At 32.3% G+C, this 57,671-nt stretch carries 45 protein-coding genes and 1 tRNA gene (1 of these 46 cut by a window edge); 19 read left to right on the top strand and 27 right to left on the bottom strand.

All coding sequences use genetic code 11. From position 1 onward, the window contains the following. Window positions 1–130 precede the first annotated feature (130 nt). Window positions 131–445, top strand: a complete 315-nt coding sequence (locus tag ABD939_RS11845) for a toxin-antitoxin system YwqK family antitoxin (RefSeq protein ID WP_345168845.1) — start codon at window positions 131–133, stop codon at window positions 443–445. Window positions 446–556: 111 nt separating this feature from the next. On the opposite strand, the gene ABD939_RS11840 is transcribed toward ABD939_RS11845, so the two are convergent. The 3 genes from ABD939_RS11840 to ABD939_RS11830 form a co-directional block, all read right to left on the bottom strand. Beyond that, the gene (locus ABD939_RS11840) at window positions 557–1,723 is read right to left on the bottom strand and encodes a multidrug transporter (protein ID WP_345168842.1); all 1,167 of its coding nucleotides are present in this window, start codon (window positions 1,721–1,723) and stop codon (window positions 557–559) included. Between the two features lie 35 nt (window positions 1,724–1,758). Beyond that, entirely contained in the window at window positions 1,759–4,581 is a 2,823-nt protein-coding gene (locus tag ABD939_RS11835) for a TonB-dependent receptor (protein ID WP_345168839.1), read from the bottom strand. A 288-nt stretch (window positions 4,582–4,869) separates the two neighbouring features. Continuing rightward, window positions 4,870–5,256 carry a carboxypeptidase-like regulatory domain-containing protein gene (locus tag ABD939_RS11830; RefSeq protein ID WP_345168837.1) on the bottom strand — a complete coding sequence of 129 codons (387 nt, stop codon included), beginning with the start codon at window positions 5,254–5,256 and terminating at the stop codon, window positions 4,870–4,872. Window positions 5,257–5,415: 159 nt separating this feature from the next. Here ABD939_RS11830 and ABD939_RS11825 point away from each other — a divergent pair, with 159 nt between their 5' ends. Then, window positions 5,416–6,756, top strand: coding sequence for a deoxyguanosinetriphosphate triphosphohydrolase (locus ABD939_RS11825; RefSeq protein WP_345168835.1), 1,341 nt, complete (start codon window positions 5,416–5,418; stop codon window positions 6,754–6,756). A gap of 167 nt (window positions 6,757–6,923) precedes the next feature. Here ABD939_RS11825 and ABD939_RS11820 read toward each other — a convergent pair whose 3' ends face one another. The 3 genes from ABD939_RS11820 to dxs all read right to left on the bottom strand — a co-directional run bounded on the left by ABD939_RS11820 (window position 6,924) and on the right by dxs (window position 10,704). After that, window positions 6,924–7,988 carry a serine hydrolase domain-containing protein gene (locus ABD939_RS11820; protein ID WP_345168833.1) on the bottom strand — a complete coding sequence of 355 codons (1,065 nt, stop codon included), beginning with the start codon at window positions 7,986–7,988 and terminating at the stop codon, window positions 6,924–6,926. Window positions 7,989–8,056: 68 nt separating this feature from the next. Beyond that, window positions 8,057–8,827 carry a LytTR family transcriptional regulator DNA-binding domain-containing protein gene (locus ABD939_RS11815; RefSeq protein ID WP_345168830.1) on the bottom strand — a complete coding sequence of 257 codons (771 nt, stop codon included), beginning with the start codon at window positions 8,825–8,827 and terminating at the stop codon, window positions 8,057–8,059. A gap of 122 nt (window positions 8,828–8,949) precedes the next feature. After that, complete coding sequence (gene dxs / locus ABD939_RS11810) at window positions 8,950–10,704, bottom strand: 1-deoxy-D-xylulose-5-phosphate synthase (RefSeq protein WP_345168826.1); 1,755 nt, start codon at window positions 10,702–10,704, stop codon at window positions 8,950–8,952. A gap of 114 nt (window positions 10,705–10,818) precedes the next feature. Between dxs and ABD939_RS11805 the strand changes: the two genes are divergently transcribed. Continuing rightward, window positions 10,819–13,548 (top strand): T9SS-dependent M36 family metallopeptidase, encoded by a 2,730-nt coding sequence (locus tag ABD939_RS11805; RefSeq protein ID WP_345168825.1) that lies wholly within the window; start codon window positions 10,819–10,821, stop codon window positions 13,546–13,548. Between the two features lie 7 nt (window positions 13,549–13,555). Here ABD939_RS11805 and ABD939_RS11800 read toward each other — a convergent pair whose 3' ends face one another. Beyond that, window positions 13,556–14,506, bottom strand: coding sequence for an energy transducer TonB (locus tag ABD939_RS11800; protein ID WP_345168822.1), 951 nt, complete (start codon window positions 14,504–14,506; stop codon window positions 13,556–13,558). Window positions 14,507–14,575: 69 nt separating this feature from the next. On the opposite strand from ABD939_RS11800, the gene ABD939_RS11795 reads away from it, so the two are divergent. Further along, entirely contained in the window at window positions 14,576–15,025 is a 450-nt protein-coding gene (locus ABD939_RS11795) for a nucleoside deaminase (protein ID WP_345168820.1), read from the top strand. On the opposite strand, the gene ABD939_RS11790 is transcribed toward ABD939_RS11795, so the two are convergent. The 4 genes from ABD939_RS11790 to aspS are packed head-to-tail and all read right to left on the bottom strand — an operon-like array spanning window position 15,022 to window position 19,595. Next, window positions 15,022–15,267 (bottom strand): hypothetical protein, encoded by a 246-nt coding sequence (locus ABD939_RS11790; RefSeq protein WP_345168818.1) that lies wholly within the window; start codon window positions 15,265–15,267, stop codon window positions 15,022–15,024. The genes ABD939_RS11795 and ABD939_RS11790 overlap by 4 nt on opposite strands. A gap of 30 nt (window positions 15,268–15,297) precedes the next feature. After that, window positions 15,298–17,079, bottom strand: coding sequence for a chloride channel protein (locus ABD939_RS11785; protein WP_345168815.1), 1,782 nt, complete (start codon window positions 17,077–17,079; stop codon window positions 15,298–15,300). A gap of 1 nt (window position 17,080) precedes the next feature. Continuing rightward, window positions 17,081–17,791 (bottom strand): DUF6503 family protein, encoded by a 711-nt coding sequence (locus ABD939_RS11780; RefSeq protein ID WP_345168812.1) that lies wholly within the window; start codon window positions 17,789–17,791, stop codon window positions 17,081–17,083. 49 nt (window positions 17,792–17,840) lie between these two features. Beyond that, on the bottom strand, window positions 17,841–19,595 hold the full coding sequence (gene aspS, locus ABD939_RS11775; protein ID WP_345168809.1) for an aspartate--tRNA ligase: 1,755 nt from the start codon (window positions 19,593–19,595) through the stop codon (window positions 17,841–17,843). A gap of 304 nt (window positions 19,596–19,899) precedes the next feature. Here aspS and ABD939_RS11770 point away from each other — a divergent pair, with 304 nt between their 5' ends. From ABD939_RS11770 to ABD939_RS11760, 3 genes are all read left to right on the top strand, one after another. Continuing rightward, window positions 19,900–22,782: a TonB-dependent receptor gene (locus ABD939_RS11770; protein ID WP_425550288.1), complete on the top strand. Its 2,883-nt coding sequence runs from the start codon at window positions 19,900–19,902 to the stop codon at window positions 22,780–22,782. Window positions 22,783–22,989: 207 nt separating this feature from the next. After that, entirely contained in the window at window positions 22,990–25,950 is a 2,961-nt protein-coding gene (locus ABD939_RS11765) for a SusC/RagA family TonB-linked outer membrane protein (protein WP_345168806.1), read from the top strand. A gap of 10 nt (window positions 25,951–25,960) precedes the next feature. Then, complete coding sequence (locus tag ABD939_RS11760) at window positions 25,961–27,277, top strand: RagB/SusD family nutrient uptake outer membrane protein (protein WP_345168803.1); 1,317 nt, start codon at window positions 25,961–25,963, stop codon at window positions 27,275–27,277. 80 nt (window positions 27,278–27,357) lie between these two features. On the opposite strand, the gene ABD939_RS11755 is transcribed toward ABD939_RS11760, so the two are convergent. From ABD939_RS11755 to ABD939_RS11740, 4 genes are read right to left on the bottom strand one after another with little or no spacing between them, the layout of a single operon-like run. Continuing rightward, a complete protein-coding gene (locus ABD939_RS11755; RefSeq protein WP_345168800.1) occupies window positions 27,358–30,894 on the bottom strand; it encodes an efflux RND transporter permease subunit in 3,537 nt (1,178 codons plus the stop codon). 21 nt (window positions 30,895–30,915) lie between these two features. Next, entirely contained in the window at window positions 30,916–32,094 is a 1,179-nt protein-coding gene (locus ABD939_RS11750; RefSeq protein ID WP_345168797.1) for an efflux RND transporter periplasmic adaptor subunit, read from the bottom strand. 6 nt (window positions 32,095–32,100) lie between these two features. Further along, window positions 32,101–33,417: a TolC family protein gene (locus tag ABD939_RS11745; protein WP_345168795.1), complete on the bottom strand. Its 1,317-nt coding sequence runs from the start codon at window positions 33,415–33,417 to the stop codon at window positions 32,101–32,103. A gap of 1 nt (window position 33,418) precedes the next feature. Beyond that, window positions 33,419–34,024: a TetR/AcrR family transcriptional regulator gene (locus ABD939_RS11740; RefSeq protein WP_345168793.1), complete on the bottom strand. Its 606-nt coding sequence runs from the start codon at window positions 34,022–34,024 to the stop codon at window positions 33,419–33,421. 191 nt (window positions 34,025–34,215) lie between these two features. Between ABD939_RS11740 and ABD939_RS11735 the strand changes: the two genes are divergently transcribed. Beyond that, entirely contained in the window at window positions 34,216–35,190 is a 975-nt protein-coding gene (locus ABD939_RS11735) for a polyprenyl synthetase family protein (protein ID WP_345168790.1), read from the top strand. After that, window positions 35,190–35,540, top strand: coding sequence for a hypothetical protein (locus ABD939_RS11730; protein ID WP_345168787.1), 351 nt, complete (start codon window positions 35,190–35,192; stop codon window positions 35,538–35,540). The genes ABD939_RS11735 and ABD939_RS11730 overlap by 1 nt, the downstream gene beginning before the upstream one ends. 29 nt (window positions 35,541–35,569) lie before the next feature. Here ABD939_RS11730 and ABD939_RS11725 read toward each other — a convergent pair whose 3' ends face one another. Continuing rightward, complete coding sequence (locus ABD939_RS11725) at window positions 35,570–36,100, bottom strand: alpha-ketoglutarate decarboxylase (protein ID WP_345168785.1); 531 nt, start codon at window positions 36,098–36,100, stop codon at window positions 35,570–35,572. Between the two features lie 158 nt (window positions 36,101–36,258). On the opposite strand from ABD939_RS11725, the gene ABD939_RS11720 reads away from it, so the two are divergent. Both ABD939_RS11720 and odhB read left to right on the top strand, forming a co-directional pair. After that, the gene (locus ABD939_RS11720) at window positions 36,259–38,994 is read left to right on the top strand and encodes a 2-oxoglutarate dehydrogenase E1 component (RefSeq protein WP_345168783.1); all 2,736 of its coding nucleotides are present in this window, start codon (window positions 36,259–36,261) and stop codon (window positions 38,992–38,994) included. Between the two features lie 41 nt (window positions 38,995–39,035). Next, window positions 39,036–40,247 carry a 2-oxoglutarate dehydrogenase complex dihydrolipoyllysine-residue succinyltransferase gene (gene odhB, locus ABD939_RS11715; protein WP_345168781.1) on the top strand — a complete coding sequence of 404 codons (1,212 nt, stop codon included), beginning with the start codon at window positions 39,036–39,038 and terminating at the stop codon, window positions 40,245–40,247. A gap of 473 nt (window positions 40,248–40,720) precedes the next feature. On the opposite strand, the gene ABD939_RS11710 is transcribed toward odhB, so the two are convergent. Together ABD939_RS11710 and ABD939_RS11705 are read right to left on the bottom strand one after the other, a co-directional pair. Further along, window positions 40,721–41,353, bottom strand: a complete 633-nt coding sequence (locus ABD939_RS11710; RefSeq protein ID WP_345168778.1) for a response regulator — start codon at window positions 41,351–41,353, stop codon at window positions 40,721–40,723. A gap of 25 nt (window positions 41,354–41,378) precedes the next feature. Further along, the gene (locus tag ABD939_RS11705) at window positions 41,379–41,819 is read right to left on the bottom strand and encodes a retropepsin-like aspartic protease family protein (RefSeq protein WP_345168775.1); all 441 of its coding nucleotides are present in this window, start codon (window positions 41,817–41,819) and stop codon (window positions 41,379–41,381) included. A 76-nt stretch (window positions 41,820–41,895) separates the two neighbouring features. Between ABD939_RS11705 and ABD939_RS11700 the strand changes: the two genes are divergently transcribed. The 8 genes from ABD939_RS11700 to ABD939_RS11665 all read left to right on the top strand — a co-directional run bounded on the left by ABD939_RS11700 (window position 41,896) and on the right by ABD939_RS11665 (window position 47,041). Next, window positions 41,896–42,663 (top strand): TatD family hydrolase, encoded by a 768-nt coding sequence (locus ABD939_RS11700; RefSeq protein ID WP_345168772.1) that lies wholly within the window; start codon window positions 41,896–41,898, stop codon window positions 42,661–42,663. Between the two features lie 5 nt (window positions 42,664–42,668). After that, the gene (locus tag ABD939_RS11695) at window positions 42,669–43,700 is read left to right on the top strand and encodes an asparaginase (protein WP_345168769.1); all 1,032 of its coding nucleotides are present in this window, start codon (window positions 42,669–42,671) and stop codon (window positions 43,698–43,700) included. Window positions 43,701–43,778: 78 nt separating this feature from the next. Continuing rightward, window positions 43,779–43,866 (top strand) — tRNA-Ser (locus tag ABD939_RS11690). A gap of 74 nt (window positions 43,867–43,940) precedes the next feature. Next, window positions 43,941–44,708, top strand: coding sequence for a MotA/TolQ/ExbB proton channel family protein (locus ABD939_RS11685; protein ID WP_345168767.1), 768 nt, complete (start codon window positions 43,941–43,943; stop codon window positions 44,706–44,708). 21 nt (window positions 44,709–44,729) lie between these two features. Beyond that, entirely contained in the window at window positions 44,730–45,164 is a 435-nt protein-coding gene (locus ABD939_RS11680; RefSeq protein ID WP_345168764.1) for an SND2/TMEM208 family protein, read from the top strand. Between the two features lies 1 nt (window position 45,165). Continuing rightward, window positions 45,166–45,774: an ExbD/TolR family protein gene (locus ABD939_RS11675; RefSeq protein WP_345168761.1), complete on the top strand. Its 609-nt coding sequence runs from the start codon at window positions 45,166–45,168 to the stop codon at window positions 45,772–45,774. A gap of 21 nt (window positions 45,775–45,795) precedes the next feature. Continuing rightward, the gene (locus tag ABD939_RS11670) at window positions 45,796–46,278 is read left to right on the top strand and encodes an ExbD/TolR family protein (protein WP_345168758.1); all 483 of its coding nucleotides are present in this window, start codon (window positions 45,796–45,798) and stop codon (window positions 46,276–46,278) included. 70 nt (window positions 46,279–46,348) lie between these two features. Continuing rightward, window positions 46,349–47,041, top strand: a complete 693-nt coding sequence (locus ABD939_RS11665) for a porin family protein (protein WP_345168755.1) — start codon at window positions 46,349–46,351, stop codon at window positions 47,039–47,041. On the opposite strand, the gene ABD939_RS11660 is transcribed toward ABD939_RS11665, so the two are convergent. From ABD939_RS11660 to rpsB, 9 genes are all read right to left on the bottom strand, one after another. After that, window positions 47,036–47,641 carry a hypothetical protein gene (locus tag ABD939_RS11660; protein WP_345168753.1) on the bottom strand — a complete coding sequence of 202 codons (606 nt, stop codon included), beginning with the start codon at window positions 47,639–47,641 and terminating at the stop codon, window positions 47,036–47,038. The two genes, ABD939_RS11665 and ABD939_RS11660, sit on opposite strands and share 6 nt — an antisense overlap. After that, entirely contained in the window at window positions 47,641–49,098 is a 1,458-nt protein-coding gene (gene rpoN, locus ABD939_RS11655; protein WP_345168750.1) for an RNA polymerase factor sigma-54, read from the bottom strand. The genes ABD939_RS11660 and rpoN overlap by 1 nt, the downstream gene beginning before the upstream one ends. Window positions 49,099–49,185: 87 nt before the next feature. Then, the gene (gene asnS, locus ABD939_RS11650; protein WP_345168748.1) at window positions 49,186–50,619 is read right to left on the bottom strand and encodes an asparagine--tRNA ligase; all 1,434 of its coding nucleotides are present in this window, start codon (window positions 50,617–50,619) and stop codon (window positions 49,186–49,188) included. A gap of 123 nt (window positions 50,620–50,742) precedes the next feature. Continuing rightward, on the bottom strand, window positions 50,743–53,148 hold the full coding sequence (locus ABD939_RS11645; RefSeq protein WP_345168746.1) for an efflux RND transporter permease subunit: 2,406 nt from the start codon (window positions 53,146–53,148) through the stop codon (window positions 50,743–50,745). Window positions 53,149–53,195: 47 nt separating this feature from the next. Next, window positions 53,196–54,467: a DUF5686 family protein gene (locus tag ABD939_RS11640; RefSeq protein WP_345168744.1), complete on the bottom strand. Its 1,272-nt coding sequence runs from the start codon at window positions 54,465–54,467 to the stop codon at window positions 53,196–53,198. A gap of 53 nt (window positions 54,468–54,520) precedes the next feature. After that, window positions 54,521–55,078 (bottom strand): ribosome recycling factor, encoded by a 558-nt coding sequence (gene frr, locus ABD939_RS11635; protein WP_345168741.1) that lies wholly within the window; start codon window positions 55,076–55,078, stop codon window positions 54,521–54,523. A gap of 52 nt (window positions 55,079–55,130) precedes the next feature. Next, window positions 55,131–55,838 carry a UMP kinase gene (gene pyrH, locus ABD939_RS11630; RefSeq protein ID WP_345168738.1) on the bottom strand — a complete coding sequence of 236 codons (708 nt, stop codon included), beginning with the start codon at window positions 55,836–55,838 and terminating at the stop codon, window positions 55,131–55,133. 148 nt (window positions 55,839–55,986) lie between these two features. Beyond that, on the bottom strand, window positions 55,987–56,961 hold the full coding sequence (gene tsf, locus ABD939_RS11625; protein ID WP_345168736.1) for a translation elongation factor Ts: 975 nt from the start codon (window positions 56,959–56,961) through the stop codon (window positions 55,987–55,989). A gap of 84 nt (window positions 56,962–57,045) precedes the next feature. Continuing rightward, a protein-coding gene (gene rpsB / locus ABD939_RS11620) for a 30S ribosomal protein S2 (protein ID WP_345168733.1) crosses the window boundary here: on the bottom strand, window positions 57,046–57,671 show its 3' portion. It continues 157 nt past the right edge of the window; the window shows 626 of its 783 coding nt (coding positions 158–783); the start codon falls outside the window, past its right edge; it ends in the stop codon at window positions 57,046–57,048.

Raw genomic sequence — 57,671 nt, 5'->3', positions numbered from 1 at the left:
TAAATATTTAAATTTAAATACTTGTTAATCAAATATTTATGATTTTAATGTTAATTTAATGTTATGTAAAAGTTGTGTAAATGTTACCTATTATATATCTTTGAAGTATAATGTTAAAAACCCCATAATTATGAAGAAATTATTATTCCTTTTCGCCTTTTTAATTACTGTGGTCTCTTTTGGACAAAAAGAGAGAGAATTAAAACTTAATAAAGACACAAATTTAATTGATGTTGTTTATTATCATGACAATGGTGTTGTAAGTCAAACAGGATCTTACACAACAGATGGTAAACTTCAGGGTGTTTGGTTAAGTTATAACACAGAAGGCAAAAAGACAGTTTCGGCAAATTATGATAATGGAAAAAAAGTCGGCAAATGGATTTATTGGATTGACGGAATTAAAAAAGAAGTCAATTATGATAATAATGTTGCTTCGTTATAAAGCATAACCATAACTAAGTGAATAAAAAAGCATCACGTTAATATCGTGATGCTTTTTTATATTTAAAGGTTTAATTGAGCTCTAATTTTTTTTTAAACAACTCTTACAAACTTAGTTTCTTGTCCAACCCGAGTTCCAAGAGTTATAATCTGCTCCGGTACCATTACCTATACCTGTAAAGAACGTATCTGAATCAAAAGCACCGTTTGTATCATTTTTTAAAGTAAGCACTACATCATCAAAAGTAATATTAGTTACGCTAGTTTCATTAGCAATAACACCCACTCCTGTTTCTTCGTCATCCAAATCATAGCCCTCTTCAAAACCTTCAATCAGTACATTGGTAAATAATGCTCGTGTACCAGCTCTTAAACGGATAGCTTCATTTCCATTACTAGAACCTAAACCATTAATAGTTAAATTGTTTATTGTAGGAGCGCTCCAAAAAACAGGATCAGAGTTGTTTCCTATATCCGTATTAAATCCATCACCTTCAATACCTTTATCATGAGATTGTCTATGTTCGATATATACATCTGTAAGTGTTCCGCTAAAACCTTCTGTCCAGTCCACTGAGTCATCTTGAGCACCAACTACAGAAATATGTGAAGCATTAACCGTTCCGCCAAAAAATTCAACACCATCATCAGCACCTTCAAAGGCTTGTATAAAGTCTATGGTTGTTCCGCTACCCACAGCATAAAATGAGAACCCGTTATTTTCTGATGCAGCATCTGCAGCACCACCGGAATACTCAATACGAACATATCTTATAATTCCAGAATTATCATTTGCTATACTACCACCGTATGGCAAACCTCCAATTTCAGATGTAGAAGTTGCATCTCCACCAACTACAGAATTTATAGGAGCACGACCTAAAACAATCAGCCCTCCCCAGTCTCCAGGGTTAGGTGTTGCAGAGTTAGAGGTAAATACAATAGGGTTAGAAGATGTACCTTCAGCCATAATAGTGCCACCTTGTTGTATGGCAACATAAACGTCTGATCCTGTAGTCGCTTTAACAACTACTCCTGGTTCAATAGTAAGAGTTATACCTTCAGGCACAATAAGTCCACTAGTTAAATCATATTCTGTTCCTGTAACCAATGTAAGATTTTCAGTAAGTGTTCCTCCTATTTCGTTATCCACAGGAGTTGGGTTCGAGCCGTTACCTCCTTGATTAATAATTACATCTGCAGTGTCATCTGCTGCACAACCAACTATAGCAAGGGCTGCAAGGGTTAAAAAGCCTAAAATAAATTTACTTGTTTTCATTTTTTTTTAATTAATTGTTCGATTTTTGATTGTACTTAAAATTTATATTTGAGTTGAATACTAGTATTAATTCCTCTCTTATAACTGGATAAAGCAAATTCTGAAAGATTAGCATTTACGCCTAAATCGTTTGCTAATACTGCATCAAAAGACACATTTTCTCTAACCCTTTCTATTGTTGGGTTTAGTATATTTTTTACGCTTGCGTTAATTTCAAAATTCTTGGAAATTGTGTTTTTCCAAACAAAGTCTAATGTTGGTACACCTTTTTCTATAATGTTACCTAACTGCCCAGAGCCTAAAGCATCTATACGATCCGAGAAATATGAAAATACGAGGTTAACAACAGGTTTATATTCAGAAAACGTAGGACTGTAGCTCAAATCAGCATTTATAAGTAATGGCGATGCACCTTGAAGTTCATCAGAGGTTCTATTAAAATTCGTATTAAATGTTCCTGAAACCGTTTTTAAATCTTGCTTGGTTGAGGTATAGGTTATATTCATTCCAGCAGATAAGATATTGTCTTCATCTTCATTTTTAATCAGCCCTTTTCTAGCTTCAAGTTCAATTCCAAAAACATCAGCTCTGTCTCCTGTTCTAAAGAAACGTTGTGTGCCTGTAGCATCATTGGCAGATACCAAGTTTACAGGATCGTTGATAGTTTTATTAAAAACACCTAAAGATAATATTTCACCTTTATCCATAAACCATTCGTACTTTAAATCTAAGTTTAATATGGTTGAAAATGCAGGGTCGTTTAATAAATCTGGGTTCCCTCCAATACGATCTGTAACATTTTCATATACGAAGGGAGCTACCTCTTTAAACTCAGGATTAGAAACGGTTCTACTTGCTGAAAATCGTAAATTTTGATCTTCATTTAAAGTGTATTTTATGTTTAAACTAGGTAAAATAAACGTTTCATTAGCTTTATTACTTCCCGGGTTATTAAACGACAGGTTAATTACATCATAGCTAATTTCTTGATTAAATTGCTCAACACGTAAACCAGGAACTAAAGACCATTTTTCTCCTAATTTATATACAGCATCTACATAAACAGCATGAACATTAAGTTTACCAGCATAGGTGTTTTCTAATTGTCCTGGTAAATTTTCTTTACCTAACCCATTTGCAGGATCTAAAGGACGAAACACGCTTGTGTTATAGAGAACACCTTGGTTTTCTGTAGAGAAAAAATTGTTTAAATTATTAACGTCTTCAATTTCGGTAAACGGATTAATAATATCGTAACCATAACGTTGGTTATCAAAAGTACGCTCTTTGGTTCGGCCATTGTATCCAAAGTTAAATTTTAAATTTTCAGATTGCTCGTAACTTAAGTTAACACGAGCATTAAGTTCGCTATCTTCAATATTTTGAAAATAACGTTGGTTATCAAATTCCACATTTCTAAAGAAAATAGCATTGGTAGATGGGTCGTTATCAATAGCATTTTCAAAACGCTCTAAGGCAATACGCTTTCTGTCTGGTTGGCGCGCAAGAACATTATTGTAACCTATACCATAATCTAACTTTAATTTTTCGTTTAATGTACTTGTTCCCAAAATTTGATTTACAAAAATCATATCTTGCTCAAACTGTACGTTTTGTGTAAAGAACCCAAAATCGTCATTATCGGCTATAGTATTTCGGTTATAACCACGACCATCAATACCAAAACGACCTACTTCATCAGTAGCATCATTAATAAATAAGGAGTTAAATTTTATTTTATGATTGCTATTAATTCTATAAACAATGTTTGCCATTGCTGTGGTATTTCTAGAAAACTCAAATTCTTCAGAATCTTGAAATATAGTATTTGCAGCCGCAGTTACATTAGCAAACTGTCCTCTTCTATATTCAAAATTACTCCCAAAAGATGCAGTAGCAAAAACACTTAAACGTGATTCTTCGCCAATATCCCAAGATTTACCACCAGCTATACTGCCTTCAAAGCCTAAATTACCATCAATCGCCTGAGGGTCTACACCATGAGATAAAATTACAGCATAAGGGTTATTAAGGTATCTATTATAAAACCCGAAATATCCTGTGCCTTCACTTTTTATAAAACTTTTTCCAGCAGCATTCGAGTTAAGATTAGACCCTAGGTTAGCATCAAGAAAAAAGTTACCTGTATGTTCTTTAGCTACAATGTCTACATTTCCTGCGGCAAAATCGCCATAAAAATTAGCAGCATAGGTTTTACTTACGCCTACGTTTTGAATAACATCTGAAGAGAAAAGATTAAGGTCCATATTCTTTTTTTCAATGTTATTGGCAGGAAGTGTAAGCCCGTTGTATGTGGTATTTAAATACCTGTCTCCAAGACCACGAACGTATACATTACCACCACCTTCTTGTTTAGAAATACCAGATATTTTGGTTACAGCTCCTGCGGCATCACCAACCCCTTTACGAGAAAGCTCTTGTGCACCAATACTCTGTTTCATTACAACAGCTTTTTGTTGTTCTAATAATAAAGCCGATTCACTCTCTCTTTTAGTAGTGGTAGTAATTACTACTTCATCTAGCGATGCTGCACTAGCGCTCATATCTACATTTACTACACTAGTTTCGCCTGCAATAATAGTTATGGGAATTTCTTGAGTTTCGTAACCAACAAAACTAAAAACTAATGTATAAGCCCCAGTATCTAAATCATTAAATTCGTATAACCCATCAAAATCAGAAGTTGTACCTGTTGTTGTACCTTTAATTAAAACGTTAGCAAACGCTAAAGGCTCATTATTATATTCTTTATCTGTTAATTTTCCTTTAACAGAACCAGTTTGTGCGTTAAATGCAACTGATGTAAAGAGTAGTAATAATAGTATAAACTGTTTCATTCTTTTATTTAAATTTCTTGGTGCAAAGAAACTGCCGTTTTGTAAATTGTGTGTTATCTAAGGATTAAAGAACCGTAATAAAAGCGTTAGATTAATGTTACCAATTTGAACGATAGTTTAAATACTGGTAACTTTAATTTAACATTAAAATACAAGTTGTTGATTTAAAATTTCTTGAGTGTAATAAAACTAGATTTGCATATAGTTTTGAAAAATGAACACAAAAAAAGCTTTCCAATTTGAGGAAAGCTTTAACTTGTATAGTGTTTATTTTATATTGCAACTAAGTTAATCGTTTGCTGCGGAGGATGTTTCAGCATTATCAACACTAGCCAGAGTTACAAATAAATCGTCTAAGGATAATGTGCTTGCTTTTAATGGTAACTTTAAAGTTGTTAATTTATTTGATTCAACTTTTATTTTTGATGCTTTAGTTTCATAACCAACAAAGCTACAAACTAAAGTATACTCTCCGCTTTCAATATTTTCAAACTTAAATACGCCGTTTTCATCTGATAAAACTTCATTGCCAGTTTCCTTGATTAAAACCTTAGCAAACATTAAAGGTTCATTACTCGATTCTAGATCTAGTAATTTACCACTTATAGAGCCAAAGTCTTGAGCATATGAAAATGCAGAGATAAAAAAAATGACTATATAAATTATGTGTTTCATATTATTATTTAGTTTGGTACAAAAATACACCCAGAACTTACAATGTGGTGTTACCAAAACATTAAACAACTATGATTAAAATGTTACCCTAATGTTAAGAGATTTTACAATACATTTTTTAATGAATTTAGTATCTTGCTCGTGCTTTAAACTAACATTATGAACTGGGAACAACTACTCTCTTTAAAACGCTTTGGCGATACTAATAAACGCATCCGTAAAGAACAAGACGAAACTCGTTTAGGTTTTGAGGTAGATTACGATCGTGTTATCTTTTCATCAGAGTTTAGAAGTCTTCAAGATAAAACACAAGTTATTCCTTTATCTGAAACAGATTTTGTGCACACACGTTTAACACATAGTTTAGAGGTAAGTGTTGTAGGGCGTTCTCTGGGGCGTCGTGTGGGGCAAAAACTATTAGAAAAACATCCGCATTTAAAAAGCACCCTTGGCTATCAAGCAAACGATTTTGGTGCCATAGTAGCCGCCGCCGCTTTAGCTCATGATATCGGAAATCCACCGTTTGGGCATTCAGGTGAAAAAGCAATTGGCGAGTTCTTTAAAACAGGTGCTGGTAAACAATACAAAGCACAACTTAGCGACAAAGAATATCAAGATTTATGTGATTTTGAAGGTAATGCGAATGGTTTTAAAATACTAACTGAAAGTAGAGCAGGACGAGAAGGTGGATTACGATTAAGCTACGCCACTCTTGGTACATTTACAAAATATCCAAAAGAATCGTTACCTAAAAAACCATCAAACCACATAGCCGATAAAAAATATGGCTTTTTTCAATCGGAAAAAGAAGCCTTTCAAGATGTAGCTAAAGAGCTTGGTTTAATCAAACGAAGTAATAAGCATATCAGTTACGCTCGCCACCCTCTGGCATATTTAGTTGAAGCTGCCGATGATATTTGTTATACCATTATCGATTTTGAAGATGGTATAAATCTTGGACTTATTCAAGAAGAATTTGCTCTAGAATACCTCTCTAAAATTATTAGAGAAACTATAAGACCAGAAAACTATTATGCACTTTCCTCTAAAGAAGACCGCGTGGGCTATTTACGTGCATTAGCCATAGGCTCGTTAATTAACGATGCTGTAGATGTTTTTATGAAACATGAAGATGCTATTTTAAACGGCAATTTTGATTGTGCTCTCTTAGACAAAAGTAAGTACGAAGCCCAAATAAAAGATATTATAAAAATTAGTGTAGAAAACATCTATCAATCTACCGAGGTGGTCGATAAAGAAATAGCAGGCTACGGCGTTATAAACACATTACTAAGTACCTATACAAACGCTGTAAATAATAGTTTTAACAACACTGCATCAAATTATGATAAACTCATTTTAAAAGGTTTGCCAAAAACTCTAGAAACCAATAATTCTAGCCTATACAACCGTTTATCAAGTGTGTGTTATTACGTGTCTTTATTGTCTGATAGCAAGGCGATACTAGATTATAAAAAAATAAAAGGCATTAGTTTTTAAAATAATTATTTGGGCGTTACCCCGAAAAGGTGTCGGGCTTTCACTACTCAATCACTCCTACGTCGTGGATTTCAAACATACCGTTCAATCCCTAACGCGGTTCATGTTTGCTAATACCTATAAATTCATTAATACGAAAAGACTTCACTTCCTTAAGTGAAAAAGGATTAGTTCATTAAAGACATATTTAGCAATTTATTAGCTATGGGATCAACATCAGATTGTGCTCTAGATGTATTAGCAAGTACAACACTAACGGCTTTTTTACTGGGAACTATAAAAAGAAAAGATGTACTTCCTATTTGTGCACCTGGATGACCAATAATAGTACCTTCTTTGGGCTTTTTACCATATAAAAACCATCCAAAACCATAGGCGTTATTTTCTTTCTCTAAACTGTGGTGTTGTCTCATTAATTCTAGTGTGCTTTCCTTTATAAAAGTATTATTTAATATACTATTTCCAAACTTTATCATGTCTTCAATAGTAGTATAAAAGCCTCCAGCTGGGATTCGGTTACTTAAATTATTTTCTTTTGCAATTTTAGCCTTTCCTTTTCCATTATTACGATTATAAAGTTCAGATTTATTATTTACTTTAACACCAAATTTATCAACACCTGTTTTTGTCATTTTTGCTTTATCCCAGATATTCTTTTGCATATATTCTTCAAATGTGATCCCTGAAACTTTTTCAATAATTACACCCAAAACGGTATAACCATAAGTTGTATAACTGTATTGAGTTCCAGGTTCAAATAATAGATTTCTATTCTTAAACAAATCTAAAGCATCGTAAAGTGATGGGTAACTAATCGTAGTATTTGATTCATTACCATCTTTATAACCAGGGATTCCTGAAGTGTGAGATAATAAATGCCTAGTAGTAATTTGAGTTTTTGGGTAATCTGGAATATAAGTTTGGATAGGTACGTCTAAATTAATTAAATCTAGTTCTACAAGTTGCATAACTGCAATTGCAGTCATAGGTTTCGCTATAGAACCCATTCTAACTGGTGTATCAAGAGTAAATTTAACACCTGCTTTTTTGTTTGCATAACCAGCTGCAGATTGTTGTATTGTTTTACCATTAATAGAATACCCAGCAGCGACACCAACAACGGTTTTTTTTGCAACGACCTCTTCTAGTAAAGTACTTACTTGGTTTTTATTTTGTGAAATAACAAAGACAGATACTAAAAGCATTATTAATAATATTATATTTTTTTTCATTTAATTGATTTTTTAAAAATTAATACTTATGTCAAAAGTATAAATGAAATCTATTGTAAGTCTTTGTTTTATTGAATTTGGGGCGAATCATTTGTTTTAAGGGACGAATGATACATTGCTAAAATTTTCTTTTTATAATTTTTAGATACTGGTACTTCTTTTTGAGTAAGACTAATTGTATTTGAATTTTTCCATTCCATAAAATGAATTGGATTAATAAGATGAGATCGATGTATTTTTATTAATTCTGGAAATTGTGATTCAATATTTTTTAAAGTTGTTCTTAATAATTTTTTATTTAAAATACCATTCATTAAGTAATATACATCTACATAATTATCAGCACTAGAAACACAAACCAAATCTTCATTATTTATTTGAAGTATATCTAACTTATTATCTCCTTTTAAAGTGATTTTTTTTGAATTTTTATTAATCACCTTTTTATTTATAAACCATCTCGCAAAAATGATTATTGGTAATAAAATAAAAAAGGTTGGATAATAAACCTCAAGAGTAAATTTTATAAATGAATACATTCCATTTACAATTTCAGATTTGTAATAGATATAACACCCAATTAATACTAGAATATTAAAAAGTGTAATAATAAATATTTCTTTATAGAAAGATGACTTATCTGATTTTTTATAAATCCAATTTTCTAGAGGAACTAATATCATATAACCGAAAAATGAAATTATGCCATATACGGGCATTATTTGTATTCGATTTAAAATTGATAGCTCAGCAATATCAAAAGGAGCAATAAGGATTAAAAAAAACGTAAGCCAAATGGCAATTATTAGAGCTACTAAAAAATGATATTTGTTTAACATCTAATTTGTGTGTTACTCAAAAAGGTTTTTGTATTTTAAAGAATATAATAGTGCAAAGCAAAGTTCGGTATTTTTATAATAATCCAAGTTGTTTTGTACATAGTCTTATTTTGGTAGTAAACTTATGAAAATTGTTTAATAAAAGAATATAAGCTTTCAGCATCCAAACCTATAAGCGCCTGAAGTTCATCAACGCTACCATGCTCAACAAAATCATCAGGAATACCCAATGTTTTGATCCTATTTTTATAACCATTTTCAGAAGCAAACTCTAAAACAGCAGAACCAAAACCACCTTTAATGGTATGGTCTTCAACCGTAAAAACCGTATAATAGGTTTTAAAAATGTTATGGAGTAAGCCTTCATCTAAAGGTTTTGCAAAACGCATATCATAATGCGAAACATCTAAATTTTTAATAGCCGCGGCAACATTTTTGGCAATAGTACCTATACTTAAAACCGCGAGGTTTTGTCCTTTTTTTAGAGTAACGCCTTTGCCAATGTCAATTTTAGAAAACGGTTGTTTCCAATCAATAGTAACACCACGCCCTCTTGGATAACGGATTGCCAAAGGTTGTTTTAAACCTAATTGAGCAGTATACATGATGTTGCGTAACTCAACTTCATTACGTGGTGCAAAAATGATAAGATTAGGGATGCAACGTAAATAGCTTAAATCGAAAACGCCGTGGTGTGTAGCGCCATCTTCACCAACTAAACCAGCACGGTCTAAACAAAAAATAACGGGTAGTTTTTGTATGGCCACATCATGAATAATCTGGTCGTAAGCCCGTTGTAAAAATGTGGAATAGATATTACAAAACGGTATTAAGCCTTGTGTTGCCATACCTGCTGCCATGGTTACGGCATGCTGTTCTGCAATACCAACATCAAAAGCACGATTGGGCATTTCGTCCATCATGTATTTTAATGAACTACCAGTAGGCATTGCAGGTGTAATACCAACTATATTTTTGTTTTCTTTGGCAAGTTCAACAATAGTATACCCAAAAACATCTTGATATTTTGGCGGCTCAATTTTGTTAGGCTTAATAGCTAAATCTCCTGTTTTGGCATCAAATTTTCCAGGTGCGTGGTATTTTACTTGATCGTTTTCAGCTTGTTTTAACCCTTTACCTTTTGTAGTTATAACGTGTAAAAGTTTTGGGCCTTTTACAGTTTTTAAACGTTCTAATTCAGAAATAAGAATGTTTATATCGTGTCCGTCTATTGGTCCGGAATAATCAAAATTTAAGGCTTCAAAAATATTATCTTGCTTTTGTGTACCTTTTTTTACGTTGGTTAAATATTGCTTTAATGCGCCAACACTCGGGTCTATTCCTATAGCATTGTCGTTTAAAATAACAAGCAAATTCGCATCGGTAACGCCTGCATGATTTAAACCTTCAAATGCCATGCCGCTAGCAATAGATGCATCTCCAATAACAGCAATATGATGTTTAATTTCTCCTTTTAATTTTGAGGCTATTGCCATACCTAAAGTTGCAGAAATAGAGGTTGAGGAATGCCCAACTCCAAAAGCATCATATTCACTTTCCTCTCGTTTTGGGAAACCGCTAATGCCTTTTAACTGTCTATTTGTATGAAATATATCTTTTCTTCCAGTTAAAATTTTATGCCCGTATGCCTGATGGCCAACATCCCAAAGCAGTAAGTCTTCAGGCGTGTTAAATACGTAATGTAGTGCAATGGTTAATTCAATAACACCTAAGCTGGCACCTAAATGTCCCTCTTTTGTAGCAACAACATCGATGATAATTTGACGTAATTCTTGGGCTAATTGAGTAAGGTCTCTATGTTTTAACAGACGAATATCTTTAGGTAATTGAATATGTTGTAATATATTTTCTGGCACCTTGCAAAAGTACAAGATTTATTAATCATTCTATTTATAAAATAGTTTGAGAAATATGCTTTAATAACGCATAACTAACGGAATGATATTTGTATATTTTAAAAAAATTGAAAAATGAGAAAGATTCATCAATATGCTATTGTACTACTGTTAAGTTTTGGCGTTATAACTACAATGAATGCTCAAAATAAATTAATGGATTCGCAATTAGGCTTACAGATTTTAGATTTTATAGAACAAAGTGATGAATTAGATTATTTATCTGCTGATGAAATATCAGATATTTGTATTGATAAAAAGAGTTTTTCTAAAAAGTCTGGTGTAACGCATGTGTATTTATATCAAACTTATAAAGGTGTTAAAATACACAATGCCATATCAAACGTTGCCATAAAAAATAATAAGATATTTCATTTTAAGGATAATTTTATATCAAATATTAAAAGTAAAATTAATACATTATCTCCTACTTTGAAACCTGAACATGCAATTCAAAAAACAGCTTCTTATTTTAATATAAATATGGCTGCGTCTTCCAAGTCTATTCAAACTACTAAAAATAAAAATGTATTTTTTAATAAAAGTCTATCTCAGGAGTCTATTCCAGTCGAACTTATGTATTGTGAGGATGCTGCTGGAAATTTAATTTTAGTTTGGGATTTAAATATTTTTACACTAGATAGTAAACATTGGTGGAGCGTTAGGGTTGATGCTATAACAGGTGCTGTTTTACAACAAGAAGATTGGGTTATAAACTGCAGTTTTGAAAGTGCTCATACACATGTAAATGGTGTTGCGCTTCCAGTTTTAAAAGAAGAAAATAAAGGTTTTAATTTTGAAGCTGAAGCTTTTTTAGTAGATGGCTCTCAGTATAATGTGTTGCCCTTGCCAATAGAAAGTCCTAATCATGGAAATTTTCAAGTAGTTACTGAACCAGCAGATAATTTAGCTTCTCCTTTTGGATGGCATGATACTGATGGTTTATCTGGAGCTGAGTTTACCATTACTAGAGGGAATAATGTTTGGGCTCAAGACGATTTAAATGCTAATAACGGAGAAGGAGTTTCGCCAGATGGCACATTAAGTTTAAATTTTAATTTTCCGATTACAACTTTAGATCAACCAGCAACAAATTATATCGACGTTGCAGCAACAAATTTATTTTATCATAATAATGTAGTTCACGATATTTTTTATCAATATGGTTTTGATGAAGCTAGTGGTAATTTTCAGTTTAATAATTATGGTAACGGGGGTAATGATGATGATGCTGTTTTTGCAGATGTTCAAGATGCTTCCGATACTAATAATGCCAATTTTGCAACACCACCAGATGGTTTTAACCCAAGAATGCAAATGTTTTTGTGGACAAGAAATCAACTGCCTACAAATAATTTAACTGTTACAGGAGGTACTGTTGCAGGAATTTATGTTTCTTCAAACCCATCAAGAGCTAATGGATCAGATGGTTTAGGAAATATTACAGGACCGTCAATAATACCAGTTACCGCAAATTTAGTGGTAGTAGATGATGGAACAGCTATTCCAGAAGAAGGATGTGATGCACTAATCAACGCGTTAGATGTTGCAGGGAAAATAGCAGTGATTCGAAGAGGAAGTTGTGCATTTACTGCAAAAATTCAAAATGCTCAGGATGCTGGTGCCATAGGTGTTATTGTTGCGAATCATAACAATCCAGCTAATGATCCAAATTATAGAGAATACATTAATATGTATGGTGTTACAGACCCTGCATTTACAATCCCCTCTCTTTTTATAAATTTTGAAGATGGAGAAACTATAATCAATGCTATAAAGGCTGGAGAAAATTTATCAGCAACAATTGTAGAGAATGGTTCGTTTCCAACAGATTCTAGTTTTGATAATGGTATAGTAATTCATGAATATGGACATGGTATTTCAACACGATTAACAGGAGGTGCTAATAATTCTGGGTGCCTAAACAATAACTTTCAAATGGGTGAAGGCTGGTCAGATTGGTTTGCTTTAATGCTTACTATGAAGGCTAGCGATGTTGATACAGATGGTAGGGGTATTGGCACTTTTGCTTTGGGGCAAGATATTAATGGTAGAGGTATTAGAACAAGACAATACAGTACAGATTTTTCTATTAATGAATATACATTTGCTGCTACAAATGATGATAGAGTGCTTGGGCAAGATGATGATGGAGACGATATAATACTTAACCAACAAGTGCATTATATTGGTACCCTTTGGGCAACTATGCTGTGGGATTTAACATGGGCTTACGTTGATAAATATGGATTTGATCCTGATTTTTATAACGGTAATGGAGGAAATAATAGAGTATTAGCATTGGTAGTTGAAGGTTTGAAGCTACAAGGCTGCAGTCCTGATTTTATTGATGGGAGAGATGGTTTGTTGGCTGCAGATGTAGCGTTAACTGGTGGCGAAAACCAATGCTTAATATGGGAAGTATTTGCTACCAGAGGTCTGGGAGTAAATGCATCAAGTGGCGATAGAGAGGTGTTTACAGATCAAGTAGAAAATTTTGACACACCAGACCCTTCAGATATCAGTTTAGCAAATTGCTCAACATTAAATACTGAATCTTTTGAAGAAAATATATTCAAAATATTTCCTAATCCAGCTAGAAATTCTGTAACCGTTCTAATGGATGAAGAAATGGGCAACGTTACTTATAATTTAGTTGATATTAATGGAAGGTTAGTGCTTTCTGAATCATCAAATTCTTCAAGGCGAACAATTCTTGATATAAGTAGACTGCAATCTGGTATTTATATTTTGCAAATTAAAAGTGCAATATCAAGTATAACCCGTAAGCTAATTAAGAACTAATTGGGCATCATTCAATATTGAAAATAATAGGTAAAGTATAAACCACCTGTATTGGTTTACCATTCTGTTTTGCTGGAATAAAATCTGGTAATAATTCAATGGTTCTTATAGCCTCTTTTTCAAGTAATGGATGAGGTGCCCGTGCTTTTATATTTTGAATAACGCCTAAACTGTCAATTTGAAATTGGACATGCACACGTTGTTTTCCTTTTAAATCGAGGCAAACATTGGTATTAAAATTTTCAGAAATAATTTTTGAAACTTCTTTTGATAAATAATCTCTTTTTTCTTTTTTTGATAAGTCTGTCGGAGTATCCAGAAATTCTGGAGGATATTCAGCAACTAACATACCTACTACAATATCTTCTTCTTCATATATTATGATTCCAGTAAGTTCTGGGATTATAGGAGGTTCATTAATATCTATATCTCCAACTATCATAATTTCAATTTCACCATCAATCTCCTCAATTTCATTAATAAGCTCACCTTGTTTTTTGTTTAGAGATGATGTCAATTTAGTAATAGAATCTATTTCTTCTGCTATAGGAATGTCTTCTAAAATATTTAAAGTTTTATTATTTTTTAAAGTATCAACTACTTCTACGCTATCAATTTTTTGTGAGTTTCCCTTTTTATTTGTGCAATTCATTAGTGAAGTCCCCATCGAAATTAATAAAGATAACAAGAAGATTTTATGAAAACTATTATACTGTGTTAAAACTTGAGAGGGGATTTGTAAATTAATACTATCTAATTGAGTTTGTTTAAAATGCCCACAAATATTATTGTTTTTATTTTGATGAATAAAATCTTGAATACTTGATGTCTCCATTTTAGAAAAATCGATTACGGTTTTAGAGCATGAACTACAAAACTTACCCTTTTCGCTTTGAGACATGGCATTCCAATCTTCGTGGCAAGGTTTGGGAATTGAAATAGAATAGTATTTTTTCATGGGTTAATAGCTTTCCTTTTAGTCATCAAACTTCTTGCCGAAGTAAATTGAATTTGTATTTTTGCTATTATGATAGAACCTTTTGACGACACCTATTTTATGAGAAAAGCCTTAAACGAGGCAAAAATAGCTTTTGAAAAAGGGGAAATACCTGTGGGCGCTATTATTACTATTGATAATAGAATTATTGCACGCGGACATAATTTAACCGAAACTTTAACAGATGTTACAGCTCACGCCGAAATGCAAGCCATAACAGCTGCTTCTAATTTTTTAGGCGGTAAGTATCTTCAAAAATGTACGTTGTACGTAACGCTTGAACCTTGCCAAATGTGTGCCGGTGCTTTGTATTGGAGTCAGATTTCTAAAATAGTTTACGGCGCTAGAGACAAAGAGCGAGGTTGTATTAATTTAAAAACAAAATTGCATCCTAAAACAATTATCTCTGGTGGTATTTTAGCTGGGGAAGCTTCACAATTACTTAAACGTTTTTTTATAGAGAAACGTAATTTAAATTAGTATTTATTACGCTTTTGGTTTTCTCTCATTTTATCTAAATTTTCTTTAGTTAACATGTAATCTTTTACATTTTTATCTTTCCAACGGTAATAAGAAAACAATGGAAATACCAGAAGGAATAAACCTACTACTCCAAATCCAATTAGTTTTTGAGAATAGTTTGTTTCTAAAAAATAACCTGATAAGATACTTCCAATGGAAGCAATAAAGAGAATAAACGTGATAAATTTAATTGTGGTCATTTAAAGGTAAGCTTGATTTTAATTAAAAATTTACTTTGTAAAATTAATTAATTGCTGTCTGTAAGCTGTTAGTAATTTCGATTTAGAAATATACCCAAAATATTTATCATTTTTAATAACTGGTAAATTCCAAGCGCCACTGGATTTAAATTTATCCATAATGTCTTGCATAGAGTCTTCATTGTAATCAATAATTCCAGCATCAGCGTGCATTAAACTTGCAGCATCAACAGAGTCGTAAAGTTCAGTATCAAACATCATGTGCCTAATATCATCTAATCTGATAACGCCCAAAAATTTGTCTTCATTATCAACTACCGGGAAGTGATTTCTGGAGGATTTAGCAACAGCATTTTTTAGTATATCTCCGAGTTTCATTTCAGGTTTTAGAATAATAAAATTATTTTCAATCACTTTATCAATATCTAAAACCATGAGTACGTTTTGGTCCTTATCATGTGTCATTAGTTCTCCGCGTTCTGCTAATTTAAGCGTATAAATAGAATGCGAAATGTAGTATTTTGTAATAGCAAATGAGATTGCTGAAACAATCATTAAAGGCACAAAAAGCTCGTAACCACCTGTTATTTCAGCAATAAGAAATATAGCTGTAAGTGGCGCATGTAGTACACCAGCCATAAGCCCCGTCATACCAATTAATGTGAAATTAGATTCGGAAACATGAAAGTCTAGCCCAATATTATTTATAATTTTAGCAAACACATTACCTAAAACATTTCCCATAACCAAAGTCGGGATGAAAACGCCTCCAACACCACCTGCTCCGAAAGTGGTTGTCATAGCAATAGCTTTAAATATACCAATGCCTAACAAAAGCCCAATAACAATCCATATATTCGACAAATCCAAATCAAAAGGAGTAACTCCTATAGCCGCAATATGGTTTCCTTCTAAAAGGTTATTCATAATACCATAACCTTCACCATAGAGTGGTGGAATAAAATAGAGCATGGTGCCTATTGCTAAACCGCCAATTAAAAGTCGTACTGCTCTACTTTCAAATTGCTTAAAAAAGTTGGTTATGCTAAAAAATACTTTTGAAAAGTATACAGATGCAAGTCCTGTCACTAGTGCTAAAAGTACATAAAAGGCAATATCATTTACTTCAAATTTATCTGTAAGCTCAAACCTTAATAAAACATCAGTTCCTAAAAACATATATGATGTAACCACAGCTGAAACAGATGCTAATAAAAGTGGAACTAAAGAGGTGAATGCGATATCTAAACTAAAAATTTCAATGGCAAAAATAATGGCAGCAATAGGAGCTTTAAACATAGATGCCATAGCTCCAGCGGCAGCACAACCAATTAAAAGCATTCGTGTTTTGGTATTCATATGAAATAACCTAGCAGCATTGGACCCTAATGCAGACCCAACACTTACAGCAGGCCCTTGTAACCCAACCGAACCTCCAAAACCGGCCGTTAGTGGCGCCGTAATTAAAGCAGCATAGATATTATATCTAGGAATGATACCGCCTAATTTTGAAATGGCATAAAGTGTTGTAGAAATACCATGACCAATGTGTTTTTTTAACCATACCTGTTTAATAACATAAACTAAAAACAAACCTATTATTGGAAAAATAAAATACAATGTGTTTTGGTAATTATTAAAAAAGTCTAATTCGAAAAGCAACCGAATATAATGTGTAAAGTTTTTAAGAAGTACAGTTCCCATACCTGCTAAAAACCCAACAAATATAGTCAGTACGTAAATAAATTGTCTTTCAGAAATATGTTTGTATTTCCAAATTAAAAATTTACGTAAAATACTTTTAAAACTCATTTTATTTATTTGATTTTAAAATATCAGTTCCTAAATATTTATCGTCTTTATTCATATACCAAGCACGGTTTTTAGGCATTTTTATACCGTTTATAGTTTCTAAACCTGATAGTAAGATGTATTCGCCATCATTTTTAGATTCATCATGAAAAAATTGATATACTTCCATAGCGTAAGTATTTTTATCAAAATAGAAGTTCCATGTATCTTTTCCAATTTCTTTTTGATAAGAAACTTTAAGTACCCAGTAGGATTTCCCTTTGAAATTTTTAGACACTACATTGTCATGAATTATCGTTCCTGAATCTTTAAGTTTCATTGGTAAACCATAAAGATAAGTGTAGTAATTTTGATAAAGCTTAGCTCTTTCATTACTTAAATTTTCTGCTTTAAGGATATCTTTTGAAGGGTTTTTTATACTATTGAAGAAAATGGTTATGCTATCTTTATTAATTATGTATTTTGAAATTTTATTATCAGTCTTGGCTTCCACTGAAAAGAATTCTTTTGGTAAATCTATTTTAATGTTACTAACTCGATTTGATTTTTTCGGAATTTCCATTGTGATATGTAAATTGCCTTTAAAGGTATTCCATTTGCCATTTGGGTCATGATAAGCAATAGCTTTTTCTAATAGTTGCTCGCTAGTAGGTTTTTGCGAAAATACAAGAGTTGAGCAGATTATTGCTAAAAGTAAAAAATGGTGCTTCATAGTAATTAATAAAATTAACAAAAAATCCCGCTATTGCGGGATTTTGTAGTTATGATTTTAAATTAAGTTTTAAACTTAATTCTGTTAATTGTTCATCATCAATTGGAGCAGGAGCATCAATCATGACGTCTCGTCCGTTATTGTTTTTAGGAAAAGCAATAAAATCTCGAATGGTTTCTTGTCCGCCAAGTATTGCAACTAATCTGTCTAATCCAAAAGCTAAACCACCGTGTGGTGGAGCTCCATATTGAAAAGCATCCATTAAAAAACCAAATTGCGCTTTAGCTTCTTCAGGGGTAAATCCTAAATAATCAAACATTAAGGCTTGAGTTTCTTTATCGTGAATACGAATCGATCCTCCTCCAATTTCATTACCGTTTAAAACTAAATCGTAGGCATTCGCTTTTACTGCACCTGGATCTGTTTTTAATAACTCTATTTGCCCTGGTTTTGGAGAGGTAAATGGGTGGTGCATGGCATGGTAACGTTCAGTATCTTCATCCCATTCTAATAAGGGGAAATCCATTACCCATAGTGGTGCAAATTCATCAGGCTTACGTAAACCTAAACGTTCTGCTAATTCCATTCGTAATGCACTTAATTGTGCGCGTACTTTGTTTTTATCTCCTGATAATACACAAACCAAATCACCTGGTTTTGCTCCTGTAACTTCTGCCCAATTTGCTAAATCATCTTGGTCATAAAATTTATCTACTGAAGATTTATACGTTCCATCGTCATTACATCTGGAATAAACCATTCCTAAAGCCCCAACTTGTGGTCGTTTTACCCAAGAAATTAATTTGTCAATTTCTTTTCTGGTATAACTATTTCCACCAGGAACAGCAATCCCAACAACTAATTCTGCATTATTAAATACATTAAAATCTTTATGTTGAGCTACTTTATTGAGTTCGCCAAATTCCATCCCAAAACGAATATCTGGTTTGTCATTTCCATACAAACGCATGGCATCATCATACAGCATTCTTGGAAATTTTTCAACTTCAACACCATTTACTTCTTTTAGTAAATGACGAGTTAAACCTTCAAAGGCATTCAGGATATCCTCTTGCTCTATAAATGCCATTTCACAATCTATTTGTGTGAATTCAGGTTGTCTGTCGGCACGTAAATCTTCATCTCTAAAACACTTTACAATCTGAAAATACTTGTCCATACCACCAACCATCAACAGTTGCTTAAAGGTTTGTGGAGATTGGGGTAAAGCGTAAAACTGACCTTCATTCATACGACTAGGTACAACAAAATCACGAGCACCTTCTGGCGTAGATTTTATTAAATATGGTGTTTCTACTTCAATAAAACCTTCTTTAGATAAATAGTTTCGTACTTCTTGGGTAACCTTATGTCTAAAAATCAAACTGTTTTTTACAGGGTTACGACGGATATCTAAATATCGATATTTCATACGCAGTTCTTCTCCTCCATCAGTATTATCCTCAATTGTAAAAGGCGGTAATTGTGCTTTATTTAAAATATTTAATTCAGAAACCAGAATCTCGATATCACCAGTAGGTATATTTGGATTTTTTGAAGCACGTTCGATGACCTTTCCTTTAACTTGAATAACAAACTCACGACCTAATTCTTGAGCTTGTCGCATCATGTTTTTTGAAGTACGCTCTTCATCAAAAACAAGTTGAGTAATACCATATCTATCGCGTAAATCTACCCAAACGATAAATCCTTTATCACGCGATTTTTGAACCCAACCTGCAAGGGTTACTTCTGTATTGATATGTGATGCTCTTAATTCACCACAATTATGACTTCTGTACATAAAAAAAAATTGAATGTGCAAATTTAATGAAATAGAATAGAGTTCAAATTTTTTAAGCTGTTTTTATTAAGGTTAAAATATGCTTAAGTTATTGCTAGATTTAATGCTTTATTAGGTTTTACAAAGTCGTATAGCAGTAGTAGTTTCCGATAATTAAAAATATAAATTATTTAAAATTTAATGCATTTTTTTAAGAATTTTTTAAAAAATTAATAAAAATTTTATCAAATAATATTATGTATGCATAATATTATTATAAAATATGTATACCTTAGCTTTTAACTAACTCAAAAATAAATACATTATGTACAAATTATTACCAATTAAAATTTTTACGATTTTGATGTTCTTAGGGTTTTTAAATCCCATAAGTGCACAGGAGGTTAAAGGAACTGTTCTTGACGATACCTCACAACCATTGCCAGGAGTTTCAGTAGTTGTTAAAGGAACTACCACTGGAACTACCACAGATTTTGATGGAAATTATTCAATTAACGCTAACACAGGAGATGTTTTGGTTTTCTCTTACGTTGGTTATGACACTCAAGAAGTTATTGTAAAAGGAGATGTTTTAAATATTACAATGAAATCTGGAGTTTCGTTAGATGCTGTTGTATTAGTAGGATCTAGAAATCCTAGTAGAACAGCAGTAGATACACCGGTTCCAGTTGATGTTATTAATATTTCTGAATTAACATCAGCAGGGCCACAAGTAAATTTAAATCAAATTTTAAATTTTGTAGCACCTTCATTTACATCTAACACACAAACCATTTCAGATGGAACAGATCATATCGATCCAGCTTCGTTAAGAGGCTTAGGTCCAGATCAAGTATTGGTTTTAATTAATGGAAAAAGAAGACATAATTCTTCTCTAGTTAATGTTAATGGTACTTTTGGTCGAGGTAGTGTAGGTACAGATTTAAATGCAATTCCGTCAGGAGCTATAAAAAGACTTGAAGTACTTAGAGATGGTGCTGCAGCTCAATATGGATCAGACGCTATTGCAGGGGTAATTAATATTGTTTTAAATACAAATGTAAATGAGCTAACATTAAATATGACCACTGGAGCACATTTTTCTGAAAACGCTAATGGTCAAACAGGAGGTGTTGATGGAGAAACAGTAAACATAAGTGCCAATTATGGATTAGCTTTAGGAGAAAAAGGAGGGTTTATAAACTTTACTGGCGATTTTGATTTTAGAGAAGATTACAGTAGAATGAAAGAGTGGGAAGGCAATGTTTTTAATCTATATAATACTGTAGAGCGTTTTGCTGCTGCTGATGGTTATAATTTATCCGATTTATTGGATGATGATGTTAATGATGTTATACAATATGGTAATGCAGCTGGTCTGGGATTAAGCCCTACAGCAACCAAAGCAGATTTACAGGCTATTTTATCTGGTGATAATACAAATGCGGAATTAGCTGCCCGAGGATTAGAAAGAAGAGACTTTAACATGCGTGTTGGTCAATCTGAAGTAAGAGGTGGTCGTTTCTTTGCGAATTTATCTTTACCACTTGACGAAGAAGGAACAGAGCTATACTCTTTTGCAGGAATGAGTTCAAGGAAAGGAAATTCAGCAGGTTTTTATAGATTACCAAACCAAAGCAGAACTTATACACCAGCATATATTAATGGATTTTTGCCAGAAATTAATTCAACAATTAGCGACAAATCATTCGCGGTTGGAATAAAAGGTAAAGTAAATAATTGGAATGTTGATTTGAGTAATACTTGGGGTGAAAATGCATTCCTTTATACTATAGGTAATACATTCAATGCGTCACTACAAAATGCATCACCTACTACATTTGATGCAGGAGGGTTCAATTTCATGCAAAACACAGTTAACTTAGATATCAATCAGTTTTATGATGATATAATGAGTGGTTTAAATATTGCTTTTGGAGCTGAGTATAGATTGGAAAATTATGAGATTGTATCTGGAGAAGAAGCTTCTTATGGTCAATATACTGGTGCAGGACAATTAATAACTTTATCAACGCAAACGGCAGCACAAGATTTCTTCGGTAGCTCAAGACCTGGAGGCTCTCAGGTATTTCCTGGATTTAGCCCTAACAATGAATTATCGAGAGGACGAAGCAGTATTGCAGGGTATTTTGATTTAGAAGCCGATATTTCTGAAACGTTTTTAGCAAGTTTTGCAACACGTTTTGAAAACTATTCAGATTTTGGATCGACTATAAATTTCAAATTAGCAACACGATTGAAAGTAAGCGATAATGTAAATGTTAGAGCGGCACTAAATACAGGTTTTAGAGCGCCATCATTACATCAGTTAAACTTTAATTCAACATCAACTATATTTGATCAAAATGGAGATCCTCAAGAAGTTGGGACCTTCGCAAATGATAGTAGAGCTGCACAATTATTAGGAATACCTCAATTAAAAGAAGAAACATCAAGAAGTGTTAGTTTAGGGTTTACAGCTAAGTTGCCAGATGCAAATTTAACAGTTACGGTTGATGGTTATTTTGTTGGTATTGATGATAGAGTAGTTTACACAGGCCAGTTTTCTGGTCCAGGCACAGGTTCTGAGTTAGATAATTTATTAGCTCAAGCTAATGCCTCAGCCGCATCATTTTTTGCAAATGCTATTGATACTGAATCAAAAGGATTAGATATAGTAATTACGCACAAGGCTAACATTGGTACAAATGCAAAATTACAATCTGATTTATCAGGTACTTTTTCTAATACGAGACAAGTTGGAGACATTAATTCATCACAAGTTTTAGAAGACGCTGGTTTAGTTGGAACTTATTTCCCTGAAGATAGTAGAGTGTATTTAGAGGAAGCTGTACCAAGAACGAAAGTTAATTTAACCAATAACTTAACTTCAGGTAAGTGGAATGTGTTTCTAAGAAATGTTTATTTTGGTGAAGTAACTGAAGCAACTACAAATATTGATAGACAGCAGGTTTTTGGAACAAAAATAGTTACAGATTTGTCTTTTGGATACAAAGCCTCAGAAAGTTTAACATTAACTGTAGGAGCTAATAATTTATTAGATGTATTTCCAGATAGAGCTGCAGATGCTCTAGCAGATGGAGGTAATAACAGAAGTAGCGGACGTTTTGATTGGTCAAGACGAGCGCAGCAATTTGGAATAGGAGGTCGGTTCCTTTTTGCTAGATTAAGTTTTAAATTGAAATAAAAAAATAAGATTTTATTATACGAAGCTCTGTTGGTTGTATAACTAGCAGAGCTTCTGTTTTTAAGACTGTTAAACTTAAGTTAAAAGGTGAAAATATTTAATTCAAAGACATTTTTGTTTGTGAATAATAAATTTTTTTTACAAAAACACTAAGAATATCATAATTTATTTCGATATTTAAACCGACTAATTCAAAAACTAAACATTATGATTAAAGTACTACATTTTAAAATGTACCTATTTATTCTGTTATTGTTTCCATTAGCGATGTTTTCACAGAATAACGTTACAGGAACAGTTACAGATGGAGAAAGTAATTTGCCCTTGCCAGGTGCAAATGTTATTATTAAAGGAACAACAACAGGAGCAATCGCAGATTTTGACGGTAAATTCAGTTTAAACGTAAGCAGTTTTCCTGCTACACTGGTGTTTTCATCTTTAGGATTTAAAACCCTAGAGCGAGTTGTAAATTCAGCCGGTGTTGTTAACGTAAAAATGGAAGAATCGGCTACTTCTCTGGAAGAAGTTGTTATTACTGGTTTAGCGAGTTCTACTAAAAGATCTAATTTAGCAAATACAGTAGCGTCCATTTCTGCTGAAGATCTTACTGGTGTTACTGCCCAAACAGAATTTGGTAGTTCCCTAACAGGTAAATTTGCCGGGGCAGAAATTAAGGCTAACTCTGGAGCGCCAGGAGGAGGTATTTCCATGAGACTTAGGGGAGTTACTTCTATTTTTGGGAATCAACAACCACTATTTATTGTTGATGGAGTTTATGTAGATAACTCTTCTATTGGTTTGGGTAATAATATTGTAAGTGAGGCTTCTGGTGGTGGTAACACCTCTTCTTCGCAAGATGATGCTTCTAATAGAATTGCAGATATTGATCCTGAAGATATTGAGAGTGTCGAGATTCTAAAGGGCGCATCTGCTGCTGCAATTTATGGTTCTAGAGCAGCTGCTGGTGTGGTTATAATTACTACAAAACGTGGTAAGCAAGGAAAACCTAAAGTTACATTTTCTCAAACAGTAGGTTTTAGAAGTCCAACTCAATTATTAGGATTGAGAGATTGGGATGCTAGCGAAATAACAGCATTAGGAGGAGATCCAAATGCTCCACTAAGAGATTATGAAGCAGAACTTTTTGACCAAACTCGAGTGTCTTCTACTACCAGATTTACAACCTCTGGTGCAAATGATAAAACAGATTACTTCTTTGGTGTAACTCATAAAAATGAACCAGGTTTAGTTGAAAACACTGGATATGAGAAAAGTTCTTTACGTTTAAATATTGGACAAAAATTTACTGATTGGATGGATTTATATGTTACTACTAACTACATAAATTCAGATGCAGATCGTGGTTTCTTTAATAACGGAAATGCGAACAGAACAATTGGATACGCTTTAGCATTTACCTATCCTTGGGAAGACCTTTCTCCTGTAGATGGTATATATCCTGCAGGAGGAGCAGGATCTAACGCTTTAGAAACAGTAGCTTTAACTACTAATGAAGAAAGAGTAAATCGTTTTATAGCTAGTGCAACATCTAATATTAGGTTATTAGATACAGGAAATCAAAAATTAAAGTTAGTATTACAAGCTGGTTTCGATCAGTTTACATTACGAACTAGAAGTATATTTCCTCAAGCGTTGTCATATTTTAGAGCACCAACGTCATTAAGAGGTGTTGCTATTCAAGGAACAACGGTTAATACAAACTACCAATTATCTGCCTTTTTGGTTCATGATTTTAATCTAGATAATGGTTTAAGCTTTAGTACTCAATTGGGTAACTTTTTTCAAGATTTCGATAGAAACACTGTTGTTACTGTGGCTAATGGTTTAAATGGTTCGCAAACTAATTTAGATCAATCTACAAATGTATCAACAGACCAAAATATAATTCCTCAGCAGGATACTGGATTCTTTGGTCAAACCGAAATAAATTATCAAGATAAAATTATTGGTACATTAGGTATTCGTGCTGATAAGTCAAGTAATAATGGAGATTCTTCAAAACTTTATTATTATCCTAAAGCTAATTTAGCAGTTAACCTGCATAATTTTGATTTTTGGAATATTGATGCAATTAGCTCAATAAAGCCAAGAATTGCTTATGGTGAAGCTGGTAGTTTTTCAAATTTTAGAGATAGATTTACAGTATTTGATGGCCAATTAATTGGAGGAAATTCAGGGCTTTCTCAAAACTTGCTTTTAGGTAATAGCGATGTTGGTCCAGAAAGACAAAAAGAATTGGAGTATGGTTTAGATTTTGGACTGCTAGACAATAGAATAAATGTAGAATTTACAGTTTATAATAAAAAGGTTGAAGATGTATTATTGGAAGTAGATTTTCCAACATCTTCTGGTTTCACAACAAAAATTCAGAATGCTGCAGAACTTGAGAACAGAGGTGTAGAATTAGGAATTAATGCTAACATTATAAACAAACAAGATTTTACTTGGGATTCAAGTATTAAATGGTGGAAAAACAAATCTGAGGTTACACGTTTAGATGTGCCAAGTTTTACTGAAGGCGGTTTTGCTGCATCGTTAGGAACATTCTTAATTCAAGAAGGTAAGAGTGTAACTCAAATTGTTGGTACTTATGATGCATCAGCATTTACTGCTGAAGAAATAGCCGAAAGAGATCCTGAAGGAGATGGTTTCTTCGTTTATGGTAATGCTGAACCTGATTTTCAAATGTCTTGGTCTAATCAAATAAGCTATAAAAGCTTTGATCTTTCTTTTTTATGGCATTGGAAAAAAGGTGGTGAAAATATTAACCTTACAACGTTACTTTATGATTTAGCTGGAACTACTTGGGATTATGATGATACAGGTTTAGACCCTTCAGGTACTTTAGCAAATGGACCATATAGAGCAAGTCAAGCTTTCGTTAATCCAGATCCTGTAATTGAGGATTCTGGTTATATAAGATTAAGAGAAATTGGTCTTTATTATACACTACCAGAAGGATTTATAAAATATGCTAGCAAAATTAGAGTTGGTTTATCGGGAAGAAACTTGATTAATATTTTTGATTATAATAGTTACGATCCTGAGGTATCAAACTTTGGTAATAATGAGTTGGGCAATAATGTTGAGGTTACACCATATCCAGCATCAAAGTTTATTAACTTTCACTTAAATGTTAACTTCTAAAAAAAATATCATGAAAAAAATATTAATAAAAAGTATTTTATTGTTAACAGCATTTACGTTTGTATGTTGTCAAATAGATGAGGTTGATAACCCAAATGCAGCAACAGTAGATAGTGTTCAAAATGGTGCCTCACAAGCAGATATTCAGTTACTAGCTGTAGGCTTAGAGGCGATAATGAGAAACGATTTAGAATTTCATTATGATACTGTAAGTATTTTAGGAAGAGATTATTATGATCTTACTGGAGTAGATCCAAGATTTACAGGAGAATTATTAAAAGGCCCTTTAGATAACAATGGTTTTTTAACCACAAGAGCTTATGCGGCGTGGTATAAAGTTGTAAAATCGGCAAATATTTTAATTGAAGCTGTTGTCAATTCAGAGGCTGGTTTTTCAGATCAAGTGAAGAACAGTTACTATGGTTACGCCAAAACATTAAAAGCTTATGCTTTACTTATGCTTGCCAACCGTCAATACACAAATGGTATTCGTTTAGATGTTGCAGACCCAGATAATTTGGGACCTAATGTAACTTATGCTGAAGCTTTAACAGGTATTAAGAGCCTATTAGATGAGGCATCATCTGAACTTGGTAGTGGAGGAGCAATCTTTGACTTTAATATTAGTACTGGTTTTGCTGGTTTTGATACGCCATCAACATTTAATGAATTTAATCGTGCCTTAGCTGCCAGAACAGCGTTATATCAGGATGATAAAGCTGGGGTAATTTCAGCTTTAGGAAGCTCATTTTTTAGTATGACAGGTGATTTATGGTCTGGTCCAGCTCACATATTTGGACTTACAGGTAATGATATTTCAAATGCTCAATTTCACGTATTAGATCAGTCAGGAGCAGAATTTATGATTAATGATGCTTGGATTGCTGATGCTGAAGCAGGAGATACACGAGTAGATGAAAAGTCATTTTTATTAACTGCTGGAACGACTACTTTTGACGGATTATCAGCTGATTATCAGGTTGCTGTTTATAAAAGCAATGTGGATCCTGTTTATCTTATAAGAAACGAGGAACTTATATTAATGTATGCAGAGGCTAACATTGGTACAGATAATGTTGCTGCTGTTGATGCGATTAATATAGTTAGAAATGCTGCTAGTCTTGCAGATTATGCAGGCGCTGTAGATGATAATTCTCTCCTAGAAGAAGTTATTAATCAAAGAAGATATTCTCTCTTTGCTGAAGGGCATAGATGGATTGATTTAAGACGTTTAGGGAGGTTAAATGCTACTTATGTACCTCTAGATAGAGCTGGAGATAATATTATTGATGCATTTCCAACACCTTTTACTGAAAACATTAATTAGGAGTATTGTTTTCAAAATAATTTTAAATCTCAGAGAATGTTTTTCATTCTCTGAGATTTTTTATTCAATAAGTAATGAGACTAATCTAAACGTTTATCCAAGTTAAAAGCTTCTTGAGTAATAACTTGTTTACTGTATTTCGCTGCTCTATTACTATATAACCACATTTTAAATTTAGTTATTAAATAGAATAGAATAGGTACAACAATTAGAGTAAGGAATGTCGCTATAAATAATCCGTAAATAACAGTCCAAGCAAGAGGTCCCCAGAAAATAACATTATCTCCACCCATATAAATATTAGCATCAAATTCACTAAATAAAGTAAAGAAGTTAATATTTAATCCAGTTGCTAAAGGAATTAAACCCAATATTGTTGTAATTGCTGTTAATAATACAGGGCGTAAACGTGCTTTACCACCTTTAATTATAGCTTCTAATAAATCTGGTGTTTCTAAATATTGTTCATCATCTAAATCATGTTCTACTTTCTTTCGGTCAATTAAGAGTTGTGTATAATCGAGCAGAACCACGCCATTGTTTACAACAATACCAGCTAATGAAATAATACCCATCATGGTCATCATAATTACAAAAGCGCTTCCTGTTGCAACGATGCCTCCAAATACACCAATTAAGCTTAAGAAGATGGCTAACATAATAATTCCTGGTTTTGAAATAGAGTTGAATTGGAAAATTAAAATGAAGAAAATTAAACCTAAGCCTGTAAAAAATGCACCCATTAAAAATGCCATTTGTTTATTTTGTTCTTCTATTTGACCAGTAAAGTCGACTTTTATGTTATCCGGAACTTCATTGGTAATAAAATCTTGAGTTTCTTTTTCAATATTAGATACTACAGCTGCAGCATCCGTAAAACCTGGTGCTAATGCAGAATATACAGTTACAACACGCTCGGTTTGTATATGTTTTATGGCGCTAAAACCGGAGTTGTTATTTTGTTTTGCAACTGTAGATACTGGTATTTCTTTTATTTGGCCAGAAGCCATATCTCGAAACGTTATTTTCTGGTTGAAAATAGCACTAGTGTTGTATCTGTTTTCTTCATTAAAGCGCACGTAAATATCATAATCTTCGCCATCTTTTTTATAAATGCCAGCTTTAGCTCCGAAAATTGAATTACGAAGTTGTTGACCTACTTGTCCTGATGTAACTCCTAATTCACCCGCCTTTTTTCTATCAACTAAAACTTGCATCGAAGGTTTCGATTTGTTAACATCGATTTTCAACTCATCAATACCTTGAATGTTTTTTGAATTTATAAAGTTTCGTAATAACTCAGCATTTGCTATTAGCTCTGAATAATCCTCTCCTTCTAGCTCAATATTTATAGGATAACCTACAGGAGGTCCAACGGCATCTTTTTCAACAGAAATAGCTACACCTGGATAAATATCTTTTAAAGCTTCTTGAACTTTTTTAAGTAAAACATTACTATCTGCTCCATCTCGGAATTTATATTCTCGCATGGTCGCTGTAATCTTACTTCGATGTGGCATTTCTGCTGCGGAACCTCCATCGGTTTGTGGATTTCCTGCACCTTCACCAACTTGCGAAACTGCACTTTCTGTTAAGAAATTAAAATCACCATTCATATATGCTTCGTCATTTATAATTTTATAAACGCGTTGTTCTATATCTTTTGTAATGGCATTGGTCTTTTTAATATCGGTGCCTTCTGGGTATTCAATGTAAACTATAATCTGATTTGGAGTATTATCTGGAAAAAATTCTACTTTGGTACGCTGGCTTATCACAGAAGCAATAAAGCCACCAATGGCTACAAAAAGTAAAACAAAAGTTCCTATGGTAATAAAAACTGGCTTCCTTCCGCTTAATGCAGCACGAAGCGTTTTTTCATAAAAACGTTCCCATTTTGGTAATATCTTATTTTGGAATCCGTTAGCCCAACCTCTTAAAAATAATCTGTATAGCCAAAGCAAACCTACAGTTACAATCATTAAGCTACCTAGACCTCTATAAGGTCCGCCAAAAATGGTAATTAGTAAACCAATACTACCTACAATTATTGAAATTCTAATAATTTGTTTTAAAGGCATGTCCTTGTCTTCTGTGGTCATGAATTGCGATACTAAAACAGAGTTAAAGAATATAGCAACAAATAGAGAAGAGCCTAAAACAACTGATAATGTTACTGGGAAATAGATCATGAATTGTCCCATTACACCAGGCCATAAACCAAGAGGCACAAAAGCTGCCACAGTTGTAAGTGTTGATATAATTATTGGAAATGCAATTTCACCAATACCTTTTTTTGCGGCTTCAACTCTAGGCATGCCTTCACTCATTAAGCGGTAAACATTTTCAACAACTACAATACCATTATCAACCAACATTCCAAGACCCATAATAAGCCCAAAGAGAATCATGGTATTCATGGTATAACCAAATAAGTTTAAAATCATTAAAGACATAAACATAGACATTGGTATAGCAAACCCAACAAATAGTGCGTTTTTGAAACCTAAAAAGAACATTAAAACCGTTACAACCAGAATAATACCGAATATGATATTATTTACTAAATCGTCAACTTGTCCAATGGTTTTTGAAGATTGGTCGTTTGCAACATTTACAATTAAATCTTGAGGAAAAACATTTTCAACAGCATCTTTTACAATAACATCAATTTGTTCTGCAGCAGCAACCATATTTTTACCAGCACGTTTTTTTACATCAAGCATAACCACAGGATGTCCAAATTCACGTGCATAGGTTGTTTTGTCTTCATCTTTAAATGCTACTTTAGCAACATCCCTTAAGTAAATAGCGTTGCCATTTTCTGATTTTACAACGAAGTTTTCAAGTTCTTTTGGGTTTTCAATTTCACCTATAATTCTTATTGTTCTTCGCTGTCCGCTGGCAATTAAATTCCCTGCAGACATAGTCATGTTTTCTCTGCTTATAGTGTTTATTATATCGTCAAAACTTACCTTAGCAGCCATCATTTTATAAATGTCTACAGCTACTTCAACCTCTTTTTCTTGCGCACCACGAATATCTACTTGCTTTATTTCTTGCAAGCTTTCAATTTCATCTTCTAAATATTCGCCATATTCTTTAAGTTTATCAACAGGATAGTTTCCAGATATATTGATGTTAAGAATTGGAATTTCTTCAGACATACTCAAGTCGAAAATGGTAGGTTCTACTTTAGCGCCATTAAAGGTTGGCCAATCTTCACCTGAAGTTTCTGAATCTACTTCATCTTTAACTTTTTGTTTGGCAGCTTCAACACTAATATCTTCATCAAATTCTACAATAATTATCGAGTAATCTTCTTGAGAGGTTGAGGTAATTTCAACAACATTGCTAACCGTTTTAAGTTTGTCTTCAATAGGGTCTGTTATTAACTTCTCAATGTCTTCAGCAGTATTACCAGGATATATCGAGCTTATGTAAATTTTAGTTTCTTTAATCTCAGGGAAATTCTCTCTGGGCATACTAAAGTAAGCCCCTGCGCCTAAGAAGAGAATAAGCGTTATTAATACATACATGGTGGTTTTATTGTTAATAGCCCACGATGATAACGGAAATTCTTTATCTACCTTTTTTTTCTTTTTATCTTTTGTCATTTGTATAAATCTTAAAAGGGTTTATTTGATGGCTTTGTAGTCAAGAATTTTAACATCTTGCCCGTCTTTTACACTTCTTGCTCCTTCATCAACAATTTCGTTTCCGTTTTTTAGCCCAGAAAGTACTTCAATATAATCACCTTGAGTTTTACCAGTTTCAATAATTACACGCTTTACTACTCCTTTATTATCAGATTTATCAGAAATAGTGTAAACATACTGTTCACCTTTTGCATTTTCAGAAATAATACTTTGAGGAATTAGAATAGCTTTATCATTGGTATAATCGTTAATCTTAAGTTTAGCCGTTAAGTTTGGTTTAATAGACTTGTCTTTGTTGTCTAAACCAACCTCTATTTTAAAGGTTCTGTTTGCAGGATTAATGAAATTTCCTGCTTGACGAACTTTAGCATCTACTTGTTTATTTAAAACCGTAAAATCTACCAATACATCTTTACCAGCAACTACATCAGAAATATAACGTTCGGGAACATCTGTTTCGATATACATATTTTGGAGATTGACAATCCTAAATAAGGGTGTTGAACCGGGAGCTACAACAGACCCTTGATCTGTAATTACATCATCAATAGTACCCGTAAATGGTGCTCTAACTACTGTTTTTGAAACTTGATTTTGTAATTGGTTTACTGCCTGTTCTTGTGCTTCAAAAGTAGCTTTTGATTGTAAATATTGAATTTCACTTCCTATTTTTTGATCCCATAAACGTTTTTGGCGCTCAAAAGTTGTTTTAGCTAAAGTCGATTGAATTTTTAATTGGGATAGTTGCTGACTTAAGCCACCATCATCTATTCTTGCAAGTATTTGCCCTTTGCTAACACGTTGTCCTTCTTTTACATAAACAGTTGATAATACGCCAGAAAATTCTGCATAAATAACAATATTTTGTTTTGTACTAACGTTTCCTTGTAGCTCAACAAAATGTGTAAAAACATCTTCTTTAGCTTTAAAGGTGGTTATTAAAGGTATTTTTTCCTGGGGGTCTAAATCTTTAATTTTAGCTTCAATTTGCTTTAATTGATTTGAAATTTCTTGAGCCGAAGCATCTAATTCTGTTTTTCTTTTACGAATCAGTTCTAAATCGTTTGTTGCTATAATATCTTCTACAGATTTTTTCTTGTCTCCGCCACAAGACGAAATAAACAAGGCTAAGAATAAAATTGAATATATATGTTTCATGATTTTTTAGTTTTGGATATTTAATAAGTTTTTTAATTCAGCCTTTTTATTTATAACATTGATGATGGCTTGTAAATATTCTTGTTGACTATTGTATAGTTGCATTTGTGCTTGTCTTAAATCAAAACTCCCAGCAACACCTTCTTTAAATTTTATAGTATTTTTCTTTTCAATTTTTTCTGCTAATGCTAAGTTTTTTTGCTTGTTATTGTATGTGTCAATTGCTAATTGGTACTCGTTTTTAACATTTTTAAATTCAAGTGATAACTGATTTTCAGTATCAATAAGGCTATTTTTAGCTTTGTTCCATTCAATTTTAGCACGTTGTCTCTTAGCTTTTCCACCAAAAGAGGTGAAAATTGGAAACGTTATACTAAGCCCAGTAGAAGTTGTGAAAAACCATTCTTGTTGAGCTTCAAAATAATTGCCGAAGGATTCCGAAATACCTAAGTAGTTAGAGGTAAGAAAAGCATTTACTTTTGGTAGTTGTTCAGACTTTTCTAACTTATATTCTAATCGTTTACTCTCTGCGTCATTCGCAGCTATTTTGTAATCAATATTGTTACTTACAGAATGTGAGTCGCTAATTAGGTTTAAGGAAATATTCTCAACTACTAGCGATTCCAAAGAGTCTGTTAATTCTATAGTTTCACTTTGTTCCAATCCCATCAAAATTTTTAAATATCCCTTAGAAATTTCAGAAAGTGTTTCTAGGCTTCTTAGGTTGTTTTCTAGACTGGAAAGTGTTAATTGTAATTGTTCAACGTCTTCTTCTTCAGTTAAACCGTTCTCAAATATCTTTTTAGTTTCCTCTAAATTGTCGGATAACACCTTGATATTGTTTTTAGTAATTCCAATACTCTCTTTAGTTAACAATGCATTATTATAAGCACTTATAACAGTGGTTTCAATAGTATTTACCGTTTTGTCTTTAGCGTTCTTGGATATATCTAAGAATACCTTGTTAGATTGCAAACCAACAATATAGCCACCATCAAAGATTAACTGATTAAGCGTTACACTTGGCGTTACCTGGTGCTTTGGAAAAATGAACCCAAATACATCGCCTGGTTCGGGATCAAAAGCTCTTACTGCATTGAAATTATAGTTAACAGCACCATTAATTTGAGGTAACCCGCGTGAGGATGTTTCCCAAACCTGTTGTTCAGCAGCTAGAATATCTAAGTCTGCATTTTTTATGGTTTTATTGTTCTCTAGAGCATAATTTATGGCCTCTTGCAGGGAGAACTGATTTTGTTTCTCTTGCGAAAACATAAGTGTACTACTTAGAAAACATAAAAGTAGAATTGGTTTTATTTTCATTTTATGATTGATTTGATGTTATAAATTTGTTTAATATTTTTAATCCTTTTTCTGTAACTATAGCTCTTAAGTGATACTCTAAATAGCTTTCCATTAAATAATTCATAGTATATAATTCTTGAGGGAAAATGGAATTATCTTTTATACCTGTCATACCATTAAAATACATTCTAGAAATAAAATCTACATCAATAGTGGCTCTAAATAACTCCGTATCAACACCTTTTTGTAAACTGTCTTTCACAGAGTCGTGCATTTTTTCAAATTGCTTTCGTCTTAATGCATCATATATCTGCGGATAGTACTTTTTTAATTGAAATTGAGGTGATGATTTTTCGTTTTTTAAATGGTGCATTACAAACATTTTAATATCATATAATTCCTCAATAGGATTAATTGATGCTTCGCAAATATTATCGATACCATCGCAAATAGTTTCAAAAAGCTCAAAAGTAACAGCCTCAACTAGCTTAGTTTTATTAGCAAAATGGACGTAAATAGTTTTTTTAGAAATACCCATTTCATGAGCAATATCGTCCATTGTTACACTTTTAAAACCAAGTGTTAAAAATAATTCTGCCGATTTGTGTATTATATTATCTCTCATAATGAATGCGCGAAACTACAACAGGAAACTTTAAAAACAAAAAAAGTTTCCAAAGTTTTACAATTATTTAACATAAATTTTATCTTATAAACGTTTATAATTTTCCGTTGGGGACATATTTTATATTTTTTTTCTGAATTACTTTTTAAAATGGGTTTTCTAATCATATTTAATTCCATTATTTTTGCTTGATGCTTTCAATACAAGAATATCAAGAAGAGTTTATTAGTTACTTAAAAAACTATGAAACCTTAAAAGAACCTAAGAATCTTTATCAACCTATTGATTATATTTTAGCACTAGGCGGAAAACGTTTACGACCTGTTTTAACCTTAATGACTTCAGATATTTTCAATGGAGATTACAAAAAAGCTTTAAATGCCGCTTTGAGTATTGAAGTTTTTCACAACTTTTCGTTGGTACATGATGATATTATGGATGATGCTCCTTTAAGAAGAGGAGAGCAAACCGTTCATGAAAAATGGGATGTCAATACGGGGATACTTTCTGGTGATGCTATGCTTATTATGGCATACCAGTTATTCGAAAACTATGAAGCTGATACTTTCAGGAGTTTGGCAAAACTATTTAGTAAAACAGCTATAGAGGTTTGTGAAGGCCAGCAGTACGATGTAGATTTTGAAACCAGAAATGATGTAACTGTTTCTGAGTATTTAAAAATGATTGAATACAAAACAGCTGTTCTAGTTGGAGCTGCCATGAAAATGGGAGCTATTGTTGCTAATGCCTCTAAAGAGGACCAGAATAATATTTATGAATTTGGACGGAATTTAGGAATTGCTTTTCAATTGCAAGACGATTACTTAGATGCTTTCGGAGACCCAAAAACATTTGGAAAACAGGTTGGAGGTGATATTATTGAGAATAAAAAAACGTATTTGTATTTAAAAGCTTTAGAATTTTCGGATGAAAATGATAGGAGTAATTTGGTTGAACTATTTTCTTCAAACCCTGAAGATGTTAATTCTAAAATAGAACTTGCTAAACAGCTTTTTAAGTCTTCAGGGTCTGCTGATGCTACCAAGCAAGCCATTGAAGATTATACAAACAAAGCGTTTTCTGGGTTAGATAAATTAAATATTTCTGATGATAAGAAAGCTCTTCTAAAAGCATTTGGAACTAACCTGATGAATAGGAAAGTATAATGCAATTGCCTAAAACTTTTGAGAGTTTAATTAAGGAAGCTACTGAATTAGATCTTTACAAAAAACTAGTATTTCAGCTTAATAAAGATTTTTTGTTGGCTAATATAGATTTAGATTTTCATGAAGAAATTTTACCTTCAAGCTTAAAATTACTGCTTCATGAAACCGTTTATAAACTCATTCAAGAAAAGTTTACTGAATATTTAAATCTACTTTACATAATAGACGTTCCTGAAAAACAAGTAAAAGCTTTAAATGGCGAAGACATCTTAAAACTATCGGAGGATGTTACTTTTTTAATTTTGAAACGTGAATGGCAAAAGGTTTGGTTTAAGAATAAATATTCTTGAAGCTATTTTGAAAAATATTCTTTATTAGGTTAAAAGAAAAATCGAACAAATGGCATCCATGGATCTAAGTAAATACTTTGCTCATCGTCATAAAGCACATCGTATCTTACACCAAAAGTAACATTGCCGCTTCTGTAACCTATCCCTAAAAATAATGCCGGTACCCAATAATTATCATCAGCAATATTTAAATTGGCATTAAAATTTCTATCTACATTAAGTTGTTCAAATTCTGTAGACAATTGAATTTCTTGAATAACATTAACAAGCGCTATAATGCTACCTCCTAAAATAGTAGATTTAGAAACGTTTTTTTGATTATTGAATGTTGCGTTAAGTCCAACACCAAGGACAAAAGTGTTGTTAAATTCGTATATACCACTTGGTGCAATGGTTGCGCTAAAAAAGCCATCTCCAAAGTTCAATCCTACTCCTCCACCAAAGCGAACATTCTTCCAAAAATCATTTGAATTTTGTTGAGCATTTAAATTTGCCAAAGAAAAAATAGTGATTAAAAAGAGCGCGAAATATGTTTTACGAATTGAGTGGAATATTTTCATTTACAACAGAAATAGTTAAATAATTAACACTTAAAAAAGTTATTGTTTAAGTAATAAAGCGATCACTTATAAATATACTAAAAGAAACTTTTAATTTTAGTAAAAGTTGTATTTTTACCGAATATTTTTGGCTAACCTTTACGGTATTAAAAATTACAATGGATAAATTTTCCTTTTTAAATGCAGCACATACGGCTTATTTTGCCGATTTATACGACCAATATTTACAAAATCCAGATTCTGTAGAACCAAGTTGGAGAGCCTTTTTTCAAGGTTACGATTTTGGTAGTGAAAATTATGGACTAAGTGGTGAAATTGTTGAGGGTGTTTCAACTCAAATACCAGAACATGTTCAAAAAGAATTTCAAGTTGTAAAACTTATTGATGGTTACAGAATGCGTGGGCATTTGTTTACTAAAACAAACCCAGTTAGAGATAGAAGAACCTATTCTCCAACTTTAGAAATAGAGAATTTTGGACTTTCGGGAAGTGATTTAGATACCGTTTTTAATGCTGGAGAAAACTTAGGAATAGGTGCTAAAACCTTACGAGAAATAATTGCTCATTTAGAAAGTGTTTATTGTAGCTCTATTGGTGTAGAATATATGTACTTGCGCAACCCTGAGGTAACACAATGGTGGCAAGATCAACTTAATAAAAATGACAATCAGCCTAATTATTCTGAAGAGAAAAAGAAATACATCCTTTCTAAGTTAAATCAAGCTGTAACGTTTGAAAATTTTCTGCAAACAAAATATGTGGGTCAAAAACGGTTTTCGCTAGAAGGAGGAGAGTCGTTAATTCCGGCCATAAGTAACATGCTTTTTTATTCTGTAGAAAAGTTTGGAGTTAAGGAATGTGTTTTAGGAATGGCGCACAGAGGTCGTTTAAGTACATTAGTTAATATTTTTAGAAAACCTTTACGCGAGCTTTTTAGTGAATTTGACGGGAAAGATTTTGAAGATGAAGATATTGATGGCGATGTAAAATATCATTTAGGATTAACATTAGATAAAACTTATCAAAATGGTAAGAATATCAAAATGAATTTAGTACCAAATCCATCGCATTTAGAGACTGTGGCTCCAGTTGCAGAAGGCATAACACGCGCCAAAATAGATAGTGATTATGATGGAGATGATTCTAAAATCTTACCAATAATAGTTCATGGAGACGCTGCTATTGCTGGACAAGGCATCGTATACGAAGTAGCCCAAATGAGTAGGTTAAATGGCTACAAAACAGGAGGTACAGTTCATATTGTAGTAAATAACCAAATTGGATTTACTACTAATTATTTAGATGCTCGATCTAGTACCTATTGTACAGATGTTGCCAAAGTAACATTATCACCAGTTTTGCATGTAAATGCAGATGATGCTGAAGCTGTAGTTCATGCTGTAGAAATGGCTTTAGAATACAGAATGCGTTACAAAAAAGATGTTTATATAGATTTGTTAGGATATCGTAAATATGGACATAACGAAGGAGATGAACCCAGATTTACGCAACCTAAACTTTATAAAAATATTGCAAAACACCCTAATCCATTTAAAATATACGCTGATAAACTAATAGAAGAAAATACTATTGATAAAGCTTATCTAGACAATATAATTTCTAACTTTAAGGATACTCTCGAGAAAGAATATTCAAAATCAAAAGAAGCAGATTCTTCTATAGTTAGAGAATTTATGCAAGAACGTTGGACAGATTTTGAACGTCATGGCATAGATTCTATGTTAGAGACCATTGATACAAAATATTCAAAAAGTAAATTAGAGGGTATTTCAAAAGTAGTGTCTACTGTTCCAGATGGTGTTAAGTTTTTAAGAAAAGCAGAACGAATTTTAAAAGGTCGAGCTAAAATGGTTTTTGAAACAGATACTCTAGATTGGGGTATGGCAGAGACTTTAGCTTACGGAAGTTTAATGGAAGAGGGTTTCAATGTGCGTATTTCAGGGCAAGATGTAGAACGCGGAACGTTTAGTCATCGTCATGCTATTTTACGAGATGAAATTTCTGAAGAGCGTATTAACCTTTTAAACATTAATCCCGAAAATAAAGGTAAAATGGATATCTATAATTCATTTTTATCTGAGTATGGTGTACTTGGTTTCGATTATGGGTATGCCATGGCAAATCCTAATACATTAACTATTTGGGAAGCACAGTTTGGAGATTTTAGTAATGGCGCTCAAATTATTTTTGACCAATACCTGTCTGCTGCTGAAGATAAATGGAAAGCTCAAAATGGTATAGTTGTTTTGTTGCCTCATGGATATGAAGGACAGGGGTCTGAGCATTCATCGGCAAGAATAGAACGATATTTACAACTTTGTGGAGATGATAATATGGTAGTTGCAAATTGTACTACACCAGCTAACTTTTATCACTTATTACGTCGCCAAATGAAACGCGATTACAGAAAACCACTTATAGTATTTACGCCTAAAAGTTTACTTAGACATCCTAAAGCAGTGTCAAGTTTAAGTGAATTAGCTGAGGGAGAATTTCAAGAAGTTATTGATGACTCTATAAACCCAAAAACAGTAAAAAAGATGGTGTTTTGCATGGGTAAATTTTATTATGAATTACTTGCAGAAAGAGAGGAGTTAAATCGTGAAGACATTGCTTTAATTAGGATAGAACAACTTTTTCCATTACACAAAGAGAAAATTCAAAAGATTATAGATAAATACCCTAATGCAGAACATTATATTTGGGCTCAAGAAGAACCGAGAAATATGGGTGCATGGGGACATATGATTCAAAGACTGGACATGGTAAAACTGGAAGGTATTACCAGACCATATAATTCTGTGCCTGCACCAGGATCTAGCACAAGAGACAAAAGAAGACAAAAACGAGTTATTGATGCCGTTTTTAAATAATAATTAGATATTAATTCGCAATACAAATAAAATTATAAAGTATGATTTTAGAAATGAAAGTGCCTTCTCCAGGGGAGTCTATTACAGAAGTAGAAATAGCAACATGGTTAGTTGAAGATGGAGATTATGTTGAGAAGGATCAAGCTATTGCTGAGGTAGATAGTGATAAAGCAACACTAGAACTTCCAGCAGAAGTAAGTGGTGTTATAACACTAAAAGCAGAAGAGGGTGATGCAGTAGAGGTTGGAGCTGTGGTTTGTTTGATTGATACAGATGCAGAAAAGCCAGAGGGAAGCGATGCGCCAAAAGAAGATAAAAAAGAAGACACACCTAAAGCTGAAGCGCCTAAAGAAACAAAATCTGATGCAAAAACATATGCAACAGGGTCTGCGAGTCCAGCTGCAAAAAAGATTTTAGCTGAAAAGGGTATGGATGCTTCATCTATATCAGGAACAGGAAAAGATGGAAGAGTCACCAAAGAAGATGCGGTAAATGCAGTGCCATCTATGGGAACACCAACAGGTGGAAGCCGTGGAACTTCAAGAAGTAAAATGTCTATGTTACGACGCAAAGTAGCAGAACGCTTAGTTGAAGCAAAAAATACAACGGCTATGTTAACAACCTTCAATGAGGTTGATATGTCACCAATTTTTGCCTTAAGAAAAGAATACAAAGAGACCTTTAAAACAAAACATGGCGTTAGTTTAGGGTTTATGAGTTTCTTTACTTTAGCTATAGTTCGTGCATTAAAAATGTACCCAGCAGTTAATTCAATGATAGATGGCAAAGAAATGCTTTCTTATGATTTTTGCGATATTAGTATTGCAGTTTCAGGTCCTAAAGGATTAATGGTTCCGGTAATAAGAAATGCTGAAAATTTAAGTTTTAGAGGTGTTGAATCTGAAGTTAAACGTTTAGCGCTTCGTGCAAGAGATGGACAAATTACTGTTGATGAAATGACAGGAGGTACATTTACAATTACCAACGGTGGTGTTTTTGGTAGCATGTTATCTACCCCAATAATTAACCCACCTCAAAGTGGAATTTTAGGAATGCATAATATTGTTGAGCGCCCTGTGGCAATTGATGGAAAAGTAGAGATACGGCCTATTATGTATGTAGCATTATCATACGATCATAGAATTATTGATGGAAAAGAAAGTGTTGGTTTTTTAGTAGCTGTTAAAGAAGCCTTAGAAAATCCAATAGAAATATTGATGAATAATGAAGTTAAAAAAGCTTTAGAATTATAACAGATATATTTAATAAATTAAAAAAAGAGCTTCCAAAATTCCGGGAGCTCTTTTTTTTTTCTAACTAATAATTATAAAATGTTGATAATAATATTTATTGATATAATAATTATAACTAAAACAGTTAAACTTATTACAATGTATTTTTCGAGAAGGCTGTTGTTTTTTTCCATTTTAAACACTTAACATGTGGGGCACTGTCTAAATATAAACTCTGTGCTATTTAATTAACACAGAGTTTTTTTTAATATAATCTCTCAAAGATTTAATAGCACTGTAAATGTATATCAAATTGGAATAAAAAAAAATACGCACTTCTACGTATTTTTATTGGATAATAAAGATTTTAAAAAGCGAAAACTCTAAATCATTACAATTTAGAGTTTTCTATAATTCTCCCTAAGAACTAATTAATAGCACTGTAAAGGTATGTTATATCAACGTAAAAAAAAATACGCACTTCTACGTATTTTTCATAAATGATTTTTATTTAAGCCAGCCCAAATTGATAGCGAAGTTGGTTTATTGTCTAAACCTAATTTCCTTACAATGTTGCTTCTGTGTTTGTCAACAGTTCTAACAGAAATTATTAGTTCTTCGGCTATATCTTGGCTTGTTTTGTTTTCTGAAATAAGTTTAACAATTCTTAATTCAGATTTGGTTAATAAATCTAGTTCAGTTGGTTTTCCATCATAATTACTATGATTTAAATAAGATGCAATTTCTTCACTAAAATATGGTTTATTGTTTGCTACATGTGCAATACAAGTTTCAATCTCTTCTATGGCAAACTCTTTTAAAATATAACCAAATACATTAAACGCTTTGGCTTTGTCGTATAGCTCTTCTTCTTTATCAAATGTTATAAGAATAACTTTAGTTGATAAATTATTTTTTTGACAATCTTCAGCAATTTCTAAACCAGTTTTGTGTGGCATTCTTATATCCAAAATAGCTATTTCTGGTTTTAGCTTTATTATTAGGTTGTAGGCCGATTTTCCATCTTCAGCGCTTCCAATAATATTATACCCTTTTGATGTTAAAAAGTCTGTTAAGCCACGTAACATTAAAGGGTGATCGTCAGCTATGACAATAGATGTATTCATTAATTTTTAGGGATAATTGCTATTATTACAATTTTAAATATAGATATTTCTTCTCATAATCAATAACACCTTTCCCTTTTTTTAAAATATCTGCACCTATTATACCATCAACAGGTTTAGAATTATGGTTGGTTAGTGCTGTGTTTACATGGGTAAGATTAAATAAAACGAGAACAACCTTATTGTTTGTCCATTTGCCAATTTTTACTTTGTTTTTTTTAGCCATTTTTGTTTCCATATCTATGGCGCCAGCACCAGCAGCTTTTATTTCAGAGTTTTCAGCGTTTAGTTTAAAAGTATCAATACCTTCAAAACCCACACACGAACTGGAAGCTCCAGTATCTAAAATAAATAAACCTTTATGGCCATTTATACTAGCCTTTATTTCAAAATGATTTGTTTTGGTAAGGTGTAATTTAATTTTAGTGTAACCTTTAGATAATAAAAATTCTTGAAGCGTATTCATCAAATTTAGTTTAAACAAATATAATCCTATAAAAACAATTATTTTTACAAAATATTATTGACCTTTAAATTAAGTTTTGATTATTACAGATACACATACACATTTATATAGTGAGGCTTTTGATGAGGATAGAAATGATGTAATTGAAAGCGCTCTTAATTTGGGTATTTCTCGTTTTTTTATTCCAGCTATCGATTCCAGTTATACCAAAGCAATGCTTCAATTAGAGCATGATTATCCTGATAATATTTTTTTAATGATGGGGCTTCATCCAACACACGTAAAGAGTAATTATAAAGACGAGTTAAGCCATGTTGAAGTCATGCTTGCCGAACGCTCTTTTTATGCGATAGGGGAAATAGGGATTGATTTATATTGGGATAAATCTACACTTGATATTCAGCAAGAAGCGTTTAAATTTCAAATTAAACTGGCAAAGAAATATAAGTTACCTATAGTAATTCATTGCAGAGAAGCTTTTGATGAAATTTTTGAAGTTTTAGAAAGTGAGAAAGGGGAAGATTTATTCGGTGTTTTTCATTGTTTTACTGGAAATTTAGAACAAGCAAATAAAGCTATTTCTTATAATATGAAACTTGGTATTGGTGGTGTGGTAACTTTTAAAAATGGGAAAATTGATCAGTTTTTAAATCAAATAAATTTGGAACATATTGTTTTAGAAACCGATTCTCCTTATTTAGCGCCAGTACCATATAGAGGAAAGCGAAATGAAAGTTCATACATTATTAATGTACTAGAAAAATTGTCTACAATATATAATAGGTCTCAACAAGAAATAGCAGATATTACAACAAGGAATTCTAAAAACGTGTTTAAAATTTAATAATAATGAGTTTACCTAAAGCCAACATATTACTTATTTATACTGGAGGTACGATAGGTATGATTAAAGATTTTAAAACAGGAACATTACGAGCTTTTGATTTTAAAACGCTTTTAGAGAAAATCCCAGAATTACAAATGTTAGATTGTAATATTGATACAGTTTCTTTTAAAAACCCAATAGACTCTAGCAATATGGAGCCTAAATATTGGGTGCAGATAGCTGAATTAATTGAAAAAAAATATAAAGAATTTGATGGTTTTGTAATATTACACGGAAGCGATACCATGAGTTACACGGCTTCAGCTTTAAGCTTTATGCTAGAGAATTTAACAAAACCAATAATTTTTACAGGATCACAGCTACCCATAGGAGATTTAAGAACCGACGCTAAAGAAAATCTAATTACGTCCATTCAGTTGGCTTCATTAAAGGACAAGGATGAGTCGTTAATAAAAGAAGTCTGTTTGTATTTTGAGTACAAATTATATAGAGCAAATAGGACTACTAAAATAAACGCTGAACATTTTCAGGCATTTGCATCATTTAATTACCCAGATTTAGCAGAATCTGGAGTGCACCTCAAAATTAATAGGGAATACTTATTCAAACCAAAACTTAATGAACCACTAAAAGTTTATAAAAACCTAGATAATAATATTGCATTAATAAAATTATTTCCTGGTATTTCAGAAACCATGATAACAGGGATTTTAGATTCGCAAAATATTAAGGCTGTTATTATTGAAACTTTTGGAGCAGGAAATTGTACTACAGAAAAATGGTTTATCAATTTATTAAAGAAAGCAATATCAAAAGGTATACATATTATTAATATAACACAATGTTCTGGAGGTAGTGTTATGATGGGGCATTATGAAACAAGTAATCAATTAAAAAATATTGGTGTAATTTCAGGGAAAGATATAACAACAGAAGCTGCAATTAGTAAACTTATGTTTATGCTTGGGAGAGAAATTCCAGATAAATTATTCAAAATCACATTTGAATCGGCTTTAAGAGGAGAAATGTCTTAAATTTAACTGTCAAAATTTTAGCGTTCAAACTTTTTTTTGTTATTTGAGCGTCCGTAATTTAAACGTACAAAAAATTAAAGAGAGGTGGCCGAGTGGTCGAAGGCGCACGCCTGGAAAGTGTGTATACCTCAAAAGGGTATCGAGGGTTCGAATCCCTTCCTCTCTGCTGTTATTTTTTATTTTTAATTACTTTTTTTTTATATCTTTAACACTTTAACTAATAAAATTAAGATCGAGAACATGAAAAGATTATTTTCTATCCTAGCTATTGCGAGTACAATGGCATTTGGAACTGTCAATGCAACAACTATTGCAAACACAAGTACAGCAACAACTGTAACTACTACAATTCAAGAAGAAGCGGCTGCTGAAGAGTCTGTTGGGTTTCATCAAGAATTAAAAAAGAGATTTATTGAAGGAGGTCCAGGATTTATGGGGATTGTACTTTTATGTTTGATTCTAGGTTTAGCAATTGCTATCGAGAGAATTATCTTCTTAAATCTTTCTACTACAAATACAAAAAAATTAACCCAATCTGTTGAAGATGCTTTGTCTTCTGGAGGTGTTGAAGCGGCTAAAGAAGTTTGTAGAAATACAAAAGGTCCAATTGCATCAATTTACTATCAAGGTTTAGACAGAACTGATGAAGGTATTGAAGCTGCAGAGAAAGCTGTTGTAGCTTACGGTGGTGTACAAATGGGACAATTAGAAAAGAATGTATCTTGGATTTCATTATTTATTGCACTAGCGCCAATGCTTGGTTTCATGGGTACAGTAATTGGGATGATTCAAGCCTTTGATAAAATTGAAGCTGCAGGAGATATGAACCCTTCATTAGTAGCAGGTGGTATTAAAGTAGCACTTTTAACTACAGTATTTGGTTTAGTTGTAGCAATCATACTTCAAATTTTTTACAATTATATTATTGCTAAAATAGATAGCATTGTTAACGATATGGAAGATGCTTCTATTACGTTAATGGATTTGCTAATTAGACACAAGAAGTAATAATTAAAATTGTAAACTATTATGAAAAAAATATTAACCATAGTATTAGGAATAGTGGGAGTGCTTTCAATAGTGTTTCTTGCTATGATAATATCAACAGGAGATGAGGCTATCGAGTTAGGAGAAGCAGGTGGTACGGTAAATACATTTATGTATATAGCATATTTAGTTTTATTTTTAACTTTAGCTTTTGTAGTGATTTTTTCTCTAAAGAATATTTTTTCTGATTCAGAAAAAATGAAGAGCACACTTAAGGGTGTGGGAATATTTGCTTTATTAGCTTTAATATGTTATTTCGGATTTGCTAAAGGTGAAGAAACTATTTTAAAAGATGGTGAAATATTCACAGAAGGTGGTTCAAAACTATTAGGTGCAGGATTATATTTATTCTATTTCCTTTTATTTATAGCTGGAGGATCAATGTTGTTTTTTGGAATTAAAAAAATGATTAAATAATATGGCAAAACGAGCAGCACCAGAAGTTAATGCAGGCTCAATGGCCGACATAGCTTTCTTACTATTAATTTTTTTCTTGGTAACTACTACCATAGAGAAGGATTCTGGTATAACGCGTAAACTTCCTCCAATTGAGGATGAAACGGAACCGCCAATAATAAAGCAAAAAAACATCTTTACTGTTTTATTAAATAAGAATGATCAATTACTAGTTGAAGATGAAAACATGGAAATTAAAGATTTAAGAGCAGCTGCTATTGAATTTTTAGACAATGGGGGTGATGGTTCTTGTAGTTTTTGTAAAGGACAAAAAGATCCTGCTTCATCGGATAATCCTGATAAAGCGATTATATCTTTAAAGAATGACCGTGAAACATCATATGCTGCTTATATAGCAGTACAGAATGAACTAGTAGCGGCGTATAATGTTTTAAGAAATAGAAGAGCTTTAGAAATTGGTTCATCAAAAGGGTTTCCAAAGATGGATTTTATAAAAATGCAAGACACTTACAAAGATGTTAGATGGACTGGTAATAAAGATAAACTCAAAGCTGTTATAGACCAGATAAAGTTAGAAATACCACAGAAACTATCTGAGGTAGTAGAATAACAGGTAAAATAAATAAAGATTATGTCTAAATTTAAAAAGAAAAAAGACGGAGGTTTAGCTCCTATTAATACAGCGTCTTTACCAGATATTGTATTTATGTTATTATTCTTTTTTATGGTTGCTACTGTAATGAGAGAAGATACCTTAATGATACAAAATGCTTTACCAGTTGCTGATCAAATAGAAAAACTAGATAAAAAGAATCCAGTGAGTTATATTTACATGGGTAAGCCAAGTGAGAATTATAAGAAATTTGGTACTGAAGCTAGAATTCAGCTTAATGATAAGTTTGCAAGTGTGAGTGAAGTGGGTGGATTTATTGCTGCTGAAAGAGGTGCTTTAAGGGAAGAACTTATTCCTTTTTTGACAGTATCTTTAAAGGTAGATAGAGAAGCAAATATGGGTATTGTTGGAGATGTTAAGCAAGAACTAAGAAAAGTAAATGCTTTAAAAATCAATTATACAACAGGAACAGGTGATGCATTAACGAATATGAATCAATAAATACATCTTAATTTGTTAAAAAATATAAGGGTATTCTTTAATGAGAATACCCTTTTTTCATTTAATTGATATGAATAGATATTTCGTTTTATTATGTTTTATTCTTTTTATTAATACAATATTTGCTCAGGAGATAGTTAATAAAACGTTAGATTCCTTATACAGGGAAGATCAATTTTATTTTGGTGTTACTTATAATATACTTAGTAATAGTCCTGATGATTTATCTCAAGCAGGATTTTCATCTGGTTTCCACCTAGGTTTTATTAGAGACATGCCCATTAATAAAAAGCGAACTATGGCCCTAGGCATTGGTTTAGGGTATTCTACAAATTCCTATAATAATAACTTACTTATTAACAACGATGATTTTGGAGCCTTCTCTTATACTATTTTGGAAGATGGTAATACATACTCTAAAAACAAATTTTCAACACATTTAGTTGAGATTCCTTTGGAATTTAGATGGCGAACATCGACAGCTTCAGATTATAATTTTTGGCGAATTTATACAGGTTTTAAATTTGGTTATTTGTTTTCTAATACAACCAAATATGAAGGTGATTTGGGTAATATTAAGTTGAATAATATAGATTCTTTTAATAATCTTCAATACGGACTGTCTCTAAGTGTGGGTTACAATACCTGGAATATATACGTGTATTATGCGTTGAATCCTGTTTTTACGGATGACGTTTTACTGAACGGAAATAACTTAGATATTAATACACTTAAGGTTGGTTTAATATTTTATATATTATAGCCAATATCTAACTAAAATTAACTGCGGAAGTAGGCCTATAAAAAAACCAATAATGAGTTCTTTGTATGTGTGCGCTTTCATGTGTAATCTTGAGGTTGCTATAGCTCCCATTATAATAATCATTAAAGCAAGTGTACCATTTATATTAATGCTAAAATGGATACTTAAAGCCACAAAAAACATAAATACTCCTGAAACTGCAATCATATGGATGCTGGCTTTAAATTTAGCTACGGCTAAAATTAAACAGGACATGGTTGATATTAAAATGCCAACAAAAAAGAAATAAAGTTCAGTGATTTGATTTGGTGTTAAAATTCTTTTTAATACCAAAATAATAACAATACAATTAAGGGTTAAAGGCAGAATTCGTTCACTGGTAGTTTCTAAATTAATAGATTTTACTCTACCTAGTGTTTTTAATAAAAAAAACAGAAGAATTGGTAATAGAATAGTTAGTATTAAAAGTGAAACTAACTTAGCCCGCATTATATCGTAAGGAATAAAACGAGGAGATTTAGAAAAATAAAAAATTACGCCTAGAATTGGCATCAATAAAGGATGAAAAATATATGAGATGCTTCTTAATATTTTATCCATTATATTTTTTTACGAAGTCTAGCTACAGGAATATCTAGTTGCTCTCTATATTTGGCAACAGTACGTCGTGCAATAGGGTATCCTTTTTCTTTTAAAATACCTGCTAGTGTTTCATCTGTTAACGGTTTTTTCTTATTCTCTTCTTCAATAACAGTTTCAAGAATTTTTTTAATTTCTCTTGTTGAAACATCTTCGCCTTGATCATTCTTCATCGATTCAGAAAAGAATTCTTTTATCAATTTTGTGCCATAAGGGGTGTCTACATATTTGCTATTTGCAACTCGAGATACGGTAGATACATCCATAGATATTTCATCTGCTATATCTTTAAGGATCATAGGTTTTAAATTACGTTCATCACCAGTCAAAAAGTATTCGCTTTGGTAATGCATTATAGCACTCATGGTAACAAATAAGGTTTGTTGACGCTGCTTTATAGCCTCAATAAACCATTTAGCAGCATCTAGTTTCTGTTTAATAAAAACAACTGCATCTTTTTGCGATTTGGATTTATCCTTGGATTCTTTGTATCCTTTAAGCATATTATTATACTCGCGAGATACATGAAGCTCTGGTGCATTTCTTCCATTTAAGGTTAATTCTAATTCGCCATCAACAATTTTTATTGCAAAATCTGGTACTACATGTTCAACTATTCTATTATTCCCAGCATAAGAACCGCCTGGTTTAGGATTTAAATGTTCAATTTCTGAAATGGCATCCTTTAGTTGCATTTCAGTAATATCGAATTTTTGAAGTAATTTTTTGTAATGTTTTTTTGTGAATTGATCGAAGGCATTATCTATAATATCAATAGCCAATTCCGTATCTGCAGTTTTTTCTTTTCGATGTAATTGTATGCTTAAGCATTCTTGTAAATTTCTAGCACCAACTCCAGCAGGGTCTAATTGATGAACAATTTTCAAAACGTTTTCTATATTTTCCTCTGTGGTATAAACATTTTGAGTAAAGGCTAAATCGTCCATAATATCAGTTAATTCTCGACGGATATATCCGCTTTCATCAACACTTCCAACTAGAAATTCAGCAATACTATATTCTTCATCAGATAATCTATACGTATTTAACTGGTTTACTAAATGTTGAGTAAATGATGTGCCAGCTGCGTAAGGCATAGTTTTTTCCTCATCATCATTGCTATAGTTATTGGCTTGGGTACGATAGTCTGGAATTTCATCATCGCTCAAATATTCATCAACATTTATATCATCAGCATTTATAGTTTCGTTATCGTCGTAATCTTCACTGTTGTTTAAATCTGAATCAAACTCATCAACTTTTTCCTCTTTTCCGCCTTCAAGTGCAGGGTTTTCTTCTAATTCTTGTTTTAAACGTTGCTCAAAAGCTTGTGTAGGCAGCTGAATCAATTTCATTAATTGAATTTGCTGCGGAGATAACTTTTGTGAGAGTTTAAATTGTAAGTATTGTTTAAGCATGTTTGGATTTAAGGTTGTTAATCAAAGATAAAAAAAGGAATTAGGTTACCAAAGTCGTACCAAACTTCTAAATACTTAAAATTTTATTTAAAATTCTGCATTTTGAGGTGTTCTTGGATAAGGAATTACATCTCGAATATTACTCATTCCTGTAGCAAACATAACCAAACGCTCAAAACCTAGACCAAAGCCAGAATGTACAGCGGTCCCAAATTTGCGTAAGTCTAGATACCACCAAAGTTCTTCTTCAGAAATATTTATAGATGCCATTTTTTGTTTTAATACATCCAAACGTTCTTCTCTTTGTGCTCCTCCAACAATTTCGCCAATACCTGGAAATAGAATATCCATAGCACGAACTGTTTTTCCATCTTCATTTAATCGCATGTAAAACGCTTTTATATTTGCTGGGTAATCGAATAAAATAACGGGACATTTAAAGTGTTTTTCAACTAAAAAGCGTTCATGCTCACTCTGTAAATCAGTTCCCCATTCATTAATTAGATATTTGAATTTTTTCTTTTTATTAGGTTTGCTGTTACGCAAAATATCAATGGCTTCGGTATAACTAACACGTTTAAAATTATTTTCTGTGACGAATTTTAATTTTTCAATTAAAGTCATAGAACTGCGTTCGGCTTGTGGTTTTGTTTTTTCTTCGTTTTGTAGTCGAGTATCTAAAAATTCTAAATCTTCACTATTATTTTCAATAATATAGGTTATTACAGATTTCATAAAGTCTTCTGCTAAATCCATATTACCCGCTAAATCCATAAACGCTACTTCGGGTTCAATCATCCAAAATTCTGCTAAATGGCGTGAGGTGTTTGAGTTTTCAGCTCTAAAAGTAGGTCCAAAAGTGTATACTTTACCCAGAGACATAGCATAAGTTTCTGCCTCAAGTTGTCCAGATACCGTTAAATTGGTTTCTTTTCCGAAGAAATCTTGCGAGTAATCAATTTCTCCCTCTTGATTTAAAGGTGGATTTTTACCATCAAGACTAGTAACTTTAAACATTTCACCAGCGCCTTCAGCATCGCTTCCAGTTATAATTGGCGAATGCATGTAATAAAATCCATTCTCATTAAAGTACTTATGTATAGCAAATGAAAGTGAAGACCGTAAACGCATTACTGCACTAAATGTATTAGTTCGTGTACGTAAATGAGCATTTTCTCTTAAAAACTCAAAAGAGTGTTTCTTTGGTTGGATAGGGTAGGTTTCAGGGTCAGAATCTCCTAAAATAATTAGTTCGTTTACCTGAATTTCAACTTTTTGTCCTTTTCCTTGACTTTCAACTAAATTACCTTTTATATGCACAGCAGCTCCTGTTGTTACTCTTTTTAAGAGTGCTGCATCAAAATTCTCAAAATCTACAACACATTGAATATTGTTAATTGTTGAGCCATCATTTAAAGCAATAAACCGATTTGCTCTAAAGGTTCGTACCCAACCTTTTATATCTACTTCTGGAAAAACAATATCTTGTGTTAATAATTCTGAAACAGTACGTGATGTCATATAAACTATATTTTAGATTGTAAATATAAAGTTTTCAAATGTCAAAATTCAAATTATAAATTCGAAAAAACACAAGAAATTATATTTAAACTTGAAGTTTAGGTTGGAATTTGTAATTAAATTTTATGTTTTAGAATTTTCTTCTTCAGTTTCATCCTCTTCTGGAATAATATTTATAGAAGGTTTTCTTAAAACCTGCTTGTTGGCAATGCTTCGCTCTAATGATAATAATAAAGAAGGTAGCAATAATAAGTTTGAAAGCATCGCAAATAGTAGCGTTGCAGAAACTAATGCGCCTAAGGCCACGGTGCCCCCAAAACTTGAAATGGTAAATACTGAAAACCCAAAAAACAGTACTATTGAGGTATAAAACATACTTACTCCAGTTTCTCTTAAAGCACCATAAACAGAAGCTTTTATTTTCCAATGGTTTGCTTGTAATTCTTGACGGTACTTAGCTAAAAAGTGGATGGTATCATCTACTGAAATACCAAAAGCAATACTAAAAACAAGTATAGTTGAAGGTTTTATTGGCACACCCAAATAACCCATTAAACCTGCTGTAACCAAAAGCGGTAAAAGGTTTGGTATTAGTGAAACAATAATCATTCGCCCAGACCGGAACATATAAGCCATAAATATTGATATTAAGAATATGGCAAGTGATAAAGAAATCACTAAATTTTTAACCAAATATTTAGTCCCTTTTTGAAACACAAGTGCTTTACCTGTCATGGTAACTTCATATCTTTCTTTCGGAAAAACCTTATCAATTTTATCTTGAAGGTTTTCTTCAATTCGTTCCATTTTATCAGTACCAATATCTTTCATAAATGTAGTTATACGAGCATATTGCCCAGTACTATCAACAAAATTCTTTAGTAGATCTACATTTGAAGATGAGTTTTTTGCATAAGACAGAATAAAGCTGTTTTCTTGAGAAGTTGGTAATTGGTAATATTTAGGGTTCCCATTATAGTAAGCTTGTTTAGAATACTTAACCAAATCTACAACAGAAATAGGCTTCGATAATTGAGGTGTTTCAATAATTAAATCCTCTAATTCATTCATACGTTTTAACGTGGAAAGTTTCATAACACCTTTTTTACGTTTGGTGTCAATCATAATTTCCAGAGGCATAATACCATTAAACTCTTCTTCAAAAAACCTAACATCATGAACAAAATCAGATTCTTGAGGCATATCTTCTATCAAACTCCCAGATATTTTTATTTGATAAATACCTATGATACTTAAAATGAGTAAAACTAATGAGGTACTATAAATAGTGATTCTTTTTTGCCTTACCATACGCTCCATCCAATTTACAAAACCACCAATCCAACGTTTGTTTAGGTGTTCTAAATGACGGTCTTTTGGATAGGGTAAAAAAGAATAAATAATAGGAATAATTAATAGGCATAAAATAAAAATGGCCAAAATACTTAATGATGCCACAAGACCAAATTCTTTTAATAGCTTACTTTCTGTTAATATAAAAGTGGCAAAACCTGATGCTGTTGTAACATTGGTCATTAACGTAGCATTTCCAATTTTTGTAATAACACGCTGTAACGACTTTACTTTGTTACCATGTAACTTTACTTCATGCTGATATTTATTAATTAAAAATATACAGTTAGGAATACCAATAACGATAATTAACGGGGGGATTAAGGCAGTTAAAACAGTAATTTCATAGTTTAATAAGCCTAAAATACCAAGTGTCCACATAACCCCAATACATACTACAATTAGTGAAATAAAAGTGGCTCTAAAAGACCTGAAAAAGAAAAAGAAAATAATAGATGTTACTAATAAAGCCGCAATTACAAACAGGTTAATTTCTTCAATTATATTCTGCGAATTTAAAGTCCTGATATATGGCATACCAGAGACTCTAACATCTAAATTGTTAGATGTTTCAAATTTTTCAATTTTTGGAATTAAAACATCAACAACAAAATCTTTTCTTGCTGATGTGTTTACTATATCTTTTTTTAGATAAATGGCACTTCTAATAGTTTTTGTTTCTTTATTGAATAAGAAATTATCATAAAACGGATATTTTTCAAATAACTCGTTTTGAAGTGTTTCAATTTGTTTTAAAGAACTTATTGAATCTTTAATAAAAGGCTCTAACCTAAACTTTTCGTTTTTATTATCCTTTATAAGTTTTTGAAGGTCTTTAATTGATATAACAGTCTCTACACCTTCATAAGCTTTAAAACTATTAGAAAGGTTATTCCATGCATTAAGTTTTTCTACTGAAAAAAGGGAGCTATCTTTTACACCAAGTACAATTAAATTGCCTTCCTCTCCAAAGGTTTTTAAAAAGTTGTTATAGGTAATGTTTACCTCATGATCGTCAGGAAGTAAATTTGCTTCAGTATAAGTAAAGCGCATGTTATCCCATTGCTGACTGAAAAAAATAGTTGTAGCAATAATGCCAACTAGAATAATAATTTTATTGCGTAAAATTAATCCAGCGGTAATATCCCAAAAATCTTTTGTGAAAAGTTTAAACATACCTTTTATAAGAGATGCGCAAAGGTAGAAAAAAGGACTGTATAACCTTATAATGTGACGTTAAATGTAAACTTAAAAGCCACATTATCTTCAAATTCAGTTAAGTGATAAGCACCATATCGATATGTAAAGCTTAATCCAAAACCAAATAGTAATTTATTTATTTCGAAACCAGACTCAGTATACCCATATTTTAGGGAGTTAAAGGTTATATTTTGATGCCTTTCGGGTGTGCTTATATCACCAATTGCATATCTTGTAATTAAAACTAGTTGTGGGCTATATCTTTTAGAAATATAGAAGGGTTTTAAGTAATGCTTAAATTGAAAGGTTACAAATTTATCTGAAAAGAACTCATTAAAAAACATAGTCTCAAAACTATTTAGTCCAGCAACAGAAAAGCGTTGTAATATTGTTTCTTTGGTAATGTTATTTGGATAAGCGTGGTACAAATGTGTTAATGGCGCATCACCAGAGGCCAAACCAGAAACTAAAGTAATTTCAGAAAAATGATTATCCTTAATTCCAATTCTGTGAACTGTTCTAAAATCTACTTTCGAAAAATTAAAATCACCATCAAAAACATTTTGGAAACTTTTCGTGTATTGTAATGTAAATTTTGGAAAGCCGTCCTTTATTTTTTTGGGACTTGTTTTAGACATTTCAAAATAATCAAAAGGATTCCATTGTAGTGATATTTTTGCAGTACTTAAATTAAAGTTATTAAAAACCTCATCATTTAAAACATAGCCATAACTATATGTGGGATCAATTTCACTTACTGCCAATTCTGTTTCTGATAAAAGTTTAGAGCTTATCTCGTGCTCCAAGGCAACAGACTTTGTAATGTGCTTATGAAACAAGTCTATATTCAATAAGCGAGGTTCAAAAAATTGAAAAAAACGTTTGTCTGTTAAAAATTTAGTACTGCCCGTTTCCTGTAAATCATCAGTATATGCTAGATTTAACCACGTGTTGGTTTGTTCAGAAATTCTAAAACCACCCCCAATACTATATTTGAAACGGCCATCTCTAAACCCATAAACCACATAACTGTTTATTCGATATTTTTCTGAGAAGGTGTTGTTGGTTTCACCACCAATACCGGTTCTTACGCCTTCAAATTGGTTGTATTTTATTAAGTATCTTAAGTCGAAATTGAAATATTTAGTTGGAAGATAACCGTTGCCTAAATATTTAACAAACTCTTTCTTATTAATAGAGTCTTGTTGTTGTTCACTCTCTTTTTCGGTAATAGGTTGGCTATGTGTAAATGAGTAACAAACTATAAAGAAAAGTAAAGAGTAACGTTTTAACATTTACGTAAAGTGAATTTGATATAAAAAAAGCGACATTTTCGTCGCTCTTAGAATTATACTGTCATAATTTCCTTTTCTTTATTATCGAAAAGTTCATCAACTTTTTTAACGTGATTATCTGTTATTTGTTGTACATCTATTTCAGCATTTTTCTGCAAATCTTCAGAAATGTCGTCGTTTTTCTTGATGTCGTTCATAGCATCCTTACGAGCAGTTCTAATACTTACTTTAGCATCTTCGGCTTCTGCTTTTGCTTGTTTTGCTAAATCTCTACGGCGTTCTTCTGTTAATGGTGGAACATTAATAATAATTGTTTCTCCATTATTCATAGGGTTAAAGCCAAGGTTGGCATAAGCAATACCACGTTCAATTTCTTGAAGCATGCTTTTCTCCCAAGGCTGAACAGTAATGGTTCTACCGTCTGGTGTATTAACATTGGCGACTTGACTAAGCGGTGTTTGTGTACCATAATAATCAACCATAACACTTCCTAGCATAGCAGGACTAGCTTTTCCAGCTCTGATATTTAAAAACTGCTTTTTAAGATGAGCTATAGCATTATCCATAGCTTCTTTTGTTGTATCTATTATAAATTGTATGTCTTCGTTCATAGTTTTAAACTTTTATTTCAATTATACAAACAGGTTCAAAAATTAAGCCAAATTATACATTAACTACTGTGCCAATGTTTTCTCCAGAAACGACCTTTAGTAAATTTCCTTTCTTGTTCATATCAAAAACAATAATTGGTAATTTATTTTCTTGACTAAGGGTAAAAGCTGTAGTGTCCATAACTTTTAATCCTTTTCTTAATACATCATCAAAAGAAATAGAATTAAATTTAACGGCACTAGTATCTTTTTCTGGATCTGCATTGTAAATACCATCAACACGCGTGCCTTTTAAAATTACATCAGCTTCAATTTCTATGGCGCGTAAAACTGCCGCAGAGTCTGTAGTAAAGTAAGGATTTCCTGTACCACCACCAAAAATAACAACACGTCCCTTTTCTAAATGGCGCATGGCTTTTCTTCTTATAAATGGCTCTGCAACTTCGTTAATTTTTATGGCGGTTTGAAGCCTTGTTGGAATTTCAGCGTCTTCTAATGCGCCTTGCAATGCTAAACCGTTAATAACTGTAGCAAGCATTCCCATATGGTCTCCTTGTACACGATCCATTCCTTTGCTTGCTCCAGCAACACCTCTAAAAATATTTCCTCCGCCAATAACTATGGCAACTTCAATGCCTTTATCGGTTATGGTTTTTATATCTTGAGCATATTCAGCTAATCGGTCTGGGTCTATACCATATTGGCGTCCTCCCATTAAGGCTTCGCCAGAAAGTTTAAGGAGTATTCTTTTGTATTTCATGTGTTTTTTTATGAGGTTGGACAAAGCTACACAATTTTTTTATTTTTTGAATTTATATGAAACTGGATTTTTTGAATAAAAAAACCACTACTTTATCTTAAAGTAGTGGTTTAATATTATAGATATTTCTGAACTAATAGAAATATATTTATCCTACTGTCGCTCTCTTAAAACCAGAGATTTCAACGTCACCGTAAGTAGAAACATATTCAGCAACTGTTTTCTTGTCATCTTTGATAAACTTTTGGTCAAGTAAACATTGCTCTTGATCTAAAGTTGTGTTATCAGAGATAAAACGTTCCATTTTACCTGGTAAAATTCTATCCCAGATTTTTTCTGGTTTCCCTTCTGCAGCCAATTCAGCTTTAGCAGCTTCTTCTGCTTCAGCTAAAACTTCAGGAGTTAATTGAGCCATAGAAATATATTTAGGTACATTTTTAAGGGTTTTACCTAAACGTCCTAATTCAATATTTTCTTTTTCAATAACAGCAATTCTAGCTTCAGTTTCTGATGCTACAAATGCTGGATCAAAATCTTTGTAAGATAATGATGTAGCTCCCATTGATGCTACTTGCATTGCAACGTCTTTTACTAAAACATCAGCGTTATTAACTTTAGCAGTTAAGCCAACTAAAGCGGCAATTTTGTTAATATGAACATAAGATCCAACGTATGCTGCTTGTAATTTTTCAAAAGAAGTGATGTCAAGTTTTTCACCTATCACACCAGTTTGTTCTACTAATTTTTCAGCAACTGTTATGCCTCCAAAATCAGCAGCTAAAAACTCGTCTTTAGAGTTTGTGTTTAAAGCAATATCAGCTAATTGACTTGCTAGTGCTAAAAAGTTTTCGTTTTTACCAACAAAATCAGTTTCACATCCTAAAACAATAGCAACACCTTCTGTTTGGTCTGCATTAATTTTTGCAACAGCTGCACCTTCAGAAGAATCTCTATCGGCTCTTTTTTCAGCTACTTTTTGTCCTTTTTTACGCAAAACTTCAATAGCTTTATCAAAATCACCTCCAGCTTCTACTAAAGCTTTCTTGCAGTCCATCATTCCTGCACCAGTAGCTTGTCTTAATTTATTTACCTCTTGGGCTGTTATTTTTACTGTAGTACTCATAGTAATTATAATTTAAAAAAGTCGTTCAATAAATTTTCAATAAAGAAAAAGAACTAAACGACTTATTTGTGTGTATTGTGTTATTTATTCTTCTTCTTCCGCAACAGCTTTCTTAGCTGGTGCCGCTTTTGCTTTCGCTTTTGGAGCTTCCTCCTTTGGCGCAGCAGCAGCTTCTTTTTCAGCTTTACGTTCTGCTAATCCACCAGATACTGCAGATGCTACATGCGTTAATATTTTATCTATCGATTTAGAAGCGTCATCATTTGCAGGGATTACATAATCAACCTGACGTGGGTCAGAGTTGGTATCAACCATTGCAAAAATTGGAATGTTTAATTTTTGAGCTTCTTTAATCGCGATATGCTCACGCTTAATATCTACAACAAATAAAGCACCTGGTAAACGTGTCATATCAGATATAGAACCTAAGTTTTTCTCTAACTTAGCTCTTAAACGATCAACTTGTAAACGCTCTTTTTTAGATAAGGTCATGAACGTGCCGTCTTTTTTCATTCTATCAATAGAAGCCATTTTTTTAACCGCTTTTCTAATAGTAACAAAGTTTGTTAACATTCCACCCGGCCATCTTTCAGTGATGTAAGGCATGTTAATTTCACCAGCTTTTTCAGCAACTATATCTTTTGCTTGTTTTTTTGTTGCAACGAATAAAATTTTACGTCCAGAAGCTGCAATTTTTGCAAGTGCTGCTC

The sequence above is a fragment of the Algibacter aquimarinus genome (genome assembly GCF_039543265.1).
Classification (GTDB): Bacteria; Bacteroidota; Bacteroidia; order Flavobacteriales; family Flavobacteriaceae; genus Algibacter_B; species Algibacter_B aquimarinus.
This window is presented reverse-complemented; position numbering and strand designations above follow the sequence as displayed.

Bases quoted from the DNA above. Each gene is read 5' to 3' on its own strand.
- tsf (WP_345168736.1), bottom strand. From the start codon at position 56,961: ATGAGTACTACAGTAAAAATAACAGCCCAAGAGGTAAATAAATTAAGA.
- ABD939_RS11730 (WP_345168787.1), top strand. From the start codon at position 35,190: ATGCAATTGCCTAAAACTTTTGAGAGTTTAATTAAGGAAGCTACTGAA.
- ABD939_RS11710 (WP_345168778.1), bottom strand. From the start codon at position 41,353: ATGAATACATCTATTGTCATAGCTGACGATCACCCTTTAATGTTACGT.
- pyrH (WP_345168738.1), bottom strand. From the start codon at position 55,838: ATGAAATACAAAAGAATACTCCTTAAACTTTCTGGCGAAGCCTTAATG.
- aspS (WP_345168809.1), bottom strand. From the start codon at position 19,595: ATGTACAGAAGTCATAATTGTGGTGAATTAAGAGCATCACATATCAAT.
- ABD939_RS11640 (WP_345168744.1), bottom strand. From the start codon at position 54,467: ATGTTAAAACGTTACTCTTTACTTTTCTTTATAGTTTGTTACTCATTT.
- ABD939_RS11740 (WP_345168793.1), bottom strand. From the start codon at position 34,024: ATGAGAGATAATATAATACACAAATCGGCAGAATTATTTTTAACACTT.
- ABD939_RS11780 (WP_345168812.1), bottom strand. From the start codon at position 17,791: ATGAAGCACCATTTTTTACTTTTAGCAATAATCTGCTCAACTCTTGTA.
- ABD939_RS11770 (WP_425550288.1), top strand. From the start codon at position 19,900: ATGTACAAATTATTACCAATTAAAATTTTTACGATTTTGATGTTCTTA.
- ABD939_RS11760 (WP_345168803.1), top strand. From the start codon at position 25,961: ATGAAAAAAATATTAATAAAAAGTATTTTATTGTTAACAGCATTTACG.
- ABD939_RS11735 (WP_345168790.1), top strand. From the start codon at position 34,216: ATGCTTTCAATACAAGAATATCAAGAAGAGTTTATTAGTTACTTAAAA.
- odhB (WP_345168781.1), top strand. From the start codon at position 39,036: ATGATTTTAGAAATGAAAGTGCCTTCTCCAGGGGAGTCTATTACAGAA.
- ABD939_RS11795 (WP_345168820.1), top strand. From the start codon at position 14,576: ATGATAGAACCTTTTGACGACACCTATTTTATGAGAAAAGCCTTAAAC.
- ABD939_RS11680 (WP_345168764.1), top strand. From the start codon at position 44,730: ATGAAAAAAATATTAACCATAGTATTAGGAATAGTGGGAGTGCTTTCA.
- ABD939_RS11725 (WP_345168785.1), bottom strand. From the start codon at position 36,100: ATGAAAATATTCCACTCAATTCGTAAAACATATTTCGCGCTCTTTTTA.
- ABD939_RS11765 (WP_345168806.1), top strand. From the start codon at position 22,990: ATGATTAAAGTACTACATTTTAAAATGTACCTATTTATTCTGTTATTG.
- ABD939_RS11645 (WP_345168746.1), bottom strand. From the start codon at position 53,148: ATGTTTAAACTTTTCACAAAAGATTTTTGGGATATTACCGCTGGATTA.
- ABD939_RS11845 (WP_345168845.1), top strand. From the start codon at position 131: ATGAAGAAATTATTATTCCTTTTCGCCTTTTTAATTACTGTGGTCTCT.
- asnS (WP_345168748.1), bottom strand. From the start codon at position 50,619: ATGACATCACGTACTGTTTCAGAATTATTAACACAAGATATTGTTTTT.
- ABD939_RS11705 (WP_345168775.1), bottom strand. From the start codon at position 41,819: ATGAATACGCTTCAAGAATTTTTATTATCTAAAGGTTACACTAAAATT.
- ABD939_RS11745 (WP_345168795.1), bottom strand. From the start codon at position 33,417: ATGAAAATAAAACCAATTCTACTTTTATGTTTTCTAAGTAGTACACTT.
- ABD939_RS11790 (WP_345168818.1), bottom strand. From the start codon at position 15,267: ATGACCACAATTAAATTTATCACGTTTATTCTCTTTATTGCTTCCATT.
- ABD939_RS11835 (WP_345168839.1), bottom strand. From the start codon at position 4,581: ATGAAACAGTTTATACTATTATTACTACTCTTTACATCAGTTGCATTT.
- ABD939_RS11785 (WP_345168815.1), bottom strand. From the start codon at position 17,079: ATGAGTTTTAAAAGTATTTTACGTAAATTTTTAATTTGGAAATACAAA.
- ABD939_RS11665 (WP_345168755.1), top strand. From the start codon at position 46,349: ATGAATAGATATTTCGTTTTATTATGTTTTATTCTTTTTATTAATACA.
- ABD939_RS11840 (WP_345168842.1), bottom strand. From the start codon at position 1,723: ATGAAAACAAGTAAATTTATTTTAGGCTTTTTAACCCTTGCAGCCCTT.
- ABD939_RS11805 (WP_345168825.1), top strand. From the start codon at position 10,819: ATGAGAAAGATTCATCAATATGCTATTGTACTACTGTTAAGTTTTGGC.
- ABD939_RS11750 (WP_345168797.1), bottom strand. From the start codon at position 32,094: ATGAAACATATATATTCAATTTTATTCTTAGCCTTGTTTATTTCGTCT.
- ABD939_RS11660 (WP_345168753.1), bottom strand. From the start codon at position 47,641: ATGGATAAAATATTAAGAAGCATCTCATATATTTTTCATCCTTTATTG.
- ABD939_RS11815 (WP_345168830.1), bottom strand. From the start codon at position 8,827: ATGTTAAACAAATATCATTTTTTAGTAGCTCTAATAATTGCCATTTGG.
- ABD939_RS11670 (WP_345168758.1), top strand. From the start codon at position 45,796: ATGTCTAAATTTAAAAAGAAAAAAGACGGAGGTTTAGCTCCTATTAAT.
- ABD939_RS11695 (WP_345168769.1), top strand. From the start codon at position 42,669: ATGAGTTTACCTAAAGCCAACATATTACTTATTTATACTGGAGGTACG.
- ABD939_RS11685 (WP_345168767.1), top strand. From the start codon at position 43,941: ATGAAAAGATTATTTTCTATCCTAGCTATTGCGAGTACAATGGCATTT.
- ABD939_RS11820 (WP_345168833.1), bottom strand. From the start codon at position 7,988: ATGAAAAAAAATATAATATTATTAATAATGCTTTTAGTATCTGTCTTT.
- rpoN (WP_345168750.1), bottom strand. From the start codon at position 49,098: ATGCTTAAACAATACTTACAATTTAAACTCTCACAAAAGTTATCTCCG.
- ABD939_RS11755 (WP_345168800.1), bottom strand. From the start codon at position 30,894: ATGACAAAAGATAAAAAGAAAAAAAAGGTAGATAAAGAATTTCCGTTA.
- ABD939_RS11675 (WP_345168761.1), top strand. From the start codon at position 45,166: ATGGCAAAACGAGCAGCACCAGAAGTTAATGCAGGCTCAATGGCCGAC.
- ABD939_RS11720 (WP_345168783.1), top strand. From the start codon at position 36,259: ATGGATAAATTTTCCTTTTTAAATGCAGCACATACGGCTTATTTTGCC.
- frr (WP_345168741.1), bottom strand. From the start codon at position 55,078: ATGAACGAAGACATACAATTTATAATAGATACAACAAAAGAAGCTATG.
- ABD939_RS11825 (WP_345168835.1), top strand. From the start codon at position 5,416: ATGAACTGGGAACAACTACTCTCTTTAAAACGCTTTGGCGATACTAAT.
- ABD939_RS11800 (WP_345168822.1), bottom strand. From the start codon at position 14,506: ATGAAAAAATACTATTCTATTTCAATTCCCAAACCTTGCCACGAAGAT.
- ABD939_RS11830 (WP_345168837.1), bottom strand. From the start codon at position 5,256: ATGAAACACATAATTTATATAGTCATTTTTTTTATCTCTGCATTTTCA.